This window comes from Deinococcus carri (assembly GCF_039545055.1).
In the GTDB taxonomy this organism is placed as follows: Bacteria; Deinococcota; Deinococci; order Deinococcales; family Deinococcaceae; genus Deinococcus; species Deinococcus carri.
The window spans coordinates 92,501-149,730 of record NZ_BAABRP010000004.1; the positions used below are offsets into that span (position 1 = coordinate 92,501).

Here is a 57,230-nt window from a genome sequence, read left to right on the forward strand (position 1 = left end):
GCGGGGAAGCATAGCCCCCGCCCCATCTCTGCTCGTCACGTGACGAGCAAATCTGCCTACTCCCGGAAACGAGCCAGCAATGCCGTCGTGGCGCGGGTCAGCAGCAACACGTCCACCCCCACCGCCACGAAGGTATAGCCCCAGTCCAGGTAGGTCCGGGCGACCGCCTCGTCGGTGGCGAGGCTGCCCGCCGCCTTGCCCGCCGCGCGAATCCGGCGGGCAGCCTCCCGGATGGCGGCCTGCACGTCCGGGTGTCCCGGCTGCCCCAGGTGCCCGAGGGAGGCGGCAAGGTCGGCGGGGCCGAGAAACACTCCGTCCACACCCTCCACCGCCGCGATTTCGTCCAGGGCCTCCAGCCCCGTCACCGACTCCACCTGCACCAGCAGACAGATGCCCGCGTCCGCCTGCCCCAGGTAGTCGGCGTTCCGCGAGAAGCCGCTCGCCCGCACCAGCGCACTCGCCACGCCGCGCACCCCCCGCGGCGGGTACCGGGTGGCTGCCACCAGCTCGCGGGCCTGCTGCGCCGACTCCACCATCGGAATGAGGAGGTTCTGCGCACCGATGTCCAGCAGTTGCTTGATCAGGACCGTGTCCCCGACCGGCGGGCGCACCACGGACGCGGAGGGATACGGCGCGACCGCCTGAAGCTGGCTCAGGATGCTCCGCACGTCGTTCGGCGCGTGTTCGCCGTCGATGACCAGCCAGTCGAAGCCCGCCCCCGCGCAGACCTCGGCGCTGTAGGCGTCGGCCAGGGCCAGCCAGAAGCCGTAGAGGGTGTTGCCCTGCGTCAGCGCCGTCTTGAAGGCGTTCTGCGGGGGGACAGGCTCAGCGGCCACGGGCATCCCCAGCAAACCGGCAGGAGAAGGTCCCCAGTGGCCCGTAGTCGAAGGTGAACACGTCGCCCGAAGCGATGTCCACCGGGCGGGTGAACGACCCCGCCAGCACAATCTCGCCCGCCTTCAGGCCCTCGCCGTGGGGGGCGAGGCGGCCCGCGAGCCAGGCGATGCCGGTCGCCGGGTGCCCCAGCACGCCTGCTGCCACACCCGTTTCCTCGATGACGCTGTTGCGGATGCACAGGGCGGCGGCCCAGCGCAGGTCCACATCGTCAGGCCGCACCGCGCGCCCGCCCAGAATGACCCCGGCGTTGGCCGCGTTGTCGCTGATGGTGTCGGTGACGCGGCGGGGCTTGCCCGTCTCCTTGCTCACCCGCTGAAGCCGCGCGTCGATAATCTCGGCGGCGGGCGTCACGTACTCGGTGGCACGCAGCACGTCGAAGACCGTCACGCCGGGGCCTTGCAGGTCGGCTTTCAGAACGAAGGCCAGTTCTACCTCCACCTTCGGGGCCACGAAGCGCGAGAGGGGGATGTCCCCGTTCGGCTCGAAGAACATGTCGTCCAGCAGCGCCCCGTAGTCCGGCTCGTCAATCTGTGAGGCCATCTGCATCGCCCGCGACGTGAGGCCAATCTTGTGCCCCAGCACGCGCCGCCCGCCGTCCACCTTACGCGCCACCCACGCCCGCTGCACCGCGTAGGCATCCGCAATCGTCATCCCCGGAAACCGCTCCGAGAAGGGAGCCAGTTGAACGCCGCTCGCCTCCGCCCCGTCCAGCTCGGCAGCTAGCCCCGCCAGTGCCTCAACGGGAATGACGCTGGCTGCTGACGGCTGACCGCTGACCGCTGACCCCTCAGATGACATGCGCCGGAATCCCCTTCAGCTCGCCCTCCACCGGCTGCACCCAGCCGCCTTCAAAGGCCTCCATGTGCGAGCCTTCCTCGAACCAGCTCCGGGGCGTCTTGGCCCCCCACAGCGTCTGCCGCCGGGGGTCGTTGAGCTGCCAGCGAATCGGCTCGAAGTCGGGGTCCACCGTGATGTAGTCGCTGGTGTACAGCTCGATGCGGTGGCCGTCGGGGTCGCGGATGTACAGGAAGAAGGCGTTGGAGATGCCGTGCCGCCCCGGCCCACGCTCGATGCGCTCGGGCTGCCGCGCCCCCGCCAGGATGTCGCAGGTGCGGATGATGCTCATGGCGTCGGGCATCCAGTAGGCCCAGTGGTGCAGCCTCGGCCCCGCGCCGTTCGTCATGGCGAGGTCGTGGACACCGCCCCGGCGCTGCACCCACGCCGCCCAGATGCGCCCCGCCTCGTCCTCGGTGAACTCGGAGGTGCGGAAGCCCAGTTCGCGCCCGTACCAGGTCATCATGCCCTCCACGTCCGGCGTCATCACGTTGACGTGGTCCACGCGCTGGAGGCCCGGCCCCCGGTGCTGGTGGTAGTCCTGGAGGAGCCAGGGATACGTCCGGCTCTCGCGGAAAAAGGCCACCGGCACGCCGAAGGGGTCCTGCATCCGCAGCATGCGCGGGCGGTCGAGTTCCTCCTCCCAGCGGTAGGGGAGACCCTCGCGCTCGGCCAGGGCCACCAGGCCGTCGAGATCGGCGTCGCTGCGGACCCGGTAGGCGAGGTGGCGCACGCCCGCCCCCATTCCCTTTTCAGAGGGGGCCTGCTCCAGCTTCAGCGTCCACTCGCGGTCCTCGACGCCGCGCAGGTACAGCGCGCCGGGCGTCTCGTGCAGCACGTTCATGCCCAGCAGGCTCACGTAGAAGTCGCGCGAGGCTTCCAGGTCCGTGACGGTGAAGACGGTATGGGCGATGCGAATCACGTCGGGGCGGGGAGCGGTCACGCCGTCACCCCCTCGGACTGGCTCTGGGCCGCCTGCGGCTTCTCGCTGCGCTTCAGGAACTGCCCAATCCGCTCCACGGCGGGTCCCTTGTCGTACACCTCGTACAGCGCGGAGTGCATCCGCACCGGGTCCCCGAAGAAGAACTTCTCGTAGAGGCTCTGGCGGCCCCCGAAGCTGCTCATGGACATGTCCCAGGCGAGGCGGAAGAGTTTGAGGCGGTCCTCCGCGCTGGCGTTCCCGGCTTGCAGGTACTTGGCAATCTGCGGCCCCAGCGGTCCCTCGCGGTCGGCCTGGCTGGGCATCATGATGATGCCGCTCGCGCCCAGTAGTTGCAGCAGCTCGGGCAGGCGGGCGTACATGGCCGGGTAGTAGTTGCGGGCGGCGTCGAGCGGGCCACGCGCCGGGGTCATCACGCCGTACTCGTTTACCGTCGCGCCCGCCACGGCGGCCACCTCCAGCGCCTTCATGATTTCCAGCATGATGATGATTTCCGCGACCTTGCTCTGCACGTGCTGAAACTGCCCGCTGCCGATGGCGTTCACGATGCTCTGCGCGGTGCCCAGGAAGGCTTCGGTCTTGGCAATCTTGAGGTTCACCACCTGATACGCCATGTGCAGCACGGCGTCGGTCGCCGCATAAGCCTTGTTTGCCAACTCCACGTCGTACAGCAGGAAGACGCGCTCCCAGGGCACCAGCACGTCGTCGAAGATGACGAAGGCGTCCTGCTCGTCGAAGCGGCTGCCCAGCGGGTGGTCTTCCGGCCCCCGGCCGATGTCGAACGGCTCGCGGCACTGGAAGCTCAGGCCGGGCGCATTGGTGGGCAGCGCGAAGCCCATCGCGTAGCGGCTCTTGTCGGCGTTTTCCTTCAGCACGGTGGAGGGGAACACCAGAATCTCGTCGGCGATGGGCAGCGTCGCCATCATTCGCGCACCCCGCACGAGGATGCCGTCCTCGCGTTCCTCCACCACGCCCAGCGCGATGTAGGGGTCGGGCATCTCGCTGGCCTGCTTGGCCCGGTTCACCTGCGGGTTGGTGAGCGCGTGCGTGAGGCAGAGGTCATGCTCGCGGACCAGTTCAGCGTAGCGGCGCATGTTCGCCGCAAAGTCGCGCTTCTCGCTGCCCGGCTGGCTGGCGCTGCACTGGTTGAAATACTCGGCCCCCGCGCCCGCCGCCATTACGTTCGCATTCATGTAGTCGGGTGCGCGGCCCAGGAAGCCCAGCGAGTAGTTCGCGCGGATGCGGTGCGCCTCGCCAATCCGGGCCAGGTCCTCCTGGCTGCGCGGCACCATCAGGCTCATGGGGTAACGCTGGCCGTTTTCCTCGTAGGTGAGCTTCTCGCGCAGGTCCGGCTGGTTCTGGAGGTCGTACAGCCCCGCCAGCGAGTGCGCCATGTTGCGGGTCGCGGGGTGCGTGGTGGGGTCCTGCACCCGCTGCCCGTCGATGTAGAGGGTGGGCGGGTTCTGCCGCAGGCGGTCGAGGAACTGCTGTCCGGTGATGGCTGCCATAGGGGATGCCTCCTTAGCTCTGTTCGCTGGTGGGGGTGTGGTACTTGAAGACTTTGATGACGTAGCCGTCGGGGTCCGCCACGAAGAAGCCATAAGGTCCGGCGGCGTGGCGGTACTCCTCGCGCAGGTCACGTCGGATGGCGGCCCGTTCCGAGAGAAGGGTGAAGAGGGTGTCCACCTCCTCGAACGAATCCAGTTCGATGCCCAGATACGTCACGGCGCTCACGTCCAGTGGCGAGTCGGTGTGGTCGAAGATCAGGCGGGTGGGACCACCCAGGGTGACGAACAGCCGCTTTCCGCCCGCATGACGGGATGTTTCCGCGCCGAAGACCTCATAGAAGGCCTGGGTGCGGTCCAGCTCGCGGGCCTGGAAGGCGACGTGTTCGAGGAGGGCCATGTCAGCCTTTCTTCTCCGCCAGTCCCCGGTACTCCGAAGCCACGAAAATCCCGCCCTGCCGCTGCTCTACTAAGTCCTGCGGGTCGCCGTGGAGGTGTTCCACCTCTGCCGCGTAGGCTTCGGCGTTGTCCTGCGGTTCATAGCCCAGCACGTCCCAGCCGTCCTCGGTCATCCAGCGGCGGGTGTTGCCGCTGATGCCTGCCACAAGCAGGAACCCCACATCTGGCGCAGTGACGGCCTTTTCGAAGAGCTGCACGGCGTCGCGCGGGCTGAGCCACGTGCTGAGATGCCGGGCGTCCTTCGGGCGCGGCTGGAAGGAGCAGATGCGGACGCCGACGAACGCCACGCCGTGTTTCTCGAAGTACATCCGGCCCAGCGCCTCCCCGAAGACCTTGCTGACGCCGTAATACGTGTCGGGGCGGACGGGCATGTCGGGGCTGACCTTCTCCGAACGGGGGTAGAAGCCGACGGCGTGGATGCTGGACGCGAAGGCCACGCGCGTCACGCCCGCCTGTCGCGCGGCTTCCAGCACGTTATACGTGCCGTCTATGTTCACGTCGCGGATGCGCTCGTAGGTGTCCTCGTCGGGAATGCCGCCCAGGTGAATCACGGCGTCCACGCCTTCCATCGCCGCCCGCACCTGGTCGAAGTCGGTCAGGTCGGCCCGCACGAGTTCCTCACCGGGCTGCGCCTCGCCCAGGTCGCGGTTGTCGGTCAGGCGGATGATGGGGAAGTGTCCGCGTAAGCCCTCGCGCAGGGCGGTGCCGACTTGACCGGCGGCCCCGGTGATGAGGATGCGGTGGATGGGGGGAGTCATCTGGGGCCTCCTGTGGAGGGCGAGCGTTGCTCGCCACCCCCCTCCCAACCCTCCCCCGCAAGGGGGGAGGGCTTTAAGCTGCTGGTATGGAGAGGTTTTCTCGCCTTGAGCAGAATCGCCGAGCGCGGGAATTGCGGCGGAGCATGACGCCGGAGGAGCAGTTGTTGTGGGGCCGGTTGCGGGCCAATCAATTGGGCGTGGCGTTTCGTAAGCAGCAGGCTCTCGGCTTCTACTTTGCAGATTTCGTCTGCCTTGAGCGGAAGCTCGTGATTGAGCTGGACGGCAGCCAGCACGCCGAAAGTGAATATGACGCAGTGCGAGACGCTGAACTTACCGCACGTGGTTTCCGAGTGCTGCGCTTCTGGAACAACGAAGTGCGAAACAACCTGCCGGGCGTGCTGGAGCGAATAGCCGAAGCGCTTTAACTCCTCCCCCCTTGCGGGGGAGGCTGGGAGGGGGGTGGCGAGCAACGCTCGCCCTTCCCAATGCCTCACCCCTCCACCTCGCTCTTGTCCACCTTCACCGGCTGGCCCACGCCCAGTTTCGCCGTCTTGTGCGTGCCCAGGCTGATGGCGATGTTCTTCGTCTCCATGTAGAAGTCGAAGGAGTAGTCGCCGCCGTCGCGCCCGATGCCGCTGTTCTTCACACCGCCGAAGGGCGTGGGCAGGTGGCGCACGTTCTCGCTGTTCACCCACACCATCCCGGCTTCGAGGGCCTGCGCGAAGCGGTGCGCGCGGGTGAGGTCGTTGGTCCACAGATACCCGGCCAGCCCGTACTTCACGTCGTTGGCGAGGGCCAGGGCGTCCGCCTCGTCGCGGAAGGGGATGGCGGTCAGGACGGGGCCGAAGATTTCCTCCTGGGCAATCTTCATGTCGTTGCTTGCGCCGGTAAAGAGGGTCGCGGAGACGAAGTTGCCGTCCTCGCCCACGCGCTCGCCGCCCGCCGCGATGGTCGCGCCTTCCTCGCGTGCCCGGTCGAAGTAGGACATGACCTTCTCGAAGTGGCGGGGGTGGACCAGTGGGCCGATTTCGGTGTTGGGGTCGAGCGGGTCGCCCACGCGGATGTTCCTCGCGCGTTCGGCGATGCGGGCAGTGAACTCGTCGTAGATGCCGTCCTGAATCAGCACGCGGCTGGAGCTGGTGCAGCGTTCGCCGTTCAGGCTGTAAATCATGAACACCACGGCATCGAGTGCCTTGTCGAGGTCGGCGTCGTCGAACACCACGACCGGGTTCTTGCCGCCCAGCTCGAAGTGAACGCGCTTCAGCGTGTCGGCCCCCTGCCGCATGATGTGGCTGCCGGTGGTCGTCTCGCCCACGAAGGCCACCGCTTTAATCAGCGGGTGTTCCGTCAGCGCCTTGCCCGCGCTCTCGCCGAAGCCGTGGACCAGGTTCACCACGCCCCCCGGAATCCCCGCCTCGTCCATGATTTCGGCCAGCAGGGTCGCCGTGACCGGACTCCACTCGGCGGGCTTGTGGACCACCGTGCAACCTGCCGCCAGCGCCGGGGCAATCTTCCAGGTGGACAGCATGAAGGGCGTGTTCCAGGGCGTGATGACGCCGACGGGGCCGATGGGCTGGCGCAGGGTGTAGTTCAGGAAGCCGGGCGCGGGAAGGCTCTGCCCGTCCGCCGCACCCGGCGCACGGTCCGCGAAGAAACGGAAGTTCTCCGCCCCCCGCGCTGCCGCCGACTTCATGAAGCGGATGGCCTGGCCGGTGTCTATGCTCTCCAGCAGGGCGATTTCCTGCGCGCGGGCTTCGATGAGGTCCGCGACACGGTGCAGCAGCTTGCGGCGTTCCGTGCCGCTCACCTCGCGCCAGGTCTGGAAGGCGTCATGGGCGGCGCGAGCGGCGCGGTCGATGTCCGCCGCGTCCCCGCTCGCTACCGTCGCCAGCACGGAGTTGTCGGTCGGGGTGTGCGTCTCGAACGTCTCGCCGCCGAGGGAATGCACCCACTCGCCGCCGATGAAGTGCCGGATGCCCCGCTGCCGCGTGCGCTCGCGCAGTTCGCGGGCCTGTTCGTGATTTGGGGTGACAGTCTGGGTCATGGTTGCTCCTTTGCGGGCTGGCTGATGGAGTAGGCGAGGAAAGGTTCAGTCAATAGAACCTTGTCCCCTTTTTTCACCTGAACTTGGGCAGAGAACGGGCTAGCGTTCACGACATAGACATAGCCGTCACTGGACGTGAAGCGGTACTCCTTCCCGTGTTCGTCCGCCGTCCACTTCCCGCCCGTCACGTATACCCCTGGCGTCCCGTCGAAATTCCGCGTGGCGTAGGTGGCTGTCTTGCCGTTGTCCCAGACAATCACCGTGCGCTTGTTCGTCGCGCCCATAAACACCGCCTGGGGCTGGTAGCGGCAGCGGAACGCGCCTTCCGGCGTGCGGAACTCGTTCACGTGGGTCATGCGGTAGGCGGGGTCCTGCACGTTCTCGACGTTGCTGGTATGGATGAAGTACTGCCCATCCTGACCTGTGCCGTCCGGGAACGTGATGGCGGTGTAGATGCTCCCCGCCGCCCCCTCGCCGGGACCGAGGAGGTATTCGGCCACATAGTCAAAGGCATCTGTATTCGGCGCGGGCCGCTTGAGCACCTGCCGGAGCTTGATGGGCTGAGGTTGGCTCAGGTCAGCCCCGGCAGGCTGCGTTACCGCAATCACCCGGTCGGGCGCGTCACACCACGCGAAGGCGGGCTGCCACTTCCCGCCGATGTTCGCGTACGACTTCATTTCGTACCGCACGGGCGCGGCCAGGGCGAGGGCGGAGAGCGCGAGGCCCAGCGTCAGGACAGGTTTCAGCTTCATGCCCGCAGGTTGCCCCCGCCGGATGAGCGCCGCCCCCCGTTTGCCTGACGCCCCCATCCCATTCACCGCCCGTCCCACTCGCCTTCCTTGCTCTCCTTGCCCGTGATGGGTTCGGCCCCCTCGTCCTCTTCCTGAATGTCGTTTTCCAGCACGCCCAGGCCCTCGACCTCCAGGCGCATCACGTCGCCGGGGCGCACGTGAGAAATGCCCTTCGGCGTGCCGGTCAGAATCACGTCGTCCTTTTGCAGCGTCATGAAGCGGCTGATGTGTTCAATCAGCTCGGGAATCCCGAAAATCATGTCGCGCGTGCTGCCTTCCTGCCGCAGCTCGCCGTTCACGTGGGCGGTCAGCGCCAGGTTGTGCGGGTCGGCAATCTCGTCGGCGGTGACGTAGTACGGCCCCAGCGGCCCGAAGGTGTCCCAGCCCTTGCCGCGCATCGGGGGTCGGAAGGTGTTGGTCACGTAGTCGCGCACCACCAGGTCATTGCCGATGGTGTAGCCGCCCACGTAGTCCATCGCGTCCTTCGCCTTCACCCGCCGGGCGTCGCACCCGATGATGACGCCGAGTTCGACCTCGTAGTGCATGAACTCCGCGCCGCGCGGGTAGATGACGGTGCCCCGGTGCGGCAGCAGCGTGGTGTTCGGCTTCCAGAAGAGGGCCGGTTCCTTGGGCTGCGTAAGGCCGAGTTCGCCCGCGTGGTCGTTGTAGTTCAGCGCGAGGGCGATGACCTTGGGTGGGTCCACCGGCAGGCGGAACTGCACGGCATTGGGGTCGTGGGCGACGCCGGCGGCATCGATAAGCTGGCCGTCTTGCAGGTGGCCGTTCAGAAAGCGGCCCCCGGAGATGAAGCGGGCGAGTTTCAAGGATGGACTCCAATCATGGGACCTCCGCGTGGAGGGGAGAGGAAAGGCGGGTTGTCGGTGCCTCAGCATAGGCCGGGCGGACCGGGTGCGAAATGGTGAAACAGGTGAATCCTACGATGACCTCTTGTGGTTTTGAACAAGGAGAAGCGGCCCCCCATGTTCAGGTGAGGCCGCTGGGCGGTGCCTGGTTCCGGCAGCTCAGCGCAGGGTCATGGCCTCGGGCGCGGCGCTGCGGGCCAGCAGGTCCAGCCCCGCCTGCGCCACTTCCCCCGGCGCGATGTCCAGGCACTCCAGGTGGAAGGGACACTGGAAGGCGTAGCAGGGGTGGCAGGGCGTGGGACGGCGCAGCAGGGTGAAGCGGGTGCTGCGCGGCTGCCACTGCGTCTCGTAATCCGTGCCGGAGTAGGTGACCAGCACGGGCGTCCGCAGCGCGTCGGCCAGGTGCAGGGCGGAGGTGTTGTTGGTGAGCACCAGTCCCGCGCCCCCGATGAGCGCCGCGAAGGTGGCGAGGTCCGTGCAGCCCAGCAGGTCCACGCCGGCCGGACCGAGTTCGGCCAGCAGCGCTGCGGCGCGCTCGCGGTCCTTTTCCACGCCGGTGACGGCCACCTGCCAGCCCAGCTGTTCGGCCATCAACCGGGCGGCGTGGGCGGCCCGCTCGGGCGGATAGGTGCGGGCCGAGCAACTGGCGAAGGGATTGAGCAGCAGGTACGGCCCCGGCAGCAGCGCGGCGGCCTGACGGCGGGCCTCCTCTGAAACGTGAACCTCCAGCGCCCGGTCGCGTACAGGCACGCCCGCCGATTCCAGCAGGCGCAAGTTCCGTTCGGCCTGCTGGGCGGCCTCCGGGGTGGGGGAGGGCGGCTCGTGCGTGAGGAGGCCGGGGGCGCTTTCCGCCGACTCGCCCAGCCGCAGCCCAATCCCGGCCAGCAGGCAGGCCAGGGCCGCCGCGTGGGGCGTCTGGCTGAAGGAGGTCAGCAGCACCGCTGCGTCGAAGTTGCGCTCGCGCAGCAGCCGGGTGAGTTCCGCCTCCTGCGCCGGGTCGGCGTGACCGCCGCCCAGTTGCTGCCACATCGCCCGCCAGACGATGACGTCGTCCACCCAGGGGAGCAGCGGCACGGCGGCCGACCCTCCCGGACTCACCATCAGCGTGAGGCGCACGCCGGGCAGGGCTTCCTTGAGGGAACGCAGCACGGGGGAGGTCATCACCACGTCCCCGATGTTGTCGAGGCGCATGACCAGAACGTTTTTGACGTTGGCCCAGTTCGGATGCAGAGGCGTGGTCATAGGTCCAGCACCTTCGGCGCGTCCACCTCACGGTTCGGCAGGGTGGTGGGCAGTTCCTGGTGGTACACGCCCGACGGCATCACGCCGCAGCCGCCGAAGCGGGCCATCACCCGCTGCTGGGCCAGCACGTCCTCGCCCGCGTGGTGCTCGGGCAGCTCGCGCCAGAAGCCGAAGCCGCCCACGGCCTCCAGGCACGCGCGGTCGTACAGGACGCAGCCGCCCACCCACGCCACCTTGTAGAGGCGGCTCTGTTCGGGGGCAGGCGCGTGCTGCTGCTGCACGTGCAGCAGGTTCGCTGCGTTGTGCAGCATGTAGCGTTCCCAGGCCGCTGTGCCGGGCCTCACCGTCTCCGGCGTGACCGGCCCCTCCCAGAACTCCACCGCCTGCTGATGCGGGCGCACGTCGGCGCGGTAGCTCAGGCCGATGACGGCGCTACCGACGAAGCCGCAGCCCTCGCGCTGGAGGGCCTCCAGCATCTGCGCCACCACCCACGGTTCCAGAATCAGGTCGTCGTCCAGAAACAGCACGGAGGGCGCGCGCGCCTGCTCCAGCAGAAACTGGCGCTGTTCGGCCATGCCGCGCCGGGGCAGGTGGCGGTACACCTCCACCGCGCAGCCGTGCAGTTCCAGCACGCGCAGGGCGGTGGCGACCTCGGGCCGCTCCTGCGCCGCCTGTTCCCCCTGGTCGGAAATCACCACCCGGAAGGGCTGGGCCGTCTGCGCCGACAGGCTGGTGAGGGTCGCGGCCAACGCCCCCGGCCGGTCACAGGTGGGAATCAGGATGTCGAGGGGGGTCACCTTGCCACCTCAACCGGGGCCGGTGTCAGCAGGTCCAGCGCCGCCGCGACCACCTCTCCTGGCGGCACGCCGCGCAGGCAGAGATGATGCCCGGTGCGGCAGACGGAGCTGTAGCACCAGCGGCACTCCACGTCATGCGAGAGGACCCGCGAAGGCACCTGCCAGGGCGTGTGCTGCGGGTTGGTGAGGGCGTACAGGTCCACGACGGGCGTGCCCAGCGCCGCGGCCATGTGTGCCGGGCCGGTGTTGTTGGAAATCAGCAGGGGAGCGCGGGCGATGAGCGCCGCCAGTTCCTCCAGCCCCAGTTCCCCGGCCAGCGATTGGCCGACACCGCCTGCCATCCGCTGAATGCCCGCGATGAGTTCCCGCTCGCCGTTATCACCGGTAAAGAGGAGCGTCAGTCCCCGCTCCGCCAGTTGCCGCGCCACCTCCGCGAAGTATTCGGGAGGGTAGCGGCGTGAGGCGGCAGTTGCGCCAGGGTGGATGACCGCCCAGGGCCGCGCCATGTCCAGCCCAGTCAGCCGTTCCGTCACCCGCGCCGCTGCCTCTGTCGAGAAGCCCAGCGAGAGCCGCTCGTCCGGCGTCACCGCCCCCACCGCGCCCACCAGATCGAGCTGCCGCTGGACCTCGTGGCGGATGCCCCCCTCCGGCTCCGTCTCGCGCACCCAGTCGGTGAGCAGTTGATAGGGATTCTCACGGCAGTGGGCCAGCCGCAGCGGGATGTCGGCCAGGTAGCACAGCAGCGCGGAGGGCAGCGGGTTCTGACTGTAGACGGTGAAGATGACGGCGGCGTCGAAGCCCCGCTCGCGCAGGAAGGCGACCATCTCCAGGTCGGGGGCGCTGCTCGCCCGCGGTGGCGTGGCCTTGAGCCAGGGGGCCTCGTACACCAGCACCTCGTCGAGTTCCGGCACGAGGCGGGCGACCGCGGCACCGGGCGGCGAGGTGAGCAGCGTCACGCGGCGCTGCACCTGTCCGTTCTGGGGCTGGCTCACCTTCAGCGCCCGCAGCGCCGGGGTGGTCATCAGCACGTCGCCCAGCGTGTCGAGGCGCACGGCGAGGATGTTGCGGGCCTGGGTCCAGTCGGCCATCAGTCCCCCGTCGCGTAGGCCCGCCGCACCCGCTCGATGATGCCCGTCGTGGAACGGTCGTCGAGGTAGGGAAGCAGCCGCACCTCGCCGCCCAGCGATTCCACCAGCGGCGCTTCGGGCAGCGTCTCGCGGGTGTAGTCGCCGCCCTTGACGTACACGTCGGGGCGCAGCGCCTCGATCAGCGCGGCGGGCGTGTCCTCGGTGAAGGGCACAATCAGGTCCACGCAGCTCAGCGCCGCCAGCACCTGCGCGCGGTCTTCCGTGGGGTTGATGGGCCGCGAGGCTCCCTTGAGGCGGCGCACGCTGGCGTCGTCGTTCAGGCCGACCACCAACACGTCGCCCAGCGCCTTGGCCTGGTTGAGGTAGGTGATGTGCCCGCGGTGCAGCAGGTCGAAGCAGCCGTTGGTAAAGACCACCCGGCGTCCCTGGTCGCGCAGCGCGGCAATGCGCGTCAGCACCGCCTCCCGGTCCAGCACCTTGTTCTCGGCGGTCAGGAAGTCACGCAGCTCGGCGTGGGTGCAGACCGTGGTGCCGTCGCGCTGCACCACCACCGTCGCGGCGGCGGAGGCGAGGTCGGCGGCAGCGGGCGTGTCGGCCCCGGTAGCCAGGGCCAGGGCCAGCGTCGCCACGAAGGTATCCCCGGCCCCGGTCGCGTTCGCGTTGGAGTGCGGCCGCGTGAAGGTGCGGTAGGCGGGTTGCCCCTGCTCGAACACCAGCGCGCCCTCCACGTCCAGCGTCACGGCCACGATGCGCGCGCCGGTCTGCTCCAGCACGGCCTCCTCCCAGCCGGCGACCTGCGCGAGCCGTTCCTCGGGGCCAGGCTGCGCCGTCTCCTTCAGCAGCGCCAGCGCCTCGCCGTAGTTGGGCTTGGCGGCGGTCACGCCCACCTCGCGGTAACGGCCGAGCTGCTTGGCATCGGCCATCAGCACGCGGGGCGAGCGGGCCTGTTCCTCGGCCAGCGCCGCGATGACGCGGGGGGTCAGGACACCGTACCCGTAGTCGGAAACGATGACCGCGTCGGCCCGGCGGAAGGCGGCGCGCAGGTGCGTGATGAGGGCTTCCTCATCCTCGCCGGCCACGCCCTGCTCGGTGCCCCGGTCCAGCCGCAGCAGAATCTGCGAGGCGGCCATTACCCGCTGCTTGACCAACGTCTCGCGCCCCTGCGAACGGACCACGCCCGCCGTGTCCACACCCGCCTCCTCCAGCCGACTCAGGAGGATGTCGCCCTCGGCGTCGGCCCCCAGCACCGACAGGAACTCCACGCTGGCCCCCAGCGCGCGGGCGTTCACGGCGGCGTTGGCGGCCCCGCCGGGCACGTCGTGCCGCCCGTGCAGCGCCACGATGGGCACCGGGGCCTCGCGGCAGAGGCGGTCGGCGGTGCCGTACAGGTAGCTGTCCAGCATCGCCTCACCGACCACGACCACCCGCAGGTGGCGGAACTCGTCAAGGTGTTCTAAGAGCATCGGTCCTCCCCTCCTCCTGTGCCTGGAGAATCACGGCGGCCACCTCGGGCCAGCCCCGCGCCGTCACGTCCGGCGTGCGGTACGGCCCAGGCACCCACTCCGTCTCGCCCCCGGTGTCCAGCAGCACCGTGCGGCACCCGGCCCGCCCCCCGGCCTCCACGTCGTTCAGAATGTCCCCGACCATCCACGAGGCGCTCAGGTCCAGCCCCAGCTCGCGGGCGGCGCGGCGCAGCAAGCCCGGCTGCGGCTTGCGGCACTCGCATTCCTGCGCGTAGGGAGCCACGGTGCCCTCCGGGTGGTGCGGGCAGGCGAGGAAGCCCGCCAGCGGCACTCCCTCGGCCGCCAGCAGTTCACGCAGCCGCGCCTCCACGCCCTCCAGCGCGGCTTCCGGGAACAGGCCCCGCGCCACGCCGGACTGGTTGGTGATGACGACCAGCGTGTAGCCCGCCGCGTGCAGCGCCCGGAGCGCCTCCCCCACGCCGGGCAGCAGCCGGATGAGGGCGGGGTCCACGTTGTAGGGCACGTCCTCGATTAAAGTGCCGTCCTTGTCGAGCAGCACCGCTTTCCGGGCGGCCCCGGCGGGGAGGCCGCTCACGGCCAGGAGGTTTCGCGCATGGGGATGACGGTCATCTCGGGGACCACCGTGCCTTCCGGCTGGAGCAGCACGTAGCGCACGGCCTCGGCCACGTTGCGCGGGTCCTGCAGGTTCTCCAGGGGGGTGTCGGGGAAGCGTTCCAGGATGAAGGGCGTCTGCATCCCGCCGACCACCAGCGCGGTCACGCGCACGCCCTGGGGCCGCGCCTCCACGTGCAGCGCGTGGCTCAGGCCCAGCAGGCCCCACTTGCTCGCGTGGTAGGCGGTCGCGTTGGCCCAGGCGCGCTTGGCGGCGGTGGAGGTGATGTTGACGATGGCCCCGCGCCCGCGCTTTGCCATATGGGGCAGCGCCGCGCGCGACAGCAGGAACGGTCCGCGCAGGTTCACGTCCAGCACGCGGTCGATGTCCGCCACGCTGAGTTCCTCGATGGCAACCGTGACGTCGGTGCCCGCGTTGTTGATCAGGATGTCGAGGTGGCCGTACTCCTCTTCCAGTTGCGCCACGACCTGCTCCAGCGCGTTCTCATCGCGCACGTCGAGGCTGATGGCGCGGACCTGGTGGCCGGCCTCGGTCAGCTCGGCGGCGAGGCGCTCGGCCTGCGGGAGCTGGATGTCGGCGGCAATCACCTGCGCGCCGGACTCAGCCAGCACGCGGCAGATGGCTGCGCCGAGTCCGCTGCCGCCGCCGGTGACGAGGGCCACCTGCCCGGCGAGGGACTGGCTGAAGTCGGGCTGGGCCTGGGTCTGCGTGTTCTGGTTCTGGGGCTGTTGCGTGGTCTGGGTCATACGTTCACTCCTTTGCGGTTCCCGTTGGTCTGCGGGGCAGAGATGAGGGGGGCGGCACCGGGCGGGTTCAGGCGCACGGGGGGCGGGAGGTGGGTGGGCAGGCCCTCGCTGATCTGTTCCTCCACGAGTTCGCAGATCAGGTGCAGGGCGAGGATGTGGACCTCCTGAATGCGGGGCGTGTCGCTGCTCGGCACCAGCAGGGGCAGGTCGGCCAGCGCCAGCGCGTCCCCGCCCCGGCCCCCCAGCAGCGCGAGGGTGGTCAGCCCGCGCCGCCGGGCCGCCTGGAGTGCGGCGACCACGTTGGGGGAGCGCCCGCTGGTGCTGATGGCGAGCAGCAGGTCCCCTTCCGTTCCGAAGGCCTCGACCTGCCGCGCGAACACGTCGCCAAAGCCCACGTCGTTCGACCAGGCGGTGAGCATCGCGGTGTCGGCGGTCAGCGCCAGCACCGGCAGGCCCCGCCGCCCGTCGAGGCGGAAGCGGCCCACCAGTTCCGCTGCGAAGTGCTGCGCGTCGGCGGCGCTCCCGCCGTTCCCGCACACCAGCACCTTGCCGCCCCGCTCGAAACAGGCGGTGATGGCTGCCGCCGCCGCCTCGATCTGCGGTCCCAGTGCGGCGCGCGAGTGCGCCAGCGTGGTGATCAGGTTCTGGAAGGCCCGGTCCACGGCGCTGTCTATGGTGCTGCCGACGGCGTCCCCGGCGGGCGGCAGGGCGGGCTGTGCCGCCGTCTCCTCCCCGACCTCGCGGTACACCTGCGCGAGTTGCCGCGCCACGCCCTCCCAGGTGAAATGCGTCCGCACCCGCGCCAGGGCCGCCGCGCCCATGCGTTCGCGCAATGCGGCGTCGGCCAGCAGGTCGGCCAGCCGCTCACCCAGCGCGTCGGGGTCGCGCGGCGGCACCAGGAAGCCGGTTTCGCCGTCAGCCACCGTGTGTTGGATGCCGCCCACCCGCGCCCCCAGCACCGGCGTACCGCAGGCCATCGCCTCCAGCGGCGTGATGCCGAAGGGTTCGTACCACGGGGTGCTGATGAATACGTCCGCGGCGCTGTAGTAGTCGCGCAGCACCGAGCGGTCGCGGCTGCCGGTAAAGGTCACGCGGTCTTCTACGCCCTCCTCTTGCGCGATGGCTCGCAGGCGGCCGAGTTCAGGCGTGAGGGCGGGGTCGGGGTCGGGGCTGTTGCCGCCCACCACCAGCAGGCGGGCGGGTTGCCCCAGGCTGCGGACGGCCCGCGCGAAGCCGCGAATGGCGTCGTCCACGCCTTTGCGCGGCACCATGCGGCCCAGTTGCAGCACCGTGAGTTCGGCGGGGTCCAGGCCCAGCCGCTCCCGCGCTTCCCGGCGGCCCTGCGGGCTGAACTCGGCGGGGTCGAAGCCGCACGGCACGGTCACGATGCGGGCGGGGTCGGCCCCGTACAGCTCTCGCAGGTCGGCCTCGTCCTGCGGGCACTCGGCAATGATGCGGTCGGCCTCGCGCACCAGCCGCTCCTCGATGGCGAAGCGGTCGTCGGGGAAGCCGTCGGCCTCGCCCTGGTGCAGCCGCCGCACCTTGCCCAGCGCGTGGAAGGTGATCACGAAGGGCACGCCCAGCAGCCGCTTGAGGTCGGCAGCCACCAGCCCCGACATCCAGAAGTTGGCGTGCAGCAGGTCGTAGCGCCCCTCCCGCGCCATGAAGGCGGCCATATACCGGGTGAACTCGGGCATCAGCGGCAGCAGGTCTTCCTTGGGAATCACCGCCGCCGGACCCGCCGGAACATGCACCACCCGCACGCCCGGCACCCACTCCAGCACCTCGGGAAGGTGTGGGGCGTCGCGGCGGGTGAACACGTCCACCGCGTGGCCCAGGTTCGCCAGGTGCCGCGCGACCTGCGCCACGTACACGTTCTGCCCACCCGCATCGGTGCCACCCAGGGTGGCGAGCGGAGAGGCGTGTTCGCTGATCAGGGCAATCTTTTTCACCCCGGACGTGGTCATCACAGTCCTCCCACGGGCACGCCGCGTCCGGCCACCTCGCGGAAGGTGGCGTCCCAGTCGCGGGCGAAGCGTTCAATCGAGAAGCGTTCGCGCGCCACTTCCCGCGCGCCCACGCTCAGACGGCGGGCCTCCTCGGGGTCGTCCAGCAGATGCTGCATCCGTTCCACCAGCTTCCGCACGTCGGTGTCCACGTAGCCGTTCACGCCGTTTTGCACGGCGGTCGCCATCTCAGTCGTTGCCAGCCCAACAATGGGCATCCCCAGCATCATCGCCTCGCAAACGGCCAGGCCCAGGCTGGTGTACCGAATCGGGTTGAAGAAGAAGCGGTACGGCGCGGCGAAGGCGGGCAGGTCGCCCAGCGGAATATTGCCGAGGCCGCCCGCCGCCTGCGACTCCATGCCCACCAGGTCCAGCGGCACCTCCTGCCGCACCTGCTCGAACACGTCCGCGCCCAGCCGCCGCCCGCGCTTTTGCAGACCGTTCACCACGGTCAGGCCGCGGGCCTTCTCGCCGGTCCAGGTGAGGCCGGGGTCGGTCACGCCGTGTTCGATGACGCGCGTGGGCGTGCGCCCGCTGTCCCACATCAGGTCGTTGAAGGGGGTGACGTGGACCAGTAACGTCTCCGGGTCGTCCACGGGATGCCGGGTGTCGGTCGGCACCTCGCGCGGCGGGTCGTGTTCCAGGTAGATGCGCGGCAGCCGGCGCTGTTCGGGCGAGAGAATCTCGAACTGGTCTTCGAGGTAGTTCCTGTGCGACTGGAAGAGAATCGCGTCGAAGGTCTGGTTCCGCACGTCCTCCGCCGGAACGTCATGCACGTTGTCGCCCCAGCGGAAGTCGCCCGCGCGCCCGCCGTAGCCCTCGGGCCGGCCCGGCTTGACGGGAAGGTAGAACTCGTGCGGAGCCTGCGTGAGGTAGTACAGGTAGCTGCCGTGAATGTGCCAGGTCAGAATCCTCAGGGGTCGCATGTCAGCTCCTTTCGTGGGGGGAACAGTCGTGGGGGGAAGGGTCGGCAAAGAGGGCGGCGAGGAGGGCGCGGGCCGGGTCGGCCTGTAGCGGCGTGACACCACCCCCTGCGTCTGGAACTTCGGGTGTTTCCCCGCTCTGTTCTGTGGTGGCGTGCGTGGCCCCCGTCCTGCCCCGCGGGTCGGCCAGGGGGCCAGGTGTCTCGCGCACCCACCGCGTGAGCGTCTGCCCGCCGAACTCGCGCGACACTCCCGCCCGATCGGGAATCCCCGCCAGCGCGCAGAGGTAGCCCAGCCCGTGCGGGGAATCGCCGGGGGCAGTCAGGATGACGGCGGCACCGAACTGCCCGCCGCGCAGCCGTTCCAGCACGTCCGGGGTCCAGAAGGACTCGGGCGTGAGGGCGTCCGCCCAGTCCGGCAGGGCGTCCCGTTCGGGCGCGGGGGCCAGCACCGTGAACTGCGTCTCCGGCCAGGCCGCGCGGCACGTCTCCAGCGCCGGGCGCAGGTGCGGCAGGTTCCCGGTGCAGGCCAGCAGCACGCGCCCCCTCAGCTCGGCGTCAGCGGACACGCGCCACCTCCCGCCCCAGCAGCGTGTCCACTTCCGCCAGCACCGCCCCCAGGTCATCCCCCACCACCACGCGGTGCCGCTCGCGGTCCAGCGGTGCCCAGCGGGCCGGGTCGGAGGCGAGGAACACCACCACGCTGGGGGTGCGGGTGGCCGCCGCGAGGTGCGAGACGCCCGTGTCGCCGCTGACCAGCAGCCGCGCGTCCGCGAGGAGGGCCGCCAGTGTCCCCAGCTCTGTCTGCCCGGTCAGGTCCAGCACGTCGGGCACCGGGAGGGCCTCCGCCACCGCCCGCGTGACCTCCGCCTCGGCCGGGGTGCCCGTCAGGACCACCCTCAGCCCCCGCGCGGCCAGCCGCTGGGCGACCTGCGCGAAGTTGCGCGGTGACCAGCGGCGCGCGGGCTGGCTGGCCCCGGGGTGCAGCACCGCATACCGGCCCGGTGCGAGGGTTCCGGCACCCGGCAGGGCACGCAGCGCCTCCCGGTCCGCCGCGTGGACGGGAAAGGTCAGCTCCTCACCCCGCGCCGGATACCCCAGGAACTCGGCCAGCCGCAGCCACACCAGCGGTTCGGGCTGGCCCTCCTCGTAGGGCAGGAACCGCGCGGGGTCCAGGCACCACTGCCCCGGCCCGAAGCGCCCCGCTATGGCGTCCGCACCCAGCAGCGACACCAGCACGTTGCTGATGGGGCCGCTGCCGTGCATCTGAAGGGCCAGGTCGTAACGCCCCTGCGCCTCCTGCAAGAGCGCGAGCAGTTCCGCCTGCCGCACCGGCTGCTCGGGCAGGCCCGGAAAGCCGGGGAAGACCTCCAGCCGGTCAATCAGGTCGGGAAACCGCTGCACGAAAGGTGCCGCTTGCGGCAGGCCCAGCAGCGTGATTTCCGCATCCGGCTCCCCCGCCCGCAGCGCCCGCAGGGCAGGCACGGCACACAGCAGGTCGCCCAGCCCCGGCAGGGCGCGGAAGACCAGGATGCGTTGTCTGGGGGATTCGGTCATGGACAACAAGACTCCGTCAGGCCGTGCGGGAAGCCGCTGGCCTGAAAAGATGGGCTGGGAATGGCTGGGTATCAGCGAGGTGGGGAGAGAGGCCTGTTCTGTTCCTGTCGGCAGCAGATGCTCCCAGGGAAGGCATTGCGCCCTCTGATGGAATGGTAGAGGCGGTTCCTGCCAGGGTCATGGTGCAGATGCACAACTGATTTTGAGGACAGTCCAGCTTTTTATGCAAATGCACGAGAGTAGCCGAGGAGCGACAAAAAAAAGGCGTCCTGCACGCAGAAATTCCCCTCGAATTCGAGACCTTTTTCTTATTCCCAGTTCCTTAAGCGGAATTGACTGTAAGAGGAGAAACGAGTAAAGAGGCCTTCAACTTCTGCTCATGCTGGAATAGCAGAACCTTCCTGTTCCTGCTTATCCATGTAACCGCCGAATCAGCAGGGCCAGCCGGATTTGCACGGCCTGATCGAAGGCCCGTGGATTCAGGCCCGTCAGGGAAGTGATTTTGTCCAGCCGGTAGTTCAGCGTGTTGCGGTGCAGGTTCAGGCGGCGCGCGGCGGCGAGCGGGTGGCAGTCCTCCGCGAAGAAGGCGTCCAGGGTGTCGAGCAGTTCCGGTTCGCCGTCCAGGGGGCTGAGGAGGTGCAGGGCCAGACCCAGCTTGGTCGGCTCGTCCGTCAGGCCGACAAAGGCGGCAACACCCAGGGTGTCGAGCGTATAGGCGCGGTGTTCGCCGCTCAGGCGGCTGCCCAGTGAGAGGGCCGCGCGGGCATCCTGGTACGAGCGGGCCAGGCCGTCCAGGCCGCGGTGATAGCGCCCGATGCCCAGGTCCAGCGGCTGGCCCAGGTCGGTTTGCAGGTGGGCCAGCAGGGCATTGCCCGCCCGCTTCAGTGCGGCCAGGTTGGCCCAGGAGGAGCTGGTGGGGGCCTCCGCGCCGCCGCCTTCCGCCCACAGGCTGAGGTTGCGGGTGTCGCTGGCCTTGAGCACGGCTACCTCGCCCTCCCCGATATAGGCGCAGATGGTGTCGTTGGGGAGGCGGAAGAAGTTCACCACGCTGCCCACGACCAGTTGTGCCCGCTGCTGGATGCGCTCGGGGTCCTGCCCCGGCCCCAGCAGGAAGCGGGAGGCGTCGATCAGGATCACGGCGCGCGGTGGCCCCAGGTCCATCCCCAGGATGCGGGCCTGACGCAGCAGCGTTTCCTCGTCCTGAATATGGCCGCGCAGCAGATCGTGAATGAAGCTGTTCTTCAGCTCCTGACGCTGGGGCAGGCCGTCCACCACCAGCGCCTGCCCCAGCACCAGCTCGACCACCCCGTGCGCCAGCCGTGGCGAGAGCGTTTCGCCCTCGGGGGGCAGAATCAGCACCCGGCTTTCCTGCCCGCCGAAGCGGAAGGGCACCGGCAGTGCGTCTTCCAGCCCTGTCAGGGCTGTGAGGGGTTGACCCTGCCACTCGGGCCGACTCGATGCGACGACCCGGCCGTCCGGGTTCACCACCAGTGTGAGGGCGGCCAGCAGCTCGGCGGTCCGGTCACTGATGAGGCGCGTGACCTGTTCGTAGCGGGGATTGGTGGTGGTCACACCTCTTCACCTCCTCAGGAGGCTGCGGCAGGGGAGGCCAGAAGCCGCGTGAACTCGCCGGGGGCCGCACCGCGCAGGTCGGGCCGGATGAGGCTGGCCCCGCCCACCCGCGCCGGGTCCCCCAGCCCCACCACCGCGAAGCTGCCGGCCCGCGCCGCCCGCACGCCCGCCTCCGAGTCCTCGAACACGACGCAGTGGGCGGGGTGCAGGCCCAGCCGCCCGGCCACCCACAGGAAAATGTCGGGCGCGGGCTTGGGGTTCACCACGCTGGAGCCGTCGGCAAAGGCGTCGAACAGGTCCGTCACGCCCAGCCGGTCGCAGACCTGCCGCGCGTTGCGGCTCGACGAGGCCAGGCCCAGGCGGATGCCCTGTGCCCGCGCTGCGTGCAGCAGGTCGGCCACGCCGGGGAGCAGGTCGCCCGCGCCCAGCCCCTCCAGCGCCTCCAGAAAGTAGGCGTTCTTCCGCCGCAGCAGCTCCGCCCGTTTCTCCGGTGAGCAGGAGCGGCCCCCCAGCCACAGGTCGAGGGCGTCCTCGCGGGTGCGGCCCAGCAGCGCCGCGTTCGCCTCGCGCGAGAAGGGCACGTTCTCCTCCCCGGCCAGCCGCTGCCAGGAGTGGTAGTGCAGCTCGACCGTGTCGGTCAGCACGCCGTCCAGGTCGAAGATGAAGCCGCGCTCCATTCAGACCCTTTCGAGCTGGGCCAGCAGACCCGCGTGGTCGGACGCCCGCCGCGTCCCCTCGCCCTGAGCCAGCACCACCTCAAGCTCCCGTGCCCGCACGCCCCGCGTCCAGATGTAGTCGATGCGGATGCTAGGGTCGCGGTCCTCCACGAAGGTGAAGCCGTCCTCGCCGGGGTGCAGCAGGGTCCAGGCGTCCACCCACTCGGCCTCGCGCAGCCCACCGAGGGAGGGGCTGTCCGGCTGCATGTTGAAGTCGCCGGCCAGCACCGCCGCGCCGCCCGCCGTGCCTTCCAGCACCGACAGCGCCTCCTGCACGTTGCTCTCCTGCTGGGCGGGGACCCAGGAGAAGTGGGCGTTGAACACGTCGAGCGGGCCGCCCTCCAGTTCGAAGCGGCCATGCAGCAGCACGCGGCGGCTGGTGTCCTCCAGGCCGGGTTGCAGGCTCAGTTCAAAGCGGCGCACGTCCGGCAGCGGCCCCCGGCTCAGGAAGGCCAGGCCATCCTGCCGGCCGTCCGGGTGCGTCTGCGCGGCCACGAAGACCGCCCGGTAGCCGTCCAGACTGGCCGCGAGCTGGGTGGCCTGGTCGGAGGGGTGCCGCTCCGGGTCCAGCCCGACGGCCTGAAGGGTCACGATGTCGGGCTGCGCGTCCGCGATGGCGCGCTCGATCAGCCCGCGCCGCTCGTCCCAGGGGCCGTGCTTGTCCGCGTAGCCCTGGATGTTGAGGGTCAGGAACTTGATCATGGGGTCACTTCCTTTCCGCGTGGCCTGTGGAAACCACGGTCTCTGCTGCTGTCTCTGCCTGCCGCTCCCCGATGACTTCCCGGAAGAAGGCGATCAGGCGGCCTACGTGGTGGTCGAAGGTGAACTGGTCGCGCACGGCCCACACCCGCTCGCGCAACTGGTTCAGGCGCTCGCGGTCCTGAAGCTGCGCGCCGAGGTCGCCCATATCGCGGAAGAAGAGGCCCAGGTCGAGTTCCCGCGCCAGGGTCTGCGTGGCGACGATGTGGCCGGTGTTGTCGCTTTGCAGCATGGGGAGGCCCGCCGCCGCCAGTGTCGCCATCCGGGCGGGGATGTTCAGGTCGTCCCAGTTGGCACGGCGCAGCTCGCCGCCGTTCTCGCTGCGGAAGAAGTGCAGCCAGCCCGCGTCGTAGCGCGAGAACTCGGCCACCCAGTCCTCCTGGTTCACGTTGGGGTGCAGGTGCAGGAAACGGCCCGCCAGCCCCTTCGTCCGCTCGATCCACGCCTTCCACTGGCCGTGCGTGAACTCGCCGTAGAAGTGCAGGTGAATGCCCTGCGCGGCGAGTTCCGCGACCGTTTCCGGGTGCAGACCGATGGGGCGGCCCGGCACGACCGTGTGAATCTCGCCGTCCGTGTCCGACAGCCGCGGCGAACGCTCGCCCTGCACGCCCTCGCGTTTGGGCAGGTCGCCGTCAAGGACCAGCGTAGGGCGGCCGTCCACGAGTTCGGGCGAGAGCGTCTCGAACCAGTCCTGCATCTCCCGGCTGGAATAGATGCGCCCGTCGGCGCGCGTGTACAGCTCCAGCAACTCGCGCCAGGTGCCCTTTTCCAGGCAGATGAAGGGGCCTTCCTTGAAGTGCCACACGAAGGGCACGCCCGGATTTTCCGTCAGCACCTCGTGCGCGAAGGGCACCGCCTGCCAGTTCAGCAGCCCGTAGATGATGTCCGGCTGGATTTCCCTGACCGCCGCCTGCCAGTTCGCGCGCGGGATGTCCTGCACGTGCCCGAAGGGGAGGGGTCCCACCCAGTTGTACCAGTACGGCTGGTCCATCCACAGGCCATACAGCCGGTGCCCCTGCTCCGACAGCGCCAGCACCCGCTCTGGGTTGTAGGCGAGTTCGCCCACCAGCAGGATTTTTAAGCCGTCCGGCGCGGGGGGTGTGGGCGGGCGCTCGCGGTACTTGCGGTAGCGGTCTGGCTCGTCGATGAAATGGCCCACCGTCGTGTGGAAGCGCAAGGGTTCCTGCACGCCGTAGTAGTCGCGGTAGGTGTTGATGCCTCCCACCGGCTCACGCACGATCTTGTGCCTCTGGTCCGGGTGGTCCACCCACTCGCATGTCACCTGCCCGGTGCCGACCGCCGGGCCGCGCCGTTTCAGGTGGTGCCAGTACATCCGGTCGAGGTCGTCCGTCGTCAGTTCGCCCCGTTCCAGCCAGCGGTCCCCCGTGCGGCGGTGCATCACCTGTACGAGTTGCGGGGCCTCGCCGGGGGCCATTTCCTGGGCCGTGCGGTTGTAGTGGTGGCGCACCCCGGAAAAGGCCAGCGCGGCCTCGGGATGCGCGCTCAGCAGGTCCACCAGGCTTTGCAGGTGGTCGCGGTAATACACGTCGTCCGATGGCAGGTAGGCGACCAGCGGGGCCTGCGCCAGCGCCAGCGCGTGGTTGAGGGCGGCCCCGAGGCCGACGTTGCGGTCCAAGCGGATGGGGCGGATGCGGGGGTCGGAGAGGAAGGGCTGAAGGGCCTCGGCGGTGTCATCCGGCGAGCCGTCGTCTACCACGATGAGTTCCCAGTCGGTGAGCGACTGCGCCTGAAGGCTGTCGATGGCGCGCGGCAGAAAATGCGCCTGCCGGAAGGTCGGCATCAGCACCGACACGCGCGGCTGGGGCGTCTGGTGAGGGGGCAGGGGTTGAGAGGGCGTGGTCATCGGCACGGCCCCGGCAGTGGGCGGAGGCGGCGGTAGGGCAAACGGCGGGGGCTTCCCCGGTAGGTCATGGCGTGTCCTCCTGGCAGGCGGGGCTGGTGTGGGCGGGCCTCTGTCCGTAGCTCAGCCCATAGCGTGAGGCCCCTCACAGAGCTGGGAGCTTAATCTAGCCGACTCTCCGAAAACCCGGCCCCAACATTAAGCTCAGCCTTTAGAAAGGGGGCGGCGCGGGGCGGCGGCGTCTATGCCAGCATGAAGCGGATGCCGTCTTCCCCGCCCGTTCCCCTGGTCTCCGTGCTGATGCCGACCTTCAAGCAGGCCAGCTTCCTGCCGCGCGCCCTGGAAAGCCTCCTCGCGCAGACCTGGCAGGACTGGGAACTGGTGGTGGTGGACGACGGCTCGCCGGATGACACCGCCGAGGTCCTCCAGCCCTTCCTCTCCGACCCCCGCATCCGGTTCACCCGCCTGGACCGCAACGTCGGCCTCGGGGCCGCCCTCAACCACGCGACCGAACTGGCGCGGGGGCGTTACCTGGCCTACCTGCCCTCCGACGACGTGTATTACCCGGAGCATCTGGAAACGCTGGTGGGTGTACTGGAGGCGGACGCGGGTGTAGACCTGGCCTATGGGGGCCTGCGCTGGGGCTACCATCACTACGGCCCCACCCTGCGCGGCAAGGTGGCGGTGGGCCGCGAGGCGGAGGTGCTGGCCCTGCCCCCGGAAGGCAAGGAGCAGCCCACCAGCGGCAACCTGCTGGCGCTGGTGCAGGTGATGCACCGACGCTCCCCGCACTGGCCCCGCTGGACCGAGCGTGCCGAACGTGTTTCCGACAGCCTGGAGGCCGACTTCTGGCGCAGTCTGCTGGAGGCAGGTGCCCGCTTCGCCTACGCCGGCGACATCACCTGCGAGTGGGTCAACCACCCCGACCAGCGCTCGCACATCATCGCGGGGATTCCGGGGGGGCTGTCGCGCTACCGGGCGCACTACGGGATTGGCCGGGGCGAGTACCTGAACTTTCAGCCCAGCCGGGGGATGCGCGTGAACGAGTGGGAGCGCTATGGCCGGTTCGCGGAGGCCACGCGCCCGCACCGTCCCGACAGCCTCAAGATTCTGGTGGTCGGCTCGCTGGGCTTCAACCCCGAGCGGCTGCTGGCGCTGGAGGAACGGGGACACCGGCTCTACGGTCTGTGGTCCCCTGATCCCGAAACCTGGGACGCCACCGCCCCCTTTCCCTACGGCCACATCGAGGACATTCCGCTGGACGAACACTGGCCGGAGCGCGTGCGAGCAGTGCAGCCCGACCTCATCTACGCGCTGCTCAACCTCCAGGCCCTGCCCCTGATCGAGCGGGTGCTGGACGCGCGACTGGGGATTCCCCTGGTCTTTCACTTCAAGGAAGGCCCCTTCCCCAGTGACGGGTTGTGGCCCAGCTTGATGCGCGTGCTGAGGGAAAGCGACGGCCAGATTTTCATCAGCCCGGAAAACCGCGAGTGGTACCGCCTGGCCCTGGGCGGCCAGCTCGACGAGTCCCGCACCCTCATTCTGGACGGGGACCTGCCCAGGCAGGACTGGATGACGGACGCCTGGTCGCCCAAGCTCTCGCACGCGGACGGCCAGATACACACCGTCTGCGCGGGGCGGCCCCTGGGCCTGGAACCCCTGTCCGCCCTGGCCGAGAACGGTATCCACGTCCACTTTTACGGCACCCACTTTCACGAGTGGTTCCCCAACTGGACCCGCACGGGCCTCGAAAGCGGCTTCCTGCACCTCCACCCGACGGTCGAACCCCAGGACTGGGTGGCCGAACTCTCGCGCTACGACGCCGCCTGGGTGCAGCAGTTCACCAGCCACAACCGGGGCGACCTGCGCCGCGCCGCCTGGGACGACCTGAATCTGCCCGCCCGCCTGAGCACCTACGCGGCCGCGGGCCTCCCCTGGATCATGCGCGACAACCGGCATTCCCTTGTCGCCATGCAGACGCTCGCGCAGGAGCTGGGTTTCGGCATCTTCTACCGCGACTTTGCCGCTCTCGCCGCCCAGCTCCGCGACCGCCCCCGTCTGGAGGAACAGACGGCGAACGCCCGCGCGGCCCGCCACCTCTTTGCCTTCGATACCCACGTGGGCGAGCTGCTGACCTTTTTCCGCCGGATACTTGCCACCCAGCCTTTTTCCGCCACCGCGCAGGTGGCCCTGCCCCAGGGCGACGACTAAACCGTCAGTCCAGGACGAAGAGGAGAGGCGAAGTAGGCGACGCCCAGCCGCCTTCCGCAGCGCTGCTGAAGAGGGGAGATGCACGACGGGGAGCCATACCCCCGCCGGGGGTGTCAATTGAGAGTGAAGTTTTTAACACCATTGGGGTCGAAATGAGGTAAATATTAGATTGTGAAAATCTCTCCCCGCTCTTCCTCTGCTGCGGCTGTTCTGCTGGTTCCCCTCCTGCTGGCTGCCTGCGGCCAGACGAATATGGCCGGGGGAACTGGGACAACGGCCGTCCGTCCCGAGTTTATTGCTCAGGTGCCGCTGGTCTCCGGCATGAGTGCAGACAACCTGGAAGCTGCCTACGGTGGTCAGGTGCTCAGCGAGGCGCGGGGCGAGGGATACGCGCTGATGGGCTTTTCTGCCTCCGAGGTCAGGGGTGGCCTCAACGCTCAGGGAACCAGGGTCGTGCATGTCGAGCGCAACCGCGACCGGTTCCAGGGTGGCGGCCTGACCGCGACCATGAGCGCGACCCGTTCGGTGTGGATCAACGGCGAGTTTGATACCTGGGCAAATGCGACCCGTTCGGTGTGGATCAATGGGTCCTTTAACCTCGTTCCCCAGAATACAGTCACCTTCCAGCAGATCGGGCTGGAGGCGGCCCAGGCCAAGGCCAGCAATCTTGGCGCAGGCGTGAAGGTAGCGGTGGTCGATACCGGCGTCGATATCGACCACCCAGCCTTCGCTGGCTCGCTCGCCCCCCAGAACGAGTGGCGGGATTTCCGCGACAACGACACCAACCCGGATGAGGAAGGCGTGCTGGGAACGGGAGGGTACGGACACGGCACGGGGGTAGCCGGGATCGTGTTGCAGGTCGCGCCCAAGGCAATCATCCTGCCCCTGCGCGTCCTGGGACCGGACGGCAGCGGCGATGTGCTGCATGTGGCCCAGGCCATTGACTGGGCGGTCAAGTGCAATGCCCAGATCATCAATCTCTCGCTGGGGACAGATACCCGTTCCAACGTCGTGCAGGATGCCATCAACCGCGCCACGGCGAAGGGTGTGATGGTGATTTCGGCGGCGGGGAATGACAACCGCAGTTCGCTGAACTACCCGGCCAATGATGCCATGGCAGGAGCGGCGGGCGATTACAGCCTCAGCGTGGGCAGTGTGGACGCCGGTGACCTCAAGTCCAGTTTCTCCAACTACGGCAAAGCGCTCGAAATTGTTGCTCCCGGTGAGGACGTGTACACTCCCGGCCCGGACAATCTGCTGGTGGCCTGGAGCGGCACCTCGATGGCGGCCCCGGTCGTGACGGGCAGCCTGGCCCTGGCCCTCGGTCAGAAGTGGAACATTTCGGCCAGGGACATGATCAAGGGGCTGACCGACAACGCTGCGGACATCTACCGGAACGGGATGAACAGCGCCTATAAGGACAAGCTGGGCAAGGGCCGCCTTGACCTGACGGTCTTCAGCAAAGTGCAGTGAGGCGTAGGGTTGAGAGAGTGTCGTGAGCTGTCGGAAACAGGATTCCTTGTCGCCCTTTGATTCTCCGGACAACCCCTCTAGCGAGCGTGCCTCGGCCCTGCTGACAGCCGCAGAGCAGCTCCTGGCAGTCGATGAAGCCCAGGCCCTTCAGATGGCTGAACTGGCTCTGGGAGTTGCTTGCGAGGAAGATAATCCGTCTAGTTCCGCACAGGCCCATCATCTGATTGGACGCATCCAGGTCCGGCGGGGAGAGGGAGAACAGGCAGTGTCTTCTCTAGAAGCTGCCCTCGGCTTGTTGGTAGCTCTGGGAACCCTAGCGACTGAGGGACAGGTACGCCGTGATCTCGGAGCTGCCCTCCTTGATCAGGGCCGCTTCCTGGAAGCTGAGTCTCACCTGAAGCAGGCCCTTGAGCAGACCCGGGGGGAGGTAAGGGGAGATACCCTGAACAGTCTGGCTGGGCTTTACCACGCAACTGGACGTTATGAGGACAGCCTGAATAGCCTTCAGGCCGCCCGGATTGTCTTCCAGCAGATTGGCGACGTGGTCGGTGAGGTCAAGGTTCTAGGGAACCTGGGAACTCTACTCATTAGTCTGGGTCGATACCCTGAGGCCCTGGAACATCTGACGGCGGCCTACAACCTGAGCATTGGCCCGGCCCGATCCCTCCTGGCTGAGCATCGCAGCCAGGGCTCTATCCTTCTAAGCCTCGGTAACCTCCATTTCGACATGCGTGACCCACGGGAGGCGCAGAGGTACTTTCAGGATGCGCTGGACTTTGCCCAGCGTGTGGGTGATCAGGTCATCGCCGCCAATGCCGTCCTGAATCTCGCCGAGGTGCAGCAGCAACTGGGAGAACAGCAGGTGGCGCGGGCTTCCTATGAACAGGCGCTGGCTCTGGCCCAGGAGGGGCAGTACCGGCAGGTGGAAGCGTCGGCGCTGGTGGGTCTGGGGCGGCTGATGCTGGCCGGGGAGCAGTGGGCCGAGGCCGAGGGCACCTTTCGCCGTGCCGGGGAGATGGCCCAGGAAACTGGGGACCTGGAAGGACAACTGTATGCGCTGTTGTATTTGGGCGAGGTGCAGGAGCAGCTTCAGGCCCTGCCAGACGCTCTCGCCACCCTGGAACAGGCCCTGACCCTGGCACAGCAGGTGGGCCGCCCCAAGGCTGCCTGTGACGTTCACCGCACCCTCTACCCGATGTATGCGCGGAGCGGCGATCACGCCCAGGCCCTGGCGCACCTGGAGCAGCTCTACCAGCAGGAGCGGGAAATCCTGAACGCCGAGGTCGAGCAGCGGGTGCAGGAGCTGACGGGCCATTTCGAGCTGGAGCGCGCGCAGCACCAGGCCGAGCTGACCCGCCTCCGACTGGTGGCGGCGGAGGAGGCCCGCGAGGTGGCCGAGGCCGAGGTGCGGGAGCGCACGCGCAGCCTGGAACAGGCCCAACTGGAAATCGTCACCCGGCTCGCTGTGGCCGCCGAGTACCGCGACGATACGACCGGCGAACATACCTGGCGGGTGGGGCAGATGGCCGCCGCTATTGCCGCGCAGCTCGGGCTGCCCGCCGAGACGGTCGAACTGCTGCGTATCGCGGCCCGCCTGCATGATGTCGGCAAGATCGGGATTCCCGACCGCATTCTTCTGAAGGCCGGAAAGCTCACCGAGGAGGAGTTCCGGCAGATGCAACAGCACACCGTGATCGGGAGCCGCATCCTGTCGGGCGGTCAGTCGCAGCTGCTCCAGGTGGCTGAGGAGATCGCCTGCGCCCACCATGAACGCTGGGCGGGGGGCGGCTACCCCGCCAACCTGAAGGGCGAGGCCATTCCGCTGACGGCGCGCATCGTAGCCGTCGCGGACGTCTTTGATGCCCTCACCCATGAGCGGCCCTACAAGCCAGCCTGGCCCGTCCCCGCAGCCCTGGATGAACTCCGGCGGCTCTCGGGCAGCTCTTTTGACCCGGCGATCGTGGAAGCCGCCCTACAGATCCTGCCCCTGCCCGAGATTCTCCGTGCCGCTGCGGAAAAGCCGGAGGCCACGCGTTAGGGCGGCGCTTTGGCAGACAGAACAAGGCAGCGCTCCCGTCAAAACGCGGGAGCGCTGCTCTGTCCGGCTCAGGTCATGGCGTCAGTAGGGCTGGGCCTCGTGGCTCTGTTCCTCGGCCTGCTGCACGGCTTCTTCCTTCTGGGCTTCCATGCCCTGGGCGGCCTGGGCCAGTCCCTCGGCCACGCGGCGGCCATAGTCGGCGTCGCACTGCGTGAACAGCTCGACCATGCGCTGCTGGATGTGCGGCGCGGCGTCGGCCAGGCTGCCCACCAGGTTCCGGATCAGCTCCTCGCGTTCCCAGTCCTCGAAGTTGCGGTACTGCTCGCCCGCCTGCCCGAAGTTGTTGGTGCGCTCGATGCTCTGGCGGACGAGGCGGCCCTCCACGAGGGGTGTGTGGTCGGGGGCCGTGCGGGGGGCTTCCGTGAGGCCGTTCAGGGTGGACGGCTCGTAATTCACGTGGGGGTTCTGGCCGGGCGCGTTGTCCACGCGGTAGGCCATCTGACCGTCGCGCTGGTTGGTGGCGACGTGCTTTTTGGGCGCGTTGATCGGCAGTTGCAGGTAGTTGGGGCCGACGCGGTAGCGCTGGGTATCCGAGTAGGAGAAGGTGCGGCCTTGCAGCATCTTGTCGTCGCTGAAGTCCAGGCCGTCCACCAGCACGCCGGTCCCGAAGGCGGCCTGCTCCACCTCCGCGAAGTAGTTCTCGGGGTTGCGGTTGAGGGTCATCCGGCCGACCGGCAGCCAGGGGAACTGCTCGCGCGGCCAGATCTTGGTGTCGTCGAGTGGGTCGAAGTCGAGTTCGGGATGCTCGCCGTCTTCCATGATCTGGACCATCAGTTCCCACTGCGGGAAGTCGCCGCGGGCAATGGCCTCGTACAGGTCCTGGGTGGCGTGATTGAAGTTCTTGGCCTGGATCTTCTCGGCCTCCTCCTGCGTCAGGTTGCGAATGCCCTGGAGGGGTTCCCAGTGGTACTTGACCAGCACGCCCTCGCCGCGGTCGTTCACCCACTTGTAGGTGTTCACGCCCGACCCCTGCATCTGGCGGTAGTTGGCCGGAATGCCCCAGGGCGAGTACAGCAGCGTGATCATGTGCATCGCCTCGGGCGAGCCGCTGAAGAAATCGAAGATGCGCTCCTGGTTCTGGATGTTGGTGACCGGGTCCGGCTTCTGCGAGTGGATCAGGTCCGGGAACTTGACCGCGTCGCGGATAAAAAAGACCTTGAGGTTGTTGCCGACCAGGTCCCAGTTGCCGTCCTCGGTGTAGAACTTCACCGCGAAGCCGCGCGGGTCGCGCAGCGTCTCCGGCGAGTGCCCGCCGTGCCCCACGGTCGAGAAGCGCACGAAGACCGGGGTCTGCTTGCCCTTTTCCTGGAACAGCTTGGCGCGGGTGTACTTGCTCACCGGCTCGTCCCCCACCGTGCCGTAGGCCTCGAACACGCCGTGTGCCCCCGCGCCGCGTGCGTGGACCACCCGCTCGGGAATCCGTTCGCGGTCGAAGTGCGAGAGCTTCTCGATGAAGTGGTAATTCTCCAGCGTGGCGGGACCCCGGCTGCCCACCGTCCGCAGGTTCTGGTTGTTGGTGACGGGGTGGCCCTGCCGGGTGGTCAGGGTCTGGGGCTGTTCACCGCTGGCCAGCCGCGAGTCGGTCGTGCTGCCTGGCCCCTGGACGGAGGTGCCCGCGACGCCAGCGGCGGTCTGGTCGGGCGTCTTGTTCTGGTCGCTCATATGCTCTCCTTGCTGCCTCCCTGGACAGGGCAGGGCGACCGGATGAAGCCGGTCTGGCTGCAAGGTTGCCATACAACGTCCGCCGTGTCCCCAGGTCGCATATACATTGACGTCTAATTAAATTTTTGAAGGGAAAAGTGCCTGGCGTTCCAGCCTGTCAGGAACCTCATGCCTTGCAGCCAGAACGCCGAAAAGGTGCCGCCGCAGCTTTTGCCCCTGCTGTCGGCGGGCAAGCTGTCAGGAAGGCGGGACTTAGAAAACGTTCATCTTCTCCGTTGCCCGGCGTTCAGCCTGCCGTCACTTCTGCTGGCAGGGGCGACTCCAGATGGGCCAGCAGCTTGAGGGCCAGCCGTTCGAGTTCCTGCACCTCGTGGGGGGTCAGGGCCGACAGGATGTGCCGCCCGTTGGCGAGGTGGGGAGCCAGCAGGCCCTCGACCAGTTCCCGGCCCGGCGCGGTCAGGAGCACACGCACCGAGCGGCGGTCGGCGGGGCTGGCCTGCCGCTCGACCAGTCCCCTGTCCAGCAGCCGGTCGATACGGTTGGTCATGGACGGCCCGGTGATGGCGGTCAGTTCGGTGAGCTGCGTGGGCGTCAGGCCCTCCGGAGGGGCCGAGCGGTACAGCGTGATCAGCAGGTCCCAGCTCGCAGGATTGATGTCGGCGGGCAGGTAGGTGCGCTCGATCTGCCGGGCCAGGACGGTATGCAGCCGGCCCAGCGTGACCATCAGCAGCATGGGGCTGGGGTCCAGCTCGGGCCGGACCTGTGCCCAGTCCTGCCGGATGCGTTCAAGAAATGCCGGGGTATCGGAGGGGTTCATGCGGGCCTCTGCAACGGGGCTGAGCCTAGCACGCGCGGTCCGGAGAAGAGCCACCTGCGTCTGAGGGAGAACGGGACTGTCCACCGTATTTTTTAGACCATGAATAACACGTTCACGGCTTGACAGAAGGGGCGTCTGTCCCGCACGATAGGGCAGCCCAGTACATAGATGTCTAAGTAGTTCGGTTTGTTCGCGGCCCTGGCCGCATCGCTTCTCCCGGCGCGTGTTCCGGCGCGTCACTGCCCCACGGAGGTTTGCATGACACGAGGAACAACCGCTGTTTCCGTTCCTGTCCCGCATCCGGTGGATGAAGTTCCGCCGCTCGGGCGCATGTTCGCCTTCGGGCTTCAGCACGTCCTGAGCATGTACGCCGGGATCGTCGCCGTGCCGCTGGTGCTGGCCTCAGCGCTGGGACTGGATCAGGAGCACATCGTGCGCATCGTGAACGCCAGCTTCTTCATGTGCGGCGTCGCCACCCTGATCCAGACGCTGGGCTTTCCCGGCTTCGGCGCACGGCTGCCGCTGGTGCAGGGCACCACCTTCGCGTCGGTCGCCACCATGATCCTGATCGGCAAGGAGTCCGGGCTGCCGGGCATCTACGGCGCGGTGATCGCGGCGGGCCTCTTCACGGTGCTGGCGGCCCCCTTCTTCTCGCGGCTGCTGCGTTTCTTCCCGCCGGTGGTGACGGGCACGGTGATCACCATCATCGGCGTGTCGCTGATGCCGGTCGCCATTCGCTGGGCCGGGGGCGGCGTGCCCACCGCACCGAACTTCGGTGATCCGGCCAACCTGGGGCTGGCGGCGCTGACCCTGCTGTTCGTCCTGCTGGTCACGCGCTTTTCCAAGGGGCTGTGGAGCCGCATCGCCGTGCTGCTGGGTCTGGTGTTCGGGACCGTCGTGGCCGCGCTGCTGGGCAAGGCGTCCTTTGCGACCGTGGGCACCGCCGCCGCGGTCGGCTTCACACCGCCCTTCTTCTTCGGCACGCCCATCTTCGCGCTGATCCCGATCCTGTCCATGATCCTGGTGATGCTGGTCGTGATGGTCGAAACCACCGCCGACCTGCTCGCCATCGGTGAGATCACCGAGAAGCCGGTCGACGCGAACGTCGTGGCGCGTGGCCTGCGGGCCGACGGCCTCTCGACCGCGCTGGGCGGCCTCTTCAACGTGTTTCCCTTCACGGCCTTCGCGCAGAACGTCGGTCTGGTGCGCTTCACCGGCATCAAGAGCCGCTTCGTGGTGGCGGCGGCGGGCTTCATCCTGATGCTGCTGGGCTTCTTTCCCAAGCTGGGCGCGCTGGTGGCCTCGATTCCGCTGCCGGTGCTGGGTGGGGCAGGGCTGGTGCTGTTCGGGACCGTGGCCGCGGCAGGCATCCAGACCCTGACCCGCGTGAACATGGCCGACACCCGCAACCTCACCATCGTGGCGGTCAGCATCGCGCTGGGCGTGATTCCGGCCACCGTGCCGACCCTCTACGAGAAGCTGCCGAGCTGGGCGGGCCTGTTCCTGGAAAGCGGCATCACCGCCGCCGCCCTGGCCGCCATCCTGCTGAACATCCTCTTCAACATCTTCAGCACTGGGGCCGAGCGCCGCTCGTACACCGCCGACGTGACTGAACACGCCCCTGAACTGGGAGATATCCATTGAACACCCTGCCTACCCTGACCGACGTGAACGCCCTCCCCCTGCCCGAGTTCGTGCAACGCTTCGGCGGCGTGCTGGAACACAGCCCGCGCTACGCCGAGCGGGTGGGCCAGCAGAGGCCCTTCGGGCGCGTGGAGGACCTGGCTGCCGCCTTTACCACCGCCGTCCTGGCCGACACGCCCGAGCAGCAGCTCGCCCTGATCCGCGCTCACCCCGACCTCGCCGGAAAGGCGGCCCTGGCGGGCGAGGTGACGGCGGAATCCGCCTCCGAACAGGCCTCCGCAGGTCTGGATCGCCTGACCCCCCAGGAATACGCCGAGTTCCACCGCATCAACGCGGCGTACCACGCCAGGTTCGACATGCCCTACATCGTCTGCGTGCGCGAAAACACCCGGGACAGCATCATGGCCGGTGCCGCCGCACGCCTCCAGAACACGCCCACGCAGGAGCGGGAAACCGCTCTGAGGGAAATCGGCAAGATCGCGCGGCTGAGAGTTCTCGACCTGGTGCGCCAGGAAGGATAAGGAGCAGGAACATGACACAGACCCAGAACACCCCCGCGAAGGTCAAGGCCCGTCTCGGTGAGAACAACTACGGCAAGGCCGAGGTCAACCTGATGAAGGTGAACCGCACTGCCGAGCGTCACGAGATCCGCGAACTCCAGGTGCGCGTCGCCATGACCGGCGACTTCGACGCGGCGCACACCCAGGGTGACAACACCGACCTGATCGCTACCGACACCGTCCGCAACACCATCTACGGGCTGGCAAAGGAAGGCTTCCAGGGCAGCCCCGAGGAGTTCGGCCAGGAGCTGCTCGCCCACTTCGTGAAGACTGGCCCCAGGGTGACGGGCGGCTTCGTGGAGTTCACCGAGTACCTCTGGGAACGCATCCCGGTGGGCGGTGAGGGCCACAACCACTCCTTCGCGCGCCAGATGCCCCAGCGGACGGGGCGCGTGGAGAGCGAGGACGGCCAGACCTTCAAGGTCACGTCCGGCATCGAGAACCTCTATGTCCTGAAAACCACCGAGAGCGGCTGGGCGAACTACCTGCTGAACGAGCGCTTCACCACGCTGCCCGAGACGCACGAGCGCCTGATGGCCTCCTTCGTGACCGCGCGGTGGGAGTACGGCGCGGGCCAGGTGGACTACGACGACGTGTGGCAGCGCGTGTACCGGCAGATTCAGGAGACTTTCACCGACCACTACTCGCCCAGCCTCCAGAACACGCTGTTCCTGATGGGCCAGGCGGTGCTGACGGTCTGCCCGGAAATCTCGCGCATCTGGTTCCGCATGCCCAACAAGCACCACCTCCAGTACAACCTGGAACGCTTCGGCCTGGAGAACAACCTCGAAATCTTCCACGTGGACCCCGAACCCTACGGCCTGATGGAAGGTTGGGTGGAGCGCGCCGAATGAGCGGCCACTCCGGACTCACGACGCACGTGCTGGACACGGCCAGGGGCCGCCCCGCCGCCGGGGTCCGGGTGGAACTCCACGCGGTGGAGGGCGGGGAGCGCCGCCCGGTGACGGAGGCGGTGACCAATGCCGATGGGCGCACCGACGCGCCGCTCATCGAACGCGGCAACCTCCAGCCCGGCACCTATGAACTCACCTTCCACGTCGCCCCCTACTTCGCGGGCTTCGAGGCCGCGCCGCGGGTCCCGTTTCTGGACCTGGTCACCCTGCGCTTCACGGTGAGCGACACCTCCGGGCATTACCATGTGCCGCTGGTGATGACGCCCTGGTCGTACAGCACCTACCGTGGGAGCTAGCCCACCGCCCCATTCCGGTTCCCCACTCCGTTCGGCCCAGCAGGGTGGCCGAATCTTTCCGAGTCCCGCCCTATACTACGCTGCCCCCCTTGTCAAGGGACAAAGTTCGCGGTACCATTCATCCAACCACAACCCAGACCACTGTTCTGCATGGATAACCAGCGGTCCGCCTCGTGCGTCAACCATGCGCCCCAGCCCTGGCAGGGAGGCGCATGCTTGAGACGAGGCGGCCGCTTTTCTGTTGCAGCTTGTCCGGAGGCCCGGCCCTCCGCCCGAAAAGGAGAACAGATGGACAGCATTTCTCTCACCGTCAACGGCGTGCCGCGCGAGGCGCGGGACGTGCGCCCCCACACCACCCTGCTGAACTGGCTGCGTGACCAGGGCCTGACCGGCTGCAAGGAAGGCTGCGCGGAAGGCGAGTGCGGCGCGTGTGCCGTTCTGCTCGCCCGCCCGACCGAGGAAGGCGGCACCCGCCTGGAAGCCGTAAACGCCTGCCTGGTGCTGCTCCCGGCCCTGAACGGGCAGGAGGTCGTCACTTCCGAGGGCCTGGGTGAACCCGGCCACCTGCACCCCGTCCAGCGCGAACTGGCCTACCGCGGCGGCTCGCAATGCGGCTACTGCACGCCCGGCTTCGTGGTCAGCATGGCCGCCGAGTACTACCGCGAGGACCGGCCCGCGCAGGAGTTCGACATCCACGCGCTGAGCGGCAACCTGTGCCGCTGCACCGGCTACCGCCCCATCGCGGACGCGGCGAACGCCCTGGGCGGCGTGGCAGAGGGTGACGCATTCGCCCAGCGACGTGAGCAGCCCGCCCCCACCCCGCAGGCCACCCACCTCACGACCCCGAGTGGCGAGTTCTACCGCCCGACCACGCTCGCGGAAGCCCTGGACCTGCTGGCCGCGCACCCCGAGGCCCTGCCCCTCGCGGGCGGCACCGACTGGGGTGTGGACGTGAACATCCGCCACAGCCGCGCCCCGATCACCATCGCCATCGACGGCCTGCCGGAACTGCGGACGCTGACCTGGCGGGAGAATGAGGTGGAAATCGGCGCGGCGCTCAGCCTCTCCGAGATCGAGCGCCGCCTGGCGGGCCGCGTGCCGCTGCTGGAAGAACTCTTCCCCCTCTTCGCCTCGCGCCTGATTCGCAACAGCGCCACCCTGGGCGGCAACCTGGGCACCGGCAGCCCCATCGGGGACAGCCCCCCCGCGCTGCTGGCGCTGGACGCGCGGGTGGTGCTGGCCTCCGCCGCGGGGGAGCGCGAGGTGCCCCTGGCCGACTACTTCACCGGCTACCGCCAGACGCAGCGCCGCCCCGACGAGCTGATTCGCGCCGTGCGGCTTCCGCTGCCCCTCGCACCGGTCACGGGCTTCTACAAGATTGCCAAGCGCCGCTTCGACGACATTTCCAGCGTGGCCGTCGCCGTCGCGCTGGACCTCGACGGCGACGTGGTGCGCTCGGTCCGCATCGGGCTGGGCGGCGTGGCGGCGACCCCGCTGCGGGCCTATGCCACCGAGGCCGCCTTGACGGGCCAGCCCTGGAACGAGCGGACCGTGCGCGAGGCGGCCCGCGTTCTGCGCGGCGAGGGCACCCCGCTCGACGATCACCGCGCCAGTGCCGCCTACCGCGCCGCGATGCTGGAGCAGACGCTGCTGAAGTTCTATTTCGAGAAGACCGCCCAGGAGGTGATCCTATGAGAGGAAACACGGCGACCAGCCTGCATGAGCGTCCCCCGGTCGGTGCGGTGGGCGAACCCCTGCCCCACGAGAGCGCCGAGCTGCACGTCACGGGCCACGCCCTCTACACCGACGACCTGGGGGTGCGCCTCCAGAACGTGCTGCACGCCTGGCCGCTCCAGGCCCCCCACGCCCACGCCCGCGTGACCCGCCTGAACGTCGCGCCCGCCCTCACGGTGCCCGGCGTGGTCCGCGTGCTGACCGCGGACGACGTGCCCGGCCTGAACGACGCGGGCGTGAAGCACGACGAGCCGCTCTTTCCCACCGAGGTCATGTACCACGGCCACGCGGTCTGCTGGGTGCTGGCCGAGAGCAGCGAGGCGGCGCGGCTGGGGGCGCTCGCCATCGAGGTGGAGTACGAACCGCTGCCCGCCCTGCTGACCATCGGGGAGGCCATCGCCGCCGAATCGTTCCAGGGCGCGCAGTCCACCCTGCGCCGCGGCGACGTGACCCTCGGCTTCGAGCAGGCGGCCCACATCTTCGAGGGCGAGTTCGAGATCGGCGGGCAGGAACACTTCTACCTGGAGACGAACGCGGCACTGGCCCACGTGGACGAGTACGGCCAGGTCTTCGTGCAGAGCAGCACCCAGCACCCCACCGAGACGCAGGAGATCGTGGCGCACGTGCTGGGCCGCGCCAGCAACGAGGTGACGGTCCAGTGCCTGCGCATGGGCGGCGGCTTCGGCGGCAAGGAGATGCAGCCGCACGGCTACGCCGCGATTGCCGCGCTGGGGTCGGTGCTGACCGGCCGCCCGGTCCGGTTGCGCCTCAACCGCACCCAGGACCTCACCCTCACCGGCAAGCGCCACCCCTTCCACGCCCGCTGGAAGGTCGGTTTCGACGAGGGTGGCCGCCTGCTGGCCCTCCAGGCCACCCTCACCTCGGACGGCGGCTGGAGCCTCGACCTCTCCGAGCCGGTGATGGCGCGCGCGCTGTGTCACATCGACAACGCCTATTACATCCCGCATGTGGAGGTTCACGGGCGCATCGGCAAGACGAACAAGACCTCGCAGACGGCCTTCCGCGGCTTCGGCGGGCCGCAGGGCATGGCCGTCATCGAGGACCTGCTGGGCCGCTGCGCACCGCTGCTGGGCCTGGAAGCGCACGAGCTGCGCCGCCGCAACTTCTACCAGCCCGGCGAGGCCACGCCTTACGGTCAGCCGGTGCGCCACGCCGAGCGGCTGGAGGATGTCTGGTCCACGCTGCTGCGGACCTCGGACTTCGAGGCGCGGCAGGAGGAAGTGCGGGCCTTCAACGCCGCGCATCCGCACCTGAAACGCGGGCTGGCGATCACCCCCGTCAAGTTCGGGATTTCGTTCAACTTCACGTCCTACAACCAGGCGGGCGCGCTGGTCCACGTGTACAAGGACGGCTCGGTCCTGATCAACCACGGCGGCACCGAGATGGGCCAGGGCCTGCACAGCAAGATGCTCCAGGTCGCGGCGACCGCGCTGGGCGTGCCCCTGAGCTGCGTGCGGCTCGCGCCCACGCGCACCGACAAGGTGCCCAACACCTCCGCCACGGCGGCCAGCAGCGGCGCGGACCTCAACGGCGGGGCCATCAAGGACGCCTGCGAGCAGATCAAGCTCCGGCTGGCGGACGTGGCGGCGGGGTCGCTGGGGGCACTGGCCGCCACGAAGGTGGGCGCGCTGGGCGTCCACCCGGAGGACGTGCGCTTCGAGAACGGCCGGGTCTTCCCGGTCGGGCACCCCGAACTGGGCATGGATTTCCGCCAGGTCGTCCACGATGCCTACCACCTGCGGACGCAGCTGTGGGCGGCGGGCTACTACCGCACGCCGGGCCTGCACTGGGACCGCAACGCGATGCAGGGCGAGCCGTTCAAGTACTTCGCCTACGGCGCGTCGGTGAGCGAGGTGGAGGTGGACGGCTTCACCGGGGCCTACCGCCTGCGCCGGGTGGACATCCTGCATGACGTGGGCGACAGCCTCTCGCCCCTGATCGACCTCGGGCAGGTGGAGGGCGGCTTCGTGCAGGGCGCGGGCTGGCTGACGCTGGAGGAGCTGCGCTGGGACACCGGCAATGGCCCCCACCGTGGCCGCCTCGCCACCCAGGCCGCCAGCACCTACAAGCTGCCGAGCTTTTCCGAGATGCCGGAAGTGTTCAACGTGGCCCTGCTCGAACGCGCGGCGGAAAGCGGCGTGGTGTACGGCTCCAAGGCCGTGGGCGAGCCGCCGCTGATGCTGGCATTCAGCGTGCGTGAGGCGCTGCGGCAGGCGGCGGCGGCCTTCGGCCAGGGGGGGCACGAAACCTACCTCCCCAGCCCGGCCACGCCCGAAGCGGTGTTCTGGACGCTGGACGCGGCGCGGCAGACGGCAGCCCGTCCAGAAGTGGCGGCGGACTGACATGACCTGGCTGGACGCGGTGCAAACGCTCTCGGAAAGGGGAGAGGCGGGCGTGCTCGTCACCGTCGCGGCGGTGCGCGGCCACGCCCCGCGCGAGGCGGGCGCGAAGATGGTGGTCGCCGCGGGGCAGACCTGGGACAGCGTGGGCGGCGGCAATCTGGAAGCGACCGCCGTGGAGCGTGCCCGCGCCCTGCTGGCCTGCGGGGCGACCACCCCCGAACTGCTCACCCTGCGCCTGAACGACCGCGCCGCCAACGAGTACGGCCGCCAGTGCTGCGGCGGGGAGGTGACGCTCCTGCTCGAACCCCTGAAAACGGCCCGCCCGAACCTCGCCATCTTCGGCGTCGGGCACGTGGGCCTGGAACTCGCGTGCGTCCTCTCACGGCTGGACGTGAACCTCCACCTGATCGATTCGCGTGAGGCACAACTCGCCCCCGAGCGGCTGGCCGGGCTGGCGGGGGGGGCGGCCCGCCTCCAGGTCCACCACGCGCCGATTCCCGAGATGGCGCTGGCCGACCTGCCCGCCGGAACCCACCTCGTCATCCTGACCCACGACCACGCCGAGGATGCCGCGCTGTGTGACGCCGCGCTGCGCCGCCCCGACCTGGGCTTTATAGGACTCATCGGGTCGAAGGTGAAGTGGGTGCGCTTCCGCGAGCAACTCCGGGCGGTGGGCCACGCCGACGCCGACCTCGCGCGCATCACTACGCCCATCGGCCTTCCCGGCATTCGCGGCAAGAGTCCGGCCGTGATCGCCATCAGCGTGGCCGCGCAGCTTCAGCAGGTGCTGGAAGCGGCGGCCACCTCCTCCTCGCCCGTTTCTCCCGCCCCCCAGAGGATCTCATGAAGCTCTACCGCGCCACTTTGATGCACACGCCCGAAAGCCCCTTCACCGCCCCCGACGCCCTGCAGGTTCAGGAGGACGGCGGCCTGCTGGTGGAGGAGGGCCGGATTCTCGCCAGCGGCCCCTACGCCCAGGTCCGGGCGAACCACCCCCGCGCCGAGGTGGTGGACCTGCGCGGCGGCGTCCTGCTGCCCGGCTTCATCGACACCCACGTGCATTACCCGCAGGTGCGGGTGCTGGGCGGCCTGGGGATGCAACTGCTGGAATGGCTCGACAAGAACACGCTGCCGGAGGAGGCACGGCTCTCGGACGATGCCTACGCCCGCGCCGTCGCCCGCGAGTTCCTGTCCGCCCTCCGCTCGAACGGCACCACGACCGCGCTGGTGTTCGGCAGCCACTACGCCTCCGCGATGGATATTTTCTTCAGCGAGGCGGCGCAGACCGGCCTGCGGGTGGTCGCCGGACAGGTCGTCTCCGACCGCCTGCTGCGCCCCGAGCTGCACACCACGCCTGAACGCGCCTACGCGGAGGGCAAGGCCCTGATTGAACGCTGGCACGGTGTGGGCCGCGCTCTGTACGCCGTCACGCCGCGCTTTTCCCTCTCGGCCAGCGAGGGTCTCCTCGACGCCTGTGCGGCGCTGATGACCGAGTTCCCCGACGTGCGCTTCACCAGCCATCTCAACGAGAACCCCCGCGAGGTCGAGGCGGTGCGCGAGCTGTTCCCCACCGCCCGCGACTACCTCGACACCTACGAGAGGGCCGGGCTGGTCACGCGCCGCAGCGTGCTGGCGCACAATGTTCACCCCGCCGACCGCGAGCTGGCCGTGATGGCCGCCCACCGCTGCTCTGCCGCGCACTGCCCATGCAGCAACTCGGCGCTGGGCAGCGGCCTCTTTCCGCTGAAGCGTCACCTCCAGGCGGGGGTCCACGTCTCGCTGGGGACCGACGTGGGCGGCGGCACTGGCTTCTCGCTGCTCAAGGAGGGCCTGCAGGCCTACTTCATGCAGCAGCTTCTCGGTGCCCAGGGTGTGCCCCTCGGCCCTGCCCACCTGCTCTACCTCTCCACCCGCGCGGGCGCGGAGGCGCTCGACCTGGGCGATCTGACCGGCGACTTCGGCGTGGGAAAGGCGTTCGACGCCGTGTACCTGCGCCCACCGCAGGGCACCACACTCGACACTGTGCTGAATCACGCGGACGGCCCCGAACGGATGCTGGCCGACCTCTTCACCCTGGGCACCCAGCAGGACGTGGCGCAGGTGTGGGTGGGCGGCGACGCGGTGTACCGCCGGGCCTCCAGCGAACAGGAGGTGGGCGTCTGAATGGTCCCGGCCGGAAGCGGGCTGCCCCCCCGGACAGCCCCGCCGGTCAAAGAATGACCCCGCCGACCCTCCGGAATGGAACCCCGCACCGGCACCCGGCCCCTCGTCCCTCCCCGCCCTCCCCTTCAGGAGTCCCGCATGTCTGACGTTTCCCAGTCCCGTGCCGTTCCCGCCTCCGGCCTCGACCGCTTCTTCGGTCTGAGTGCCCAGGGGTCCACCGTCTCCCGCGAAATCCGGGCGGGCATCACGACCTTCCTCACGATGAGTTACATCCTCTTCGTGAACCCGCAGGTGCTCGGCACGGCCATCCACGTGCCGAACGCCTTCGTGCAACTGCTGATGACCACGGCCATCGCGGCGGCCTTCGGCTGCCTGGTGATGGGCCTGATCGCCAGGTATCCCTTCGCGCAGGCTCCCGGCATGGGCCTGAACGCCTTTTTTGCCTTCACGGTGGTGCAGGGGATGGGAATTCCCTGGCAGACGGCCCTGGGCGCGGTGTTTATCAGCGGCATCCTGTTCGTGCTGCTGAGCGTGCTGGGTGCCCGGCAGGCCATCGTGCAGGCCATCCCCACTTCGCTGAAGTTCGCCATCACCGGGGGCATCGGGGCCTTTCTGGCCTTCCTGGGACTGAAGAACGCCGGGATCGTGGTCAGCAACCCGGCCACCCTGGTGGGCCTCGGCTCGCTGACCGCCCCGCCGGTCTGGCTGTCCATGCTGGGCCTCATCATCACCGCCGTGCTGATGACCCGCCGGGTGACGGGCGCGATTCTGTGGGGCATCCTGGCGACCACCCTGATCGCCATCCTGACCGGGGCCGCCGTGTATGCGGGCGGGGCGAACGGTGCCCTGCGGGCCTTTCCCGGTTTCGACGGCAGCTTCCTGGGCATCTTCGGCACGCCGGTCTGGCCTTCCTCGCTGGTCGGCCAGCTCGACATCGCCGGGGCGGTGGGCCTGGGCCTGCTGAGCGTGGTCTTCACCTTCTTCTTCGTGGATTTCTTCGACGCCACCGGCACCCTGACCGGCCTCTCGCAACGCGCCGGATTCCTCGACGAGAAGGGCAACATGCCCCGCGCCCGCCGCCTCTTTGCGATGGACGGCCTGGCTGCGATGTTCGGGGCCTTCATGGGCACCTCGACCACCACGGCCTACGTCGAGAGCGCCTCGGGCATCGGTGAGGGCGGGCGCACCGGCCTGACCGCCGTCACGGTCGGCGTGCTGTTCCTGCTGAGCATGTTCCTGTGGCCGCTGGCCTCCGCGATTCCCGGCGCGGCCACCGCTCCCGCCCTGATTCTGGTCGGCGCACTGATGATGGAAGGCGTGCGGCACGTGGACTGGGACGACATCAGCGAGGGCCTCCCCGCCTTCCTGACCATCATCGCCATGCCGCTGACCTTTTCCATCGCCAACGGCGTGAGCCTGGGCGTGATCAGCTACTGCGCCATCAAGCTGTTCAGCGGCCAGATGCGGCGGGTCAGCCCCATCCTGTACGGGGTCGCCGCGCTGCTGCTGATCCGGTACATCTGGCTGGTGGGCGAGTAGGTTTCATACCAACTTCAGGTGAGTCGTAGACGAACCCGAGCGGAGCGAGAAGAAGAAAATACCGGCTTGCGGCGATGGAAGAACATCCGGTGTTTTGTCCGGATGTTCTGGAATCAGAGCAAGTCGGTATCACCCTCCGCCCTTCCCCGGTCCCGGTCCTGGTGGCCGGGGCTTTTTTTCAGCCAGAAGAGACCGGCCAGAAGAGACTGGCCAGAAGAGAGGGAGGCTGCGCTGTGGCAGCCTCCCCGTGGTCTTGTCAGGTCAGTTCTGGCGGCTGTCCGGGCGCGGCGCGCGGAACGGCAGGTACTTCGGGACCCAGAACTTGGCGCGGACCAGGTCGGTCAGGGTCGCCTCGTCGAGGTCGTCCAGCCCCTGTTCCTGCGCCACGCCGTCGCGCAGCGCCTGCTGGATGACGCGCACGGCTACCTCCACGCTGGCCTCGGGCAGCTCCCCGACGGGCGGGTACAGGCGGCCGGGATGGGTGCGGGCGGTGTAGTCGGCCAGCGCGTAGGCCGCTTCGAGCACCATCTCGTCGGTGATCTCGCGCGCCCCCGCCAGAATCGCGCCGAAGCCCAGGCCGGGGAAGATGAAGGCGTTGTTGCCCTGTCCGATGGCGTGCGTCTGGCCGTTCAGCTCCACCGGGGCGAAGGGGCTGCCGGTCGCCACCAGCGCCGCCCCGCCCGTCCAGCGCAGCACGTCCTCCGGCAGCGCCTCGCAGTTGGCGGTGGGGTTGGAGAGGGGAAACACGATGGGCTGTGCGGTGTTCTGGTGAATGGCCTTCACCACGTCCTCGCTGAAGATGCCACCCTGCCCGCTGAGGCCCAGCAGCACGGTGGCCTTCGCCTCGCGCACCACGTTCAGGAGGTCGGTGCCTGCCCAACCGTCCGTCACGGCCTTCGGCGTGGCAAGGGACTGCTTGTAGTCCTCCATCTGGCGGTCGTCGGTGAGCAGGCCGCGCGAGTCGAGGACGAAGACGCGCCGGGCAATCTCGTCCGCGTCAAGGCCCTCGCGCTTCAGGCCCTCGCGGATGGCGGTGGCGACACCTGCGCCCCCGGCTCCCGCCCCATGAATCACGATCACCTGTTCGGCCAGCCGCTCACCCTTCACGGCGCAGGCCCGCAGCACGCCCGCCAGCGTGACCGCGCCCGTGCCCTGAATGTCGTCGTTGAAGGAGGGCACGACCTTGCGGTAACGCTCCAGCACCCGGAAGGCCGTGTCCTTGGAGAAGTCCTCCCACTGGATGATCGCCTTGGGGTAGCGCTGCCGGGTCGCCTCCACGAAGCGGTCCACGAACGCCAGATACTCGTCGCCGGTCAGGCGCTGGTGGTGAACCCCCAGGTAATCCGGGTCGTCCAGCAGGTCCTGGCGGCCCGTGCCCACGTCCAGCTCCACCGGCAGCGTCTTGTCCGGCCCCACTCCGCCCGCCACGACATACAGGCTGAGCTTGCCGATAGAAATGCCCATGCCGCCGAAGCCCTGGTCGCCAATCCCCAGAATTGCGCTGGAATCGGTCGCCACGATGATTCGCACGTCGTTCAGCGGCACGTTGGCGAGCGCCTGCCCGGCCCGCCCGATGTTGTCGGTCGAGAGCATCAGGCCGCGCGGCACCCGGTAAATCTGGCTGAACTTCTGCACCGCCAGGCCCACCGTCGGCGTGTACACGATGGGCAGCATCTCCTCGACGTGGGCGGCCAGCAGCGCGTAGAACAGCACCTCGTTGCGGTCCTGGAGGTTGCGGAGGAAGACATGCTTGTCCAGCGGCTCCTGCACCTTCACGTAGTCGCGGTAGAGGCGGCCGACCAGCGTCTCCAGGGTGTCCACCTGCGGCGCGATCAGCCCGTCGAGGCCTAGCGCCCCGCGCTCCTCGTGGGTAAAGGCCGTGCCCTTGTTCAGCAGCGGAATGCGGGTGAGGTCGAAGCCCTGCACGAGGGGTTCGAGGTAGCGGTGCCCCTGCGCGTCACGGCGCACGTCGTAGTGGGTGGTGAGGGGAAGGCGGTCCTCGGTAGTGGTCATGGGGGTTCCTCTCAAGGCGGCTTTTCTTCCGCTCTATAAAAAAGAATTTCAAAAACTCGCCAGGCGGCCCCGCGAAAGACGGAGGGGGCACCTGGGCGGCGGGTTAGCGGATTTCCAGCGGGTGACGGTTCATGTCCTTGTAGAGCAGGTACTTGCTCCACGTCTTGCCCAGCGCGCCGTACCACTGCGGGCAGTGCGCGCCCATCCAGATCACGTCGCCCTGGGTCACCTGGAAGTAGCGTTCGCCCAGGCGGTAGATGCCTTCCCCCTCCAGCATCAGCAGGCCGTGTTCCATGTAGTGAATCTCCACGTAGGGCAGCGTCGCGCCCGGCACGTAGCTCATGGTGGTCACAATGAAATCGAACTGCGGCGCGTCGGGCAGCAGTTTGCGGGCAATCAGGCCGGGGTCGCCCTCGAACTCGGTGCCCTCCACCTGCCGCTCGTTGCCGATAAAGACTTCCGGCGCGGGCAGGCCCTCCAGCTGGGGGTGGAACTTCTTCTCGAAGACGGAGACGCGGGCGGCGTCCTGCGCGCGGATGGTGTGGTCCGTCCCGGCGGGCAGGTAGGCGTAGTCGTATTCACCCAGGCGGTGCGTCTCGCCGTTCACGGAAAGCTCCACCTCGCCGTCCAGCACGAAGACGAAGCGCTGGATGCCCGCGGGCGGCGCGCTCGCCTCCGCGCCGGGCTGCATCTCGGCCGTGAACTGCGTGAAGCGCGTGCCGAAGCCCATTACCGGGGCGATGTGGACGATGCAGGCGGTGTTCTTCCACTCCGCGACCGTGGTGCGGATAAAGGTCTCGGGCGTGAGCAGCGCGTATTCCTGGTTCACGACGCTGCGGGTCTGGCCGAGCTGTTGCAGGCTGGGTTGGCGGTTCATATGGCCTCCGATTGAAAGGTTGACTGGTCAACCTGGAAATCCGAGCGAAACGAGGAGGAGAGAGGGCGGGTTCCGTGAAGTGGAGCAACGAGCGGCGCTTTCCCGATTGTTGCGGAATGGAGCGGAATCCGTCTCAAGCGGTTTCCTCCTGGGGAATGGGGGCGGGACGCAGGAAGCGGCCCTGGGGCGGGTGGGGAAAGCGACCCTCGGCATACACCGTCTGGCCGCGCAGCAGCGTTTGGCGCACCTGGCCGCGGAAGGTCCGGCCCACGTAGGGGCTGAACTTCCAGCGGGTGTGCAGGTTTTCCTGGGTGTGGGTCCACTCAGTATCGAGGTCGACCAGCACCAGGTCGGCGTCCGCGCCGGGTTCCAGGCGGCCCTTCCCGGCGAGGCCGAACCGCTGCGCGGGTGTGCGAGCGCACAGGCGGGCGATGTCGGGCAAAGAGAGGCCGCGCTCCCGACCCTCGGTCAGCAGGACGCTCAGGGTGGACTGCACGCCCGCGATGCCGCCCCAGATGCTGAAGAAGTCCTCCCCGGTCTTGAGGTCCAGGCTGCTGGGCGAGTGGTCCGAGCCGATGGTGTCGATGAGGCCCGCGCGGAGGGCCGACCACAGCGCGTCCACCTCACGCTGCGGGCGCAGGGGCGGCGCGCACTTCAGCACCGCGCCCAGGCGTTCCATGTCCTCCCCGGTAAAGGTCAGGTAGTGCGGGCAGGTTTCGATGCTCACGTCCACGCCGCGCGCGCGGGCCTCGGCGGCCAGGGTGACGGCCCGCCCGGTGCTGAGGTGAACAAGGTGGATTTTCGCGCCCGTCTCCTCGGCCAGCAGCAGGGCGCGGCCCACGGCCTCCACCTCCGCGATGGCCGGGCGGCTGCGGAGGTAGTCGGCCACGCCGCTGCCGCCCTGGGCGCGAATCCGCACGGCGAGGTTCGCGGTGATGGCGTCGTTCTCCGCGTGCAGCGCCACGATGCGGTCCAGTTCGCGCGCCGCCTTCATCCCCTCGTAGAGCGTCAGGTCGTCGGGCGACGTGAACTCGGCCAGGCCGCTGTTGCTCATGAACGCCTTGAAGCCCACCGCGCCCGCCTCGGCCAGTTCGGGCAGCCAGGCCAGGTTGCCGGAGGTCAGCCCTCCCCACAGCGCGAAGTCCGCGTAGGCTTCCTGCTCGGCCACCTGCCGTTTGGCGTCCAGGGTGGCGGCGTCGATGACGGGCGGCGCGCTGTTCAGCGGCATGTCCGCGAAGACGGTGCCGCCCCCCGCGGCCAGCGCCCGGCTGCCGGTGGTGAGGCCTTCCCATTCCGCCCGGCCCGGCTCGTTGAAATGCACGTGGATGTCCACCGCGCCGGGGAAGACGTGCAGGCCGCGTGCGTCGAGTTCCTCGCGGGCCGGGCCGCCCAGTTCGGGGGCCACGTCCACGATGCGGCCCTCCACCACGCCCAGGTCGGCCGTCTCCACCCCGCCCTCCCGCACCAGTTGCCCGCCGCGCACCAGCAGGTCGTACATCAGCGTGCCTCCTCCCGCTCGGCGAGAAGGTGCAGGAAGCGGGTGCCCACGCGCAGGGCCGCCTCCACGTCCTCCCCCCGCACGGCCTCGTCGGGGTGGTGGCTCAGGCCGCCGGGGCTGCGCAGAAAGAGCATGGTGGCGGGCCAGGTGTGGCCCAGCAACATCGCGTCGTGTCCCGCGCCGCTGACCATCGGGGTGGAGACGTGGCCCTCGGCGGCGAGCGCTTCCCCCAGCAGCTCCGTGAGGGCGGGGTCCATCGGGGTGGCCGGTTCCTCCAGCCGGACCTCGGAGGTGAAGGTGAGGTCGCGTGCCTCCGCGAGCTGCTGCGCTTCGGCCAGAAGCCGCGCCAGCGCCCCCTCCCGCACCTCGTCCTGCGCGTGGCGGAGGTCCAGCGTGAACTGCACCTCGCCGGGAATCACGTTGCTCGCGCCGGGCAGCGGCCGCAGCGCGCCGACCGTGGCGACCAGGCCGGGCGTGTTGCGCGCCAGGTTCTCGGCGGCCAGCACGAAGGCACTCGCGCCCGCCAGCGCGTCACGGCGCAGGTGCATGGGCGTGGTGCCCGCGTGGTTGGCCTTGCCGCTGAAGGTGAAGTTCAGCCGGGACTGCCCGGCGATGGCATGCACCGCCGCCAGCGAGCGGTCCTCGGCCTCCAGCACCGGCCCCTGCTCGATGTGCATCTCCAGGTAGCCCAGCACGTCCTCCCGGAGCTGCGCCTCCGCGAGCTGCCCCACGTCCAGCCCGTACTCGGTGATGGCCTGCGCGACCGTTTTGCCCTGCGCGTCGGTCACGGTCAGCAGTTCCTCGGCGGTCCCCAGCAGCGCCCGGCTGCCGATAAAGGGCACGCTGAAGCGCACGCCTTCCTCCTCGCTGAAGCCCACGAGTTCGACGTGGTAGGGGAGGGGTGTGTCCTTCAGCGCGTCCAGCAGGCTCAACCCCAGCACCACGCCCAGCACGCCGTCATACGCGCCCGCGTTGGGCACGCTGTCGAGGTGCGAGCCGATCACCAGGGTGCGGGCACCCTCGCGGTCGCTGCGGCGGGTGGCGCGCCAGTTTCCGGCGGCGTCCTCGCGGGTCTGGAGGCCCAGCGCGGCGGCCCAGGCGTCCAGCCGGGCGTGGGCGTCGTGCATCGGCGCGCACAGGAAGGTGCGGGTAATCTGGCCAGGTTCCTCGGTACAGGCGGCAATGTCCGCGCAGCAGGTGAGGGTGCGCTGGGCCAGGTCGGTCAGTTCGTGGGCGGGCTGGGAAGTCGTCATGCGGGGGAAACCTCGTCGAGGGTGCGGGCGGCAGCGGGGAAGAAGGGCGGGCACGTTCCTGACAGGACCAGCGCGCGCAGCAGCCGGGCGGCAGGTTCCCGCGGATCCGTAGAGTCGGCCAGCAGCGCCTCAAAGTATTCCGGGGTGAGCGCCTCGCCGCCCTCCAGCGGAATGCGGTGATGCACCCACTGCCACAGTTGCGCGCGGGCGAGTTCGGCGGTGGCGGTGTCCTCCACCCGATTCTTCCGCACGATGACGCCCTGCCCCGCCAGCCAGGCCCGGAAATAGTCCGTCGTCACGCCGATGGCCTCCCGCACGGCGGAAAGCGGCACCTCTGCCGCGCGGGGAAAGGCCAGCAGTTCCGCCGCGACCTCCTCTTCCGGTTTCGGCGCGGGCGGTGAGGCGGGCGGCGCGGACTGGAACACGGCGCGGACGGTGGGAATCAGGTCCGGCAGTCCGGCCCAGGCGGCGACAAAGCCCTGTGACGCCTCGCGTTCCTTGTCGGCGCGGACCACCGCGAGGGCGGGTTCGGGGTCGGCGGGGTCGGGGGCGAGGGCCGCCGTGCCGCCAATGGCCTGCGCCCCCCGGCGGGCGCACACGCGGGCCAGGTTCTGCTCGTAGGCCTGCATGGACGGCTGCCCCATGTTCAGCTCACCGCGTTCGGGCAGGCAGAAACGATGGTTCTCGCCCAGCCACTTCACCGCGCTGAACACGTAATCCCAGCGCCCGGCGTTCAGCCCGAAGGCCCGCCCCCGCAGCGCGTACAGCAGCTCGTCGGCGTAAAAGGCACCGGGCAGCGTTTCAATCTGGATGCAGACGCGCAGGCTGTTCGGCTCGCGCCCCGTGAGGCGCTCGGTTTCCGCCAGCAGGTCCTGCCAGAACTCGGCCTCGGCGGGAAACTCCAGCTTGGGAAGGTACACGTACAGCGTCTCCCGCCCCGCGAACGCCTCCACGAAGGCGGCCAGGTCGCGGATGCTGGCGCTGCCGCCCTCCGCGTCCTCCATGTAGAGGGGCCGGGGCCGCGTCATGGGGAGGGGGCCACCCGTCCTGGGCAGGCTGCGCAGGTTCGCATGCCCCGCGCGGACATTCTGCGGGGTGGGGGAGAAGGTGTCGTCGAAATCGAAGATCAGCGCGTCGGGTCCGGCCGCCAGGGCCGACTCGATGGCCGCCGCGTCGCTGGGTTCCACCAGTTGCTCCACCTGCCGGGCGCGCAGTTCGGCGGGCGGGGGGGCCACCTGCCAGTCGCCCTGACGGATGGCGGCGGTCCGCGGGTCGAAGCCGGGCGTCCAGTCGCGGCGGCCCGAGAGCAGCGTGCGCCTGCGCTCCGCGAACAGGGCCTCCAGGGTGCGGGCCAGGTCAGTACCGGGTGTGATCACGGGGGTCTCCAGGGGGTGGGACGAGGGGCGGGAACGGTAAGGAGGGTGTAACACGCTCGCACTGTATTTGTCAAAAAGTAGAAAGGTTTTCCGTAGAGAGGAATATAGACAACGAAGTATTTTGACCATCGTACCACTTCGGCGCACCGTTTCTCCTGTTTGCTCCAGAGGTCAGTTGGGGTGGAGAACAGAAGAACTCTTTCATCGGAGGAGGTGCGGGTGCCCTTCGGTGTGGAGAGTCAGGTGGGAACAGGCCTCCATTCTCTACGGCAGTCTGACATCCTCTTTTTGCTATATGTTGAAAAATACTTCTATAGATTGACAAAAGATGGAAAGCCACTTACGCTGCCTTCCAAGGAGGAAACCAAGATGCCGAAGATGACTGCGGTCGAGGCCGCCGTGCACGTGTTGCGCCTGGAAGGTGTGGAAACCGCCTTCGGGGTGCCAGGAGCCGCCATCAACCCGCTGTATGCCGCGCTGCGCAAGCTGGGTGGAATCAACCACGTCCTGGCCCGCCACGTGGAGGGGGCCTCGCACATGGCCGACGGCTACACCCGCGCCAAAGCCGGGAATATCGGCGTGTGCATCGGCACCAGCGGCCCCGCCGGGACGGATATGATCACCGGCCTGTACGCGGCGATAGCTGACAGTGTGCCGATCCTGTGCATCACCGGCCAGGCCCCCCGCGCGCGCCTCTACAAGGAAGACTTCCAGGCGGTGGACATCGAGAGCATCGCCAAGCCCGTCACCAAGATGGCCGTGACGGTGCGCGAACCCGCGCTGGTGCCGCGCGTCTTCCAGCAGGCCTTCCACCTGATGCGCTCGGGTCGCCCCGGTCCCGTGCTGATCGACCTGCCCTTCGACGTGCAGATGGCCGAGATCGAGTTCGACCCCGAGACGTACTCGCCGCTGCCCGTCTACAAGCCCGCCGCGACCCGCGCCCAGATCGAAAAGGCGATGACCATGCTGGGCGAGGCCGAGCGCCCGCTGATCGTGTCGGGCGGCGGCGTGGTCAATGCGGACGCCTCGGACCTGCTCCAGACCTTTGCCGAGCTGACCGGCGTGCCCGTGATTCCCACCCTGATGGGCTGGGGCACCATCCCCGACGACCACCCGCTGATGGCGGGCATGGTGGGCCTCCAGACCTCGCAGCGCTACGGCAACGCCACGCTGCTGGCCTCCGACTTCGTCCTGGGCGTCGGCAACCGCTGGGCCAACCGTCACACCGGCGGGCTGGACGTGTACACGGAAGGGCGCAAGTTCGTCCACGTGGACATCGAACCCACCCAGATCGGGCGCGTGTTCGGCCCCGACTACGGCATCGTCAGTGACGCGAAGGCCGCGCTGGAACTGTTCGTCGAGGTGGCCCGCGAGTGGCGCGCCGCCGGGAAGCTGAAGGACCGCGGCGAGTGGGCCGAATCCTGCCGCGAGCGCAAGGCCACCCTGTTGCGCAAGACGCACTACGACAACGTGCCGATCAAGCCCCAGCGCGTCTACGAGGAAATGAACAAGGCCTTCGGGCGCGACGTGACCTACGTCACCACCATCGGCCTGTCGCAGATCGCGGGCGGGCAGTTCCTGCACGTCTACAAGCCGCGCCACTGGATCAACGCCGGTCAGGCCGGGCCGCTGGGCTGGACCGTGCCCGCCGCGCTGGGCGTGGCCGCCGCCTGCCCCGACGCCGAGGTGGTGGCCCTGTCGGGCGACTACGACTTCCAGTTCATGATCGAGGAACTGGCGGTGGGGGCACAGTTCAACCTACCCTTCCTCCAGGTGCTCGTGAACAACTCCTACCTGGGCCTGATCCGGCAGTCGCAGCGCGGCTTCGACATGGACTATCAGGTGCAGCTCTCCTTCGAGAACATCAACTCGCCCGAGGTGAACGGCTACGGGGTGGACCACCTCAAGGTGGTGGAGGGCCTGGGCTGCAAGGCACTGCGTGTCTTTAACCCCGACGACATCCTGCCCGCCTTCGAGAAGGCCCGCGACCTGATGCGCGAGCACCGCGTGCCGGTGGTGGTGGAGGTGATCCTGGAGCGCGTGACCAACATCAGCATGGGCACCGAGATCAACAACATCACCGAGTTCGAGGAACTGGCCGAGAACGCCCGGCAGGACGCGCCGACGGCGATCGCGATGCTGGATTGAGGGGGAAGGGGTTAGGGATTAGGCGTTAGGAAAAGACCTAAACCCTCACCCCTGTAGAGGTACCTATGACCCAATTTGCTGCCAATCTCACCATGCTGTTTCAGGAAAAGCCCTTCCTGGAGCGGTTCGCCGCCGCACGTCAGGCGGGGTTCGAGGCCGTCGAGTACATGTTTCCCTATCCCTACTCGCCGGAGGAACTGCGCGAGCAGCTTCAGGAGCACGGGCTGCGGCAGGTGCTGTTCAACCTGCCCGCCGGGAACTGGGAGGCTGGGGAGCGCGGCATCGCCGTGCTGCCGGATCGCCAGGAGGAGTTTCGCCAGGGCGTGACGCGGGCGCTGACCTACGTGGAGGCGCTGCGCAGCGAGGACGCCCCGCCCCTGGTGAACTGCCTGGTCGGCAAGCTCCCCGCCGGGGCGGACGAGGGCGAGGCCCGCCGTGTGCTGGTGGAGAACCTGCGCCACGCCGCCTCCGAGCTGGGCCGGGTCGGCGTCACGCTGCTGGTCGAGCCTATCAACCCGCACGATATTCCCGGCTTCTTCCTGCGCACGCCCGATCAGGCCGCGGCGCTGATCGAGGAGGTGGGGGCGGACAACCTCCGCATCCAGTACGACCTCTACCATCAGCAGCGTACCGAGGGGCAACTGCTCGACACCTTCCGCCGCCTGCAAGACCGGATCGCGCACGTGCAGCTCGCGGACGTGCCGGGCCGCCATCAGCCGGGCACCGGGGAAATCAATTACCCCTTCGTGCTGGCCGCGCTGGACCGGGCGGGGTACGGCGGGTACGTGGGTCTGGAATACATCCCCGAGGGGGACACTGTGAGTTCGCTGGCCTGGATGCAGGCCCTCAGGGAAGGAGTGCTGAACAAATGACGACAGGCAAGGAACGTATCGGCTTTATCGGACTCGGGATCATGGGGCTGCCGATGGCCCGCAACCTGATCAGGGCGGGGTACGCCCTCACCGTGAACAACCTGCACCCCGAGCCGGAACAGGCCCTCGCCGCCGAGGGGGCGCAGGTGGCCCGCACCGCCCGCGAGGTGGCCGAGCAGAGTGACATCGTGATCACCATGCTGCCCGACAGCCCCCAGGTGGAAGAAGTCGTGCTGGGCGAGAACGGCGTGGCAGAGGGCCTGAAGCCGGGCAGCCTGTACATCGACATGAGCAGCGTGGCCCCCAGCACGGCCCGCAAGGTGGCGGAGGCGCTGCAACAGAAGGGGGCCGAGGCCCTCGACGCGCCCGTATCCGGCGGACAGGTCGGCGCGGAGCAGGCCACCCTCAGCATCATGGTGGGCGGCAGCGAGGAAGCCTTCGGGCGTGCCCGCCCGGTGTTCGAGGCGGTCGGCAAGAACATCGTGTACATCGGCGGCCCCGGAGCCGGACAGGTCACCAAGATCTGCAACCAGATCGTCGTGGCCCTGACCATCCAGGCGGTGGCCGAGGCGCTCACCCTGGCGCGCAAGAGCGGTGTGGACGGAGCGCGGGTCCGCGAGGCGCTGCTGGGCGGCTTTGCCCAGAGCCGCATTCTGGACCTGCACGGGCAGCGCATTCTGGACGGCAACTTCCAGCCGGGCTTCCGCATCAACCTGCACCGCAAGGATCTGCGCCTCGCACTGGAGGCGGGCCGCGAGCAGGCCGTGCCGCTTTTTGCCACCGCGACCGCCGCCGAACTGATGAACTCCATGATTGCGCAGGGCATGGGCGACCTCGACCATTCGGGCCTCGCGGTGCTGTACGCGCAGCTCGCCGGGCTGGACTGAGATGAGTGCGCCTGACCAGGCGGTGCCGCAGACCGACCTGCGCGCCCTGCTGGAGGGCAGCTACCGCTCGGCGCTGGAGGCGGTGGCCCCTGCCCGGCTGCTGGCCCCCTACCTGACCGGCCCGCGTCCCGACTTCGTGCTGGCCTTTGGCAAGGCGGCCCTGCCGATGCTGCGCGCCGCGCTGGAAGCCTATCCTGGCGTGCCGGGCCTGGCGGTGCCGCCGCTGGGCACGCCGGACCTCAGCGTCCCGGAGGGGGCCGAGGTGCTGCCGGGCAGCCACCCCGTCCCCGACGAGAACAGCACCTCGGCCGCCGAACAGGCGCTCGCGCGGGTGCGTGCGTTGCCGGAAGGTGCGCGGCTGCTGGTCCTCGTCTCGGGGGGCGGCAGCGCACTCCTGAGTGCCCCCTGGGGCGTCACGCTGGCGCAGAAGCAGGCACTGACCCGCGACCTGCTGCGCGCGGGGGCGGCCATCGAGGAGATCAATGCCGTCCGCAAGCACCTCTCGCAGGTCAAGGGGGGGCGGCTGGCGCAGGCGACCCGCGCCCAGGTGCGTGCCCTGCTGATCTCGGACGTGATTGGAGACGACCCTTCCGTGATCGCCAGCGGTCCCACCGTGCCGGATGCGACCACCTTCGCGGACGCCCTGGCCGTGCTGGACCGTTACGGGATTGCGGCTCCGGAGGCCCGCGCCCACCTGTCCTCGGGCGCGCGGGGCGACCTCCCCGAGACGCCCAAGCCCGGCGAGCTGCCCCACGTCGAGAACACCGTCATCGGCTCGAACCGGGTGCTGCTGGAGGCCGCGCAGCAGTTCTTCGGGGCGCGGGGGGTCCGCTCGGTGATCCTCTCCGACACCTTCGCGGGAGAGGCGCGCGATCTGGCCGGCTTCCACGCCTCGCTGGTGCAGAGCATCCGCAGCTACGGCACGCCCTTTCAGGGACCGCTGGTGCTGCTCTCCGGCGGGGAAGCCACCGTCACCGTGCGCGGCGAGGGGCGCGGCGGGCGCAACCAGGAGTTCGCGCTGTGGCTGCTGGAGACCCTGGGCGAGCGGGGCGTGTACGCCCTCTCCGCCGGTTCCGACGGGATCGACGGCAACAGCGACGCGGCGGGGGCCTTTCTGACGCCGGATTCGCTGGCCCGCGCCCACGCCCAGAACCTCGACCCCCGTGACTTCCTGGCCCGCAACGACTCCGGCTCCTTCTTCGCGGCCCTGGGAGACGCCCTGATCACCGGCCCCAGTGGGCACAACCTCAATGACTACCGCGCGCTCCTCGTGGAGTAGGGGGCGGGGGGAGCAGGACGGGGCGGCTGAAGCGGGGAGGCAGCCGTCCCGCCTTGGTGCGGACCCCTGCCCCGTTACTGACAAAGAGACGCTTTTCCGGGTTTCACTCCTGAGGGGCTTCCGCTAAAATGGAAATAATCTTCATCAGGTAAAATTTCCGTTCGCCTCCCCGTTTCCCCAGGAGATTCCCGTGACCACGACCCTGCAACTTCCCACCGGCATGACCCTCACCGCTCCCGTTCAGGCGGCGTCCGCCGAGATTCTGACACCGGAGGCGCTGGCCTTTGTGGCCGACCTGCACCGGCGCTTCGATGCCCGCCGCCGTGACCTGCTCGCGGCGCGGGAGGAGCGGCAGGCGCGGCTGGACGCGGGCGAGCTGCCCGACTTTCTGCCCGACACGGCCGACATCCGCGCGGGCGACTGGAAGATCGCGCCGCTGCCCGCCGACCTGCAGGACCGCCGGGTGGAAATTACCGGCCCGGTGGACCGCAAGATGATCATCAACGCGCTCAACAGCGGCGCGCGGATGTTCATGGCCGATTTCGAGGACGCCAGCAGCCCCACCTGGGAGAACATGGTGGAGGGCCAGAGCAACCTGCGTGACGCGGTGCGCGGCACCATTTCGCTGGAGCAGGGCGGCAAGAGCTACCGCCTGAACGACAAGCCCGCCATGCTGCTGGTGCGCCCGCGCGGCCTGCACCTGCCGGAAAAGCATGTCACGGTGGACGGCGAAACGATGAGCGGCCCGCTGTTCGACTTCGGCCTGTACGCCTTCCACAACATGCAGGAGCGTCTGAACCGGGGCAGCGGCACCTACTTCTACATCCCCAAGCTCGAAAGCCACCTGGAGGCGCGCTGGTGGAACGATGTGTTTACCTACACCGAGGACACCCTCGGCGTGCCGCGCGGCACCATCCGCGCGACGGTGCTGATCGAGACGATCCTGGCCGCCTTCGAGATGGACGAGATTCTGTACGAGCTGCGTGAGCACTCGGCGGGCCTGAACAGCGGGCGCTGGGACTACATTTTTTCTTACATCAAGAAGCTCCGCAACCGTGACGACCGGATTCTGCCCGACCGCGCCCAGGTCACGATGGCG

The 57,230-nt window shown here is 68.8% G+C and carries 48 protein-coding genes (1 of these 48 cut by a window edge); 18 read left to right on the plus strand and 30 right to left on the minus strand.

Features of this window, described 5'->3' with window-relative positions; all coding sequences use genetic code 11:
* Positions 1–56 precede the first annotated feature (56 nt).
* Genes hpaI through ABEA67_RS07865 form a run of 6 tightly spaced genes read right to left on the minus strand, consistent with a single transcriptional unit; the run spans position 57 to position 5,393 of the window.
* On the minus strand, positions 57–836 hold the full coding sequence (gene hpaI / locus ABEA67_RS07840) for a 4-hydroxy-2-oxoheptanedioate aldolase (RefSeq protein ID WP_345463416.1): 780 nt from the start codon (positions 834–836) through the stop codon (positions 57–59).
* Positions 826–1,695, minus strand: a complete 870-nt coding sequence (gene hpaH / locus ABEA67_RS07845; protein WP_345463419.1) for a 2-oxo-hept-4-ene-1,7-dioate hydratase — start codon at positions 1,693–1,695, stop codon at positions 826–828. Before hpaH ends, hpaI begins: the two co-directional genes overlap by 11 nt.
* Complete coding sequence (gene hpaD / locus ABEA67_RS07850; protein ID WP_345463421.1) at positions 1,685–2,674, minus strand: 3,4-dihydroxyphenylacetate 2,3-dioxygenase; 990 nt, start codon at positions 2,672–2,674, stop codon at positions 1,685–1,687. The genes hpaH and hpaD overlap by 11 nt, the downstream gene beginning before the upstream one ends.
* The gene (hpaB, locus tag ABEA67_RS07855; RefSeq protein WP_345463424.1) at positions 2,671–4,179 is read right to left on the minus strand and encodes a 4-hydroxyphenylacetate 3-monooxygenase, oxygenase component; all 1,509 of its coding nucleotides are present in this window, start codon (positions 4,177–4,179) and stop codon (positions 2,671–2,673) included. The genes hpaD and hpaB overlap by 4 nt, the downstream gene beginning before the upstream one ends.
* Before the next feature lie 13 nt (positions 4,180–4,192).
* Entirely contained in the window at positions 4,193–4,576 is a 384-nt protein-coding gene (locus ABEA67_RS07860) for a VOC family protein (protein ID WP_345463427.1), read from the minus strand.
* A gap of 1 nt (position 4,577) precedes the next feature.
* The gene (locus ABEA67_RS07865) at positions 4,578–5,393 is read right to left on the minus strand and encodes an NAD-dependent epimerase/dehydratase family protein (RefSeq protein WP_345463430.1); all 816 of its coding nucleotides are present in this window, start codon (positions 5,391–5,393) and stop codon (positions 4,578–4,580) included.
* An 86-nt stretch (positions 5,394–5,479) separates the two neighbouring features.
* Here ABEA67_RS07865 and ABEA67_RS07870 point away from each other — a divergent pair, with 86 nt between their 5' ends.
* A complete protein-coding gene (locus ABEA67_RS07870; protein ID WP_345463433.1) occupies positions 5,480–5,818 on the plus strand; it encodes an endonuclease domain-containing protein in 339 nt (112 codons plus the stop codon).
* Between the two features lie 65 nt (positions 5,819–5,883).
* Here the strand turns inward: ABEA67_RS07870 and hpaE are convergent, their stop codons facing one another.
* The 17 genes from hpaE to ABEA67_RS07955 all read right to left on the minus strand — a co-directional run bounded on the left by hpaE (position 5,884) and on the right by ABEA67_RS07955 (position 24,457).
* A complete protein-coding gene (hpaE, locus tag ABEA67_RS07875; RefSeq protein ID WP_345463436.1) occupies positions 5,884–7,437 on the minus strand; it encodes a 5-carboxymethyl-2-hydroxymuconate semialdehyde dehydrogenase in 1,554 nt (517 codons plus the stop codon).
* Positions 7,434–8,189, minus strand: coding sequence for a hypothetical protein (locus tag ABEA67_RS07880; protein WP_345463439.1), 756 nt, complete (start codon positions 8,187–8,189; stop codon positions 7,434–7,436). Before ABEA67_RS07880 ends, hpaE begins: the two co-directional genes overlap by 4 nt.
* Positions 8,190–8,251: 62 nt before the next feature.
* Complete coding sequence (locus ABEA67_RS07885; RefSeq protein ID WP_345463442.1) at positions 8,252–9,052, minus strand: fumarylacetoacetate hydrolase family protein; 801 nt, start codon at positions 9,050–9,052, stop codon at positions 8,252–8,254.
* A 198-nt stretch (positions 9,053–9,250) separates the two neighbouring features.
* The gene (locus ABEA67_RS07890) at positions 9,251–10,333 is read right to left on the minus strand and encodes a glycosyltransferase family 9 protein (protein WP_345463445.1); all 1,083 of its coding nucleotides are present in this window, start codon (positions 10,331–10,333) and stop codon (positions 9,251–9,253) included.
* Positions 10,330–11,130, minus strand: coding sequence for a glycosyltransferase family 2 protein (locus tag ABEA67_RS07895; RefSeq protein WP_345463448.1), 801 nt, complete (start codon positions 11,128–11,130; stop codon positions 10,330–10,332). The genes ABEA67_RS07890 and ABEA67_RS07895 overlap by 4 nt, the downstream gene beginning before the upstream one ends.
* Positions 11,127–12,218, minus strand: coding sequence for a lipopolysaccharide heptosyltransferase II (gene waaF, locus ABEA67_RS07900; protein ID WP_345463451.1), 1,092 nt, complete (start codon positions 12,216–12,218; stop codon positions 11,127–11,129). The genes ABEA67_RS07895 and waaF overlap by 4 nt, the downstream gene beginning before the upstream one ends.
* The gene (rfaE2, locus tag ABEA67_RS07905) at positions 12,218–13,681 is read right to left on the minus strand and encodes a D-glycero-beta-D-manno-heptose 1-phosphate adenylyltransferase (protein ID WP_345463454.1); all 1,464 of its coding nucleotides are present in this window, start codon (positions 13,679–13,681) and stop codon (positions 12,218–12,220) included. The genes waaF and rfaE2 overlap by 1 nt, the downstream gene beginning before the upstream one ends.
* On the minus strand, positions 13,662–14,276 hold the full coding sequence (locus tag ABEA67_RS07910) for a D-glycero-alpha-D-manno-heptose-1,7-bisphosphate 7-phosphatase (protein ID WP_345463457.1): 615 nt from the start codon (positions 14,274–14,276) through the stop codon (positions 13,662–13,664). Before ABEA67_RS07910 ends, rfaE2 begins: the two co-directional genes overlap by 20 nt.
* The gene (locus ABEA67_RS07915; RefSeq protein WP_345463460.1) at positions 14,273–15,061 is read right to left on the minus strand and encodes an SDR family oxidoreductase; all 789 of its coding nucleotides are present in this window, start codon (positions 15,059–15,061) and stop codon (positions 14,273–14,275) included. Before ABEA67_RS07915 ends, ABEA67_RS07910 begins: the two co-directional genes overlap by 4 nt.
* Positions 15,058–17,028 (minus strand): glycosyltransferase, encoded by a 1,971-nt coding sequence (locus ABEA67_RS07920; RefSeq protein ID WP_345463463.1) that lies wholly within the window; start codon positions 17,026–17,028, stop codon positions 15,058–15,060. Before ABEA67_RS07920 ends, ABEA67_RS07915 begins: the two co-directional genes overlap by 4 nt.
* Entirely contained in the window at positions 17,028–17,993 is a 966-nt protein-coding gene (locus ABEA67_RS07925) for a glycosyltransferase (RefSeq protein ID WP_345463466.1), read from the minus strand. The genes ABEA67_RS07920 and ABEA67_RS07925 overlap by 1 nt, the downstream gene beginning before the upstream one ends.
* A gap of 1 nt (position 17,994) precedes the next feature.
* Positions 17,995–18,558: a glycosyltransferase family 9 protein gene (locus ABEA67_RS07930; protein WP_345463469.1), complete on the minus strand. Its 564-nt coding sequence runs from the start codon at positions 18,556–18,558 to the stop codon at positions 17,995–17,997.
* Entirely contained in the window at positions 18,548–19,546 is a 999-nt protein-coding gene (locus ABEA67_RS07935) for a glycosyltransferase family 9 protein (RefSeq protein WP_345463472.1), read from the minus strand. The genes ABEA67_RS07930 and ABEA67_RS07935 overlap by 11 nt, the downstream gene beginning before the upstream one ends.
* 411 nt (positions 19,547–19,957) lie before the next feature.
* The gene (locus tag ABEA67_RS07940) at positions 19,958–21,118 is read right to left on the minus strand and encodes a PucR family transcriptional regulator (RefSeq protein WP_345463475.1); all 1,161 of its coding nucleotides are present in this window, start codon (positions 21,116–21,118) and stop codon (positions 19,958–19,960) included.
* Positions 21,119–21,132: 14 nt separating this feature from the next.
* Positions 21,133–21,795 carry a beta-phosphoglucomutase family hydrolase gene (locus tag ABEA67_RS07945; protein ID WP_345463478.1) on the minus strand — a complete coding sequence of 221 codons (663 nt, stop codon included), beginning with the start codon at positions 21,793–21,795 and terminating at the stop codon, positions 21,133–21,135.
* On the minus strand, positions 21,796–22,536 hold the full coding sequence (locus ABEA67_RS07950; protein ID WP_345463481.1) for an endonuclease/exonuclease/phosphatase family protein: 741 nt from the start codon (positions 22,534–22,536) through the stop codon (positions 21,796–21,798).
* Positions 22,537–22,540: 4 nt separating this feature from the next.
* Entirely contained in the window at positions 22,541–24,457 is a 1,917-nt protein-coding gene (locus tag ABEA67_RS07955; protein WP_345463484.1) for a glycosyltransferase family 2 protein, read from the minus strand.
* Between the two features lie 291 nt (positions 24,458–24,748).
* Between ABEA67_RS07955 and ABEA67_RS07960 the strand changes: the two genes are divergently transcribed.
* The 3 genes from ABEA67_RS07960 to ABEA67_RS07970 all read left to right on the plus strand — a co-directional run bounded on the left by ABEA67_RS07960 (position 24,749) and on the right by ABEA67_RS07970 (position 30,176).
* Positions 24,749–26,665, plus strand: coding sequence for a glycosyltransferase (locus ABEA67_RS07960; protein ID WP_486304402.1), 1,917 nt, complete (start codon positions 24,749–24,751; stop codon positions 26,663–26,665).
* Positions 26,666–26,986: 321 nt separating this feature from the next.
* The gene (locus ABEA67_RS07965; RefSeq protein WP_345463486.1) at positions 26,987–28,138 is read left to right on the plus strand and encodes a S8 family serine peptidase; all 1,152 of its coding nucleotides are present in this window, start codon (positions 26,987–26,989) and stop codon (positions 28,136–28,138) included.
* 151 nt (positions 28,139–28,289) lie between these two features.
* Positions 28,290–30,176 (plus strand): tetratricopeptide repeat protein, encoded by a 1,887-nt coding sequence (locus tag ABEA67_RS07970; protein WP_345463489.1) that lies wholly within the window; start codon positions 28,290–28,292, stop codon positions 30,174–30,176.
* Positions 30,177–30,257: 81 nt separating this feature from the next.
* Here ABEA67_RS07970 and ABEA67_RS07975 read toward each other — a convergent pair whose 3' ends face one another.
* A complete protein-coding gene (locus ABEA67_RS07975; RefSeq protein WP_345463492.1) occupies positions 30,258–31,898 on the minus strand; it encodes a catalase in 1,641 nt (546 codons plus the stop codon).
* 286 nt (positions 31,899–32,184) lie between these two features.
* Positions 32,185–32,715 (minus strand): MarR family winged helix-turn-helix transcriptional regulator, encoded by a 531-nt coding sequence (locus ABEA67_RS07980; RefSeq protein ID WP_345463494.1) that lies wholly within the window; start codon positions 32,713–32,715, stop codon positions 32,185–32,187.
* 258 nt (positions 32,716–32,973) lie between these two features.
* Between ABEA67_RS07980 and ABEA67_RS07985 the strand changes: the two genes are divergently transcribed.
* The 9 genes from ABEA67_RS07985 to ABEA67_RS08025 all read left to right on the plus strand — a co-directional run bounded on the left by ABEA67_RS07985 (position 32,974) and on the right by ABEA67_RS08025 (position 43,928).
* Positions 32,974–34,359 (plus strand): nucleobase:cation symporter-2 family protein, encoded by a 1,386-nt coding sequence (locus ABEA67_RS07985; RefSeq protein WP_345463497.1) that lies wholly within the window; start codon positions 32,974–32,976, stop codon positions 34,357–34,359.
* Positions 34,356–34,880, plus strand: a complete 525-nt coding sequence (gene uraD / locus ABEA67_RS07990) for a 2-oxo-4-hydroxy-4-carboxy-5-ureidoimidazoline decarboxylase (protein ID WP_345463500.1) — start codon at positions 34,356–34,358, stop codon at positions 34,878–34,880. The genes ABEA67_RS07985 and uraD overlap by 4 nt, the downstream gene beginning before the upstream one ends.
* A gap of 11 nt (positions 34,881–34,891) precedes the next feature.
* Positions 34,892–35,773, plus strand: a complete 882-nt coding sequence (gene pucL, locus ABEA67_RS07995; RefSeq protein ID WP_345463503.1) for a factor-independent urate hydroxylase — start codon at positions 34,892–34,894, stop codon at positions 35,771–35,773.
* Positions 35,770–36,129: a hydroxyisourate hydrolase gene (gene uraH / locus ABEA67_RS08000; protein WP_345463506.1), complete on the plus strand. Its 360-nt coding sequence runs from the start codon at positions 35,770–35,772 to the stop codon at positions 36,127–36,129. Before pucL ends, uraH begins: the two co-directional genes overlap by 4 nt.
* Before the next feature lie 288 nt (positions 36,130–36,417).
* Positions 36,418–37,824: a xanthine dehydrogenase small subunit gene (gene xdhA / locus ABEA67_RS08005; protein WP_345463509.1), complete on the plus strand. Its 1,407-nt coding sequence runs from the start codon at positions 36,418–36,420 to the stop codon at positions 37,822–37,824.
* On the plus strand, positions 37,821–40,226 hold the full coding sequence (gene xdhB, locus ABEA67_RS08010) for a xanthine dehydrogenase molybdopterin binding subunit (protein WP_345463512.1): 2,406 nt from the start codon (positions 37,821–37,823) through the stop codon (positions 40,224–40,226). The genes xdhA and xdhB overlap by 4 nt, the downstream gene beginning before the upstream one ends.
* Position 40,227: 1 nt before the next feature.
* Positions 40,228–41,073 (plus strand): xanthine dehydrogenase accessory protein XdhC, encoded by an 846-nt coding sequence (gene xdhC, locus ABEA67_RS08015; protein ID WP_345463515.1) that lies wholly within the window; start codon positions 40,228–40,230, stop codon positions 41,071–41,073.
* Complete coding sequence (gene guaD / locus ABEA67_RS08020; RefSeq protein WP_345463518.1) at positions 41,070–42,389, plus strand: guanine deaminase; 1,320 nt, start codon at positions 41,070–41,072, stop codon at positions 42,387–42,389. Before xdhC ends, guaD begins: the two co-directional genes overlap by 4 nt.
* Positions 42,390–42,527: 138 nt before the next feature.
* Complete coding sequence (locus tag ABEA67_RS08025; RefSeq protein WP_345463521.1) at positions 42,528–43,928, plus strand: NCS2 family permease; 1,401 nt, start codon at positions 42,528–42,530, stop codon at positions 43,926–43,928.
* A gap of 261 nt (positions 43,929–44,189) precedes the next feature.
* Here the strand turns inward: ABEA67_RS08025 and ABEA67_RS08030 are convergent, their stop codons facing one another.
* The 5 genes from ABEA67_RS08030 to ABEA67_RS08050 all read right to left on the minus strand — a co-directional run bounded on the left by ABEA67_RS08030 (position 44,190) and on the right by ABEA67_RS08050 (position 50,945).
* A complete protein-coding gene (locus ABEA67_RS08030; RefSeq protein WP_345463524.1) occupies positions 44,190–45,941 on the minus strand; it encodes an NAD-dependent malic enzyme in 1,752 nt (583 codons plus the stop codon).
* Positions 45,942–46,044: 103 nt separating this feature from the next.
* Positions 46,045–46,818, minus strand: a complete 774-nt coding sequence (allE, locus tag ABEA67_RS08035; RefSeq protein ID WP_345463527.1) for a (S)-ureidoglycine aminohydrolase — start codon at positions 46,816–46,818, stop codon at positions 46,045–46,047.
* A gap of 133 nt (positions 46,819–46,951) precedes the next feature.
* Entirely contained in the window at positions 46,952–48,316 is a 1,365-nt protein-coding gene (locus tag ABEA67_RS08040) for an allantoinase (RefSeq protein ID WP_345463530.1), read from the minus strand.
* The gene (locus ABEA67_RS08045; protein ID WP_345463533.1) at positions 48,316–49,569 is read right to left on the minus strand and encodes an allantoate amidohydrolase; all 1,254 of its coding nucleotides are present in this window, start codon (positions 49,567–49,569) and stop codon (positions 48,316–48,318) included. The genes ABEA67_RS08040 and ABEA67_RS08045 overlap by 1 nt, the downstream gene beginning before the upstream one ends.
* A complete protein-coding gene (locus ABEA67_RS08050; protein WP_345463536.1) occupies positions 49,566–50,945 on the minus strand; it encodes an aldolase/citrate lyase/malate synthase family protein in 1,380 nt (459 codons plus the stop codon). Before ABEA67_RS08050 ends, ABEA67_RS08045 begins: the two co-directional genes overlap by 4 nt.
* Positions 50,946–51,314: 369 nt before the next feature.
* Between ABEA67_RS08050 and gcl the strand changes: the two genes are divergently transcribed.
* The 5 genes from gcl to aceB all read left to right on the plus strand — a co-directional run.
* Complete coding sequence (gene gcl / locus ABEA67_RS08055) at positions 51,315–53,093, plus strand: glyoxylate carboligase (protein ID WP_345463538.1); 1,779 nt, start codon at positions 51,315–51,317, stop codon at positions 53,091–53,093.
* 65 nt (positions 53,094–53,158) lie between these two features.
* Entirely contained in the window at positions 53,159–53,965 is an 807-nt protein-coding gene (gene hyi, locus ABEA67_RS08060; protein WP_345463541.1) for a hydroxypyruvate isomerase, read from the plus strand.
* The gene (locus ABEA67_RS08065; protein WP_345463544.1) at positions 53,962–54,852 is read left to right on the plus strand and encodes a 2-hydroxy-3-oxopropionate reductase; all 891 of its coding nucleotides are present in this window, start codon (positions 53,962–53,964) and stop codon (positions 54,850–54,852) included. The genes hyi and ABEA67_RS08065 overlap by 4 nt, the downstream gene beginning before the upstream one ends.
* A 1-nt stretch (position 54,853) precedes the next feature.
* On the plus strand, positions 54,854–56,131 hold the full coding sequence (locus tag ABEA67_RS08070) for a glycerate kinase type-2 family protein (protein ID WP_345463547.1): 1,278 nt from the start codon (positions 54,854–54,856) through the stop codon (positions 56,129–56,131).
* Positions 56,132–56,351: 220 nt separating this feature from the next.
* On the plus strand, positions 56,352–57,230 hold the 5' portion of the coding sequence (gene aceB, locus ABEA67_RS08075; RefSeq protein ID WP_345463740.1) for a malate synthase A. Its footprint extends 660 nt past the window's final position; only the first 879 of its 1,539 coding nucleotides appear in the window; its start codon is at positions 56,352–56,354; the stop codon falls past the right edge of the window.

Bases quoted from the DNA above. Each gene is read 5' to 3' on its own strand.
- ABEA67_RS07890 (WP_345463445.1), bottom strand. From the start codon at position 10,333: ATGACCACGCCTCTGCATCCGAACTGGGCCAACGTCAAAAACGTTCTG.
- hpaE (WP_345463436.1), bottom strand. From the start codon at position 7,437: ATGACCCAGACTGTCACCCCAAATCACGAACAGGCCCGCGAACTGCGC.
- waaF (WP_345463451.1), bottom strand. From the start codon at position 12,218: ATGGCCGACTGGACCCAGGCCCGCAACATCCTCGCCGTGCGCCTCGAC.
- ABEA67_RS08045 (WP_345463533.1), bottom strand. From the start codon at position 49,569: ATGACGACTTCCCAGCCCGCCCACGAACTGACCGACCTGGCCCAGCGC.
- rfaE2 (WP_345463454.1), bottom strand. From the start codon at position 13,681: ATGCTCTTAGAACACCTTGACGAGTTCCGCCACCTGCGGGTGGTCGTG.
- ABEA67_RS07985 (WP_345463497.1), top strand. From the start codon at position 32,974: ATGACACGAGGAACAACCGCTGTTTCCGTTCCTGTCCCGCATCCGGTG.
- ABEA67_RS08070 (WP_345463547.1), top strand. From the start codon at position 54,854: ATGAGTGCGCCTGACCAGGCGGTGCCGCAGACCGACCTGCGCGCCCTG.
- ABEA67_RS08040 (WP_345463530.1), bottom strand. From the start codon at position 48,316: ATGTACGACCTGCTGGTGCGCGGCGGGCAACTGGTGCGGGAGGGCGGG.
- ABEA67_RS08030 (WP_345463524.1), bottom strand. From the start codon at position 45,941: ATGACCACTACCGAGGACCGCCTTCCCCTCACCACCCACTACGACGTG.
- ABEA67_RS07965 (WP_345463486.1), top strand. From the start codon at position 26,987: ATGAGTGCAGACAACCTGGAAGCTGCCTACGGTGGTCAGGTGCTCAGC.
- ABEA67_RS07925 (WP_345463466.1), bottom strand. From the start codon at position 17,993: ATGCGACCCCTGAGGATTCTGACCTGGCACATTCACGGCAGCTACCTG.
- gcl (WP_345463538.1), top strand. From the start codon at position 51,315: ATGCCGAAGATGACTGCGGTCGAGGCCGCCGTGCACGTGTTGCGCCTG.
- xdhA (WP_345463509.1), top strand. From the start codon at position 36,418: ATGGACAGCATTTCTCTCACCGTCAACGGCGTGCCGCGCGAGGCGCGG.
- pucL (WP_345463503.1), top strand. From the start codon at position 34,892: ATGACACAGACCCAGAACACCCCCGCGAAGGTCAAGGCCCGTCTCGGT.
- ABEA67_RS07945 (WP_345463478.1), bottom strand. From the start codon at position 21,795: ATGGAGCGCGGCTTCATCTTCGACCTGGACGGCGTGCTGACCGACACG.
- xdhC (WP_345463515.1), top strand. From the start codon at position 40,228: ATGACCTGGCTGGACGCGGTGCAAACGCTCTCGGAAAGGGGAGAGGCG.
- ABEA67_RS07970 (WP_345463489.1), top strand. From the start codon at position 28,290: ATGGCTGAACTGGCTCTGGGAGTTGCTTGCGAGGAAGATAATCCGTCT.
- ABEA67_RS08025 (WP_345463521.1), top strand. From the start codon at position 42,528: ATGTCTGACGTTTCCCAGTCCCGTGCCGTTCCCGCCTCCGGCCTCGAC.
- ABEA67_RS08065 (WP_345463544.1), top strand. From the start codon at position 53,962: ATGACGACAGGCAAGGAACGTATCGGCTTTATCGGACTCGGGATCATG.
- allE (WP_345463527.1), bottom strand. From the start codon at position 46,818: ATGAACCGCCAACCCAGCCTGCAACAGCTCGGCCAGACCCGCAGCGTC.
- ABEA67_RS07860 (WP_345463427.1), bottom strand. From the start codon at position 4,576: ATGGCCCTCCTCGAACACGTCGCCTTCCAGGCCCGCGAGCTGGACCGC.
- ABEA67_RS07980 (WP_345463494.1), bottom strand. From the start codon at position 32,715: ATGAACCCCTCCGATACCCCGGCATTTCTTGAACGCATCCGGCAGGAC.
- xdhB (WP_345463512.1), top strand. From the start codon at position 37,821: ATGAGAGGAAACACGGCGACCAGCCTGCATGAGCGTCCCCCGGTCGGT.
- ABEA67_RS07865 (WP_345463430.1), bottom strand. From the start codon at position 5,393: ATGACTCCCCCCATCCACCGCATCCTCATCACCGGGGCCGCCGGTCAA.
- hyi (WP_345463541.1), top strand. From the start codon at position 53,159: ATGACCCAATTTGCTGCCAATCTCACCATGCTGTTTCAGGAAAAGCCC.
- ABEA67_RS07975 (WP_345463492.1), bottom strand. From the start codon at position 31,898: ATGAGCGACCAGAACAAGACGCCCGACCAGACCGCCGCTGGCGTCGCG.
- hpaH (WP_345463419.1), bottom strand. From the start codon at position 1,695: ATGTCATCTGAGGGGTCAGCGGTCAGCGGTCAGCCGTCAGCAGCCAGC.
- ABEA67_RS07870 (WP_345463433.1), top strand. From the start codon at position 5,480: ATGGAGAGGTTTTCTCGCCTTGAGCAGAATCGCCGAGCGCGGGAATTG.
- ABEA67_RS07915 (WP_345463460.1), bottom strand. From the start codon at position 15,061: ATGACCCAGACCACGCAACAGCCCCAGAACCAGAACACGCAGACCCAG.
- hpaB (WP_345463424.1), bottom strand. From the start codon at position 4,179: ATGGCAGCCATCACCGGACAGCAGTTCCTCGACCGCCTGCGGCAGAAC.
- uraH (WP_345463506.1), top strand. From the start codon at position 35,770: ATGAGCGGCCACTCCGGACTCACGACGCACGTGCTGGACACGGCCAGG.
- ABEA67_RS07935 (WP_345463472.1), bottom strand. From the start codon at position 19,546: ATGACCGAATCCCCCAGACAACGCATCCTGGTCTTCCGCGCCCTGCCG.
- ABEA67_RS07955 (WP_345463484.1), bottom strand. From the start codon at position 24,457: ATGACCACGCCCTCTCAACCCCTGCCCCCTCACCAGACGCCCCAGCCG.
- ABEA67_RS07880 (WP_345463439.1), bottom strand. From the start codon at position 8,189: ATGAAGCTGAAACCTGTCCTGACGCTGGGCCTCGCGCTCTCCGCCCTC.
- ABEA67_RS07950 (WP_345463481.1), bottom strand. From the start codon at position 22,536: ATGATCAAGTTCCTGACCCTCAACATCCAGGGCTACGCGGACAAGCAC.
- ABEA67_RS07920 (WP_345463463.1), bottom strand. From the start codon at position 17,028: ATGACCACGTCCGGGGTGAAAAAGATTGCCCTGATCAGCGAACACGCC.
- guaD (WP_345463518.1), top strand. From the start codon at position 41,070: ATGAAGCTCTACCGCGCCACTTTGATGCACACGCCCGAAAGCCCCTTC.